Annotated in this window: 35 protein-coding genes, 3 tRNA genes and 1 pseudogene; 25 read left to right on the top strand and 14 right to left on the bottom strand. The window is 63.9% G+C overall.

Annotation, left to right across the window (positions count from 1 at the left end; translation table 11 throughout):
* Window positions 1-64 precede the first annotated feature (64 nt).
* On the bottom strand, window positions 65-2,203 hold the full coding sequence (gene rlmKL, locus ACVOLV_RS13240; RefSeq protein ID WP_481554803.1) for a bifunctional 23S rRNA (guanine(2069)-N(7))-methyltransferase RlmK/23S rRNA (guanine(2445)-N(2))-methyltransferase RlmL: 2,139 nt from the start codon (window positions 2,201-2,203) through the stop codon (window positions 65-67).
* A gap of 132 nt (window positions 2,204-2,335) precedes the next feature.
* Window positions 2,336-2,863 (bottom strand): hypothetical protein, encoded by a 528-nt coding sequence (locus ACVOLV_RS13235; RefSeq protein ID WP_481554802.1) that lies wholly within the window; start codon window positions 2,861-2,863, stop codon window positions 2,336-2,338.
* 51 nt (window positions 2,864-2,914) lie between these two features.
* Here ACVOLV_RS13235 and ACVOLV_RS13230 point away from each other — a divergent pair, with 51 nt between their 5' ends.
* Complete coding sequence (locus ACVOLV_RS13230; RefSeq protein WP_481554801.1) at window positions 2,915-3,478, top strand: N-acetylmuramoyl-L-alanine amidase; 564 nt, start codon at window positions 2,915-2,917, stop codon at window positions 3,476-3,478.
* Between the two features lie 16 nt (window positions 3,479-3,494).
* Here the strand turns inward: ACVOLV_RS13230 and ACVOLV_RS13225 are convergent.
* From ACVOLV_RS13225 to ACVOLV_RS13215, 3 genes and pseudogenes are all read right to left on the bottom strand, one after another.
* A pseudogene (locus tag ACVOLV_RS13225) lies at window positions 3,495-4,404 on the bottom strand (DUF1684 domain-containing protein).
* A 77-nt stretch (window positions 4,405-4,481) separates the two neighbouring features.
* The gene (locus tag ACVOLV_RS13220) at window positions 4,482-5,384 is read right to left on the bottom strand and encodes a sulfurtransferase (RefSeq protein WP_481554800.1); all 903 of its coding nucleotides are present in this window, start codon (window positions 5,382-5,384) and stop codon (window positions 4,482-4,484) included.
* A complete protein-coding gene (locus ACVOLV_RS13215; protein ID WP_481554806.1) occupies window positions 5,381-6,184 on the bottom strand; it encodes an NUDIX hydrolase in 804 nt (267 codons plus the stop codon). The genes ACVOLV_RS13220 and ACVOLV_RS13215 overlap by 4 nt, the downstream gene beginning before the upstream one ends.
* A 347-nt stretch (window positions 6,185-6,531) precedes the next feature.
* On the opposite strand from ACVOLV_RS13215, the gene ACVOLV_RS13210 reads away from it, so the two are divergent.
* Together ACVOLV_RS13210 and ACVOLV_RS13205 are read left to right on the top strand one after the other, a co-directional pair.
* Window positions 6,532-6,963 (top strand): post-PEP-CTERM-1 domain-containing protein, encoded by a 432-nt coding sequence (locus ACVOLV_RS13210; protein WP_303746891.1) that lies wholly within the window; start codon window positions 6,532-6,534, stop codon window positions 6,961-6,963.
* On the top strand, window positions 6,960-8,648 hold the full coding sequence (locus tag ACVOLV_RS13205; RefSeq protein ID WP_481554799.1) for a PA domain-containing protein: 1,689 nt from the start codon (window positions 6,960-6,962) through the stop codon (window positions 8,646-8,648). The genes ACVOLV_RS13210 and ACVOLV_RS13205 overlap by 4 nt, the downstream gene beginning before the upstream one ends.
* 114 nt (window positions 8,649-8,762) lie before the next feature.
* Here ACVOLV_RS13205 and ACVOLV_RS13200 read toward each other — a convergent pair whose 3' ends face one another.
* The 3 genes from ACVOLV_RS13200 to ACVOLV_RS13190 all read right to left on the bottom strand — a co-directional run bounded on the left by ACVOLV_RS13200 (window position 8,763) and on the right by ACVOLV_RS13190 (window position 12,191).
* Window positions 8,763-10,427 carry a PA domain-containing protein gene (locus ACVOLV_RS13200; protein ID WP_481554798.1) on the bottom strand — a complete coding sequence of 555 codons (1,665 nt, stop codon included), beginning with the start codon at window positions 10,425-10,427 and terminating at the stop codon, window positions 8,763-8,765.
* A gap of 13 nt (window positions 10,428-10,440) precedes the next feature.
* The gene (locus tag ACVOLV_RS13195) at window positions 10,441-10,881 is read right to left on the bottom strand and encodes a hypothetical protein (RefSeq protein WP_481554797.1); all 441 of its coding nucleotides are present in this window, start codon (window positions 10,879-10,881) and stop codon (window positions 10,441-10,443) included.
* 608 nt (window positions 10,882-11,489) lie between these two features.
* The gene (locus ACVOLV_RS13190) at window positions 11,490-12,191 is read right to left on the bottom strand and encodes an FKBP-type peptidyl-prolyl cis-trans isomerase N-terminal domain-containing protein (protein ID WP_481554796.1); all 702 of its coding nucleotides are present in this window, start codon (window positions 12,189-12,191) and stop codon (window positions 11,490-11,492) included.
* A gap of 169 nt (window positions 12,192-12,360) precedes the next feature.
* Between ACVOLV_RS13190 and ACVOLV_RS13185 the strand changes: the two genes are divergently transcribed.
* The 16 genes from ACVOLV_RS13185 (at window position 12,361) to rnt (ending at window position 26,945) form a co-directional block, all read left to right on the top strand.
* Window positions 12,361-13,143, top strand: a complete 783-nt coding sequence (locus ACVOLV_RS13185) for an enoyl-CoA hydratase/isomerase family protein (protein WP_481554795.1) — start codon at window positions 12,361-12,363, stop codon at window positions 13,141-13,143.
* A gap of 7 nt (window positions 13,144-13,150) precedes the next feature.
* Window positions 13,151-13,510, top strand: a complete 360-nt coding sequence (locus ACVOLV_RS13180) for a hypothetical protein (protein ID WP_481554794.1) — start codon at window positions 13,151-13,153, stop codon at window positions 13,508-13,510.
* Window positions 13,511-13,647: 137 nt separating this feature from the next.
* On the top strand, window positions 13,648-14,289 hold the full coding sequence (gene nth / locus ACVOLV_RS13175; protein WP_481554805.1) for an endonuclease III: 642 nt from the start codon (window positions 13,648-13,650) through the stop codon (window positions 14,287-14,289).
* A gap of 169 nt (window positions 14,290-14,458) precedes the next feature.
* Window positions 14,459-15,670: an OprO/OprP family phosphate-selective porin gene (locus ACVOLV_RS13170; RefSeq protein WP_481554793.1), complete on the top strand. Its 1,212-nt coding sequence runs from the start codon at window positions 14,459-14,461 to the stop codon at window positions 15,668-15,670.
* Between the two features lie 262 nt (window positions 15,671-15,932).
* Window positions 15,933-16,712, top strand: a complete 780-nt coding sequence (locus ACVOLV_RS13165; RefSeq protein WP_481554792.1) for a PA3715 family protein — start codon at window positions 15,933-15,935, stop codon at window positions 16,710-16,712.
* A gap of 115 nt (window positions 16,713-16,827) precedes the next feature.
* The gene (gene pstS / locus ACVOLV_RS13160; protein ID WP_481554791.1) at window positions 16,828-17,847 is read left to right on the top strand and encodes a phosphate ABC transporter substrate-binding protein PstS; all 1,020 of its coding nucleotides are present in this window, start codon (window positions 16,828-16,830) and stop codon (window positions 17,845-17,847) included.
* 502 nt (window positions 17,848-18,349) lie between these two features.
* A complete protein-coding gene (gene pstS / locus ACVOLV_RS13155; protein ID WP_481554790.1) occupies window positions 18,350-19,438 on the top strand; it encodes a phosphate ABC transporter substrate-binding protein PstS in 1,089 nt (362 codons plus the stop codon).
* Window positions 19,439-19,584: 146 nt separating this feature from the next.
* The gene (pstC, locus tag ACVOLV_RS13150; RefSeq protein WP_481554789.1) at window positions 19,585-20,556 is read left to right on the top strand and encodes a phosphate ABC transporter permease subunit PstC; all 972 of its coding nucleotides are present in this window, start codon (window positions 19,585-19,587) and stop codon (window positions 20,554-20,556) included.
* A complete protein-coding gene (gene pstA / locus ACVOLV_RS13145) occupies window positions 20,556-21,419 on the top strand; it encodes a phosphate ABC transporter permease PstA (protein WP_481554788.1) in 864 nt (287 codons plus the stop codon). Before pstC ends, pstA begins: the two co-directional genes overlap by 1 nt.
* 31 nt (window positions 21,420-21,450) lie before the next feature.
* A complete protein-coding gene (pstB, locus tag ACVOLV_RS13140; protein WP_481537658.1) occupies window positions 21,451-22,281 on the top strand; it encodes a phosphate ABC transporter ATP-binding protein PstB in 831 nt (276 codons plus the stop codon).
* Between the two features lie 155 nt (window positions 22,282-22,436).
* The gene (gene phoU / locus ACVOLV_RS13135; protein WP_481512743.1) at window positions 22,437-23,144 is read left to right on the top strand and encodes a phosphate signaling complex protein PhoU; all 708 of its coding nucleotides are present in this window, start codon (window positions 22,437-22,439) and stop codon (window positions 23,142-23,144) included.
* 434 nt (window positions 23,145-23,578) lie between these two features.
* Window positions 23,579-23,971, top strand: a complete 393-nt coding sequence (locus ACVOLV_RS13130) for an RcnB family protein (protein WP_481554787.1) — start codon at window positions 23,579-23,581, stop codon at window positions 23,969-23,971.
* Between the two features lie 138 nt (window positions 23,972-24,109).
* Complete coding sequence (locus ACVOLV_RS13125; protein ID WP_481554786.1) at window positions 24,110-24,475, top strand: HvfA family oxazolone/thioamide-modified RiPP metallophore; 366 nt, start codon at window positions 24,110-24,112, stop codon at window positions 24,473-24,475.
* Window positions 24,476-24,500: 25 nt separating this feature from the next.
* The gene (locus ACVOLV_RS13120) at window positions 24,501-25,319 is read left to right on the top strand and encodes an HvfB family MNIO-type RiPP peptide maturase (protein ID WP_481554785.1); all 819 of its coding nucleotides are present in this window, start codon (window positions 24,501-24,503) and stop codon (window positions 25,317-25,319) included.
* Window positions 25,312-26,079 (top strand): HvfC family RiPP maturation protein, encoded by a 768-nt coding sequence (locus ACVOLV_RS13115; RefSeq protein ID WP_481554784.1) that lies wholly within the window; start codon window positions 25,312-25,314, stop codon window positions 26,077-26,079. Before ACVOLV_RS13120 ends, ACVOLV_RS13115 begins: the two co-directional genes overlap by 8 nt.
* A gap of 221 nt (window positions 26,080-26,300) precedes the next feature.
* The gene (rnt, locus tag ACVOLV_RS13110; RefSeq protein WP_303746906.1) at window positions 26,301-26,945 is read left to right on the top strand and encodes a ribonuclease T; all 645 of its coding nucleotides are present in this window, start codon (window positions 26,301-26,303) and stop codon (window positions 26,943-26,945) included.
* A 12-nt stretch (window positions 26,946-26,957) separates the two neighbouring features.
* Here rnt and ACVOLV_RS13105 read toward each other — a convergent pair whose 3' ends face one another.
* The 3 genes from ACVOLV_RS13105 to ACVOLV_RS13095 form a co-directional block, all read right to left on the bottom strand.
* Complete coding sequence (locus ACVOLV_RS13105; protein ID WP_481554783.1) at window positions 26,958-27,713, bottom strand: GGDEF domain-containing protein; 756 nt, start codon at window positions 27,711-27,713, stop codon at window positions 26,958-26,960.
* A gap of 456 nt (window positions 27,714-28,169) precedes the next feature.
* Window positions 28,170-29,570 carry an ATP-binding protein gene (locus ACVOLV_RS13100; protein ID WP_481554782.1) on the bottom strand — a complete coding sequence of 467 codons (1,401 nt, stop codon included), beginning with the start codon at window positions 29,568-29,570 and terminating at the stop codon, window positions 28,170-28,172.
* On the bottom strand, window positions 29,567-30,295 hold the full coding sequence (locus tag ACVOLV_RS13095; protein WP_481554781.1) for a response regulator: 729 nt from the start codon (window positions 30,293-30,295) through the stop codon (window positions 29,567-29,569). The genes ACVOLV_RS13100 and ACVOLV_RS13095 overlap by 4 nt, the downstream gene beginning before the upstream one ends.
* A gap of 198 nt (window positions 30,296-30,493) precedes the next feature.
* On the opposite strand from ACVOLV_RS13095, the gene ACVOLV_RS13090 reads away from it, so the two are divergent.
* From ACVOLV_RS13090 to ACVOLV_RS13080, 3 genes are read left to right on the top strand one after another with little or no spacing between them, the layout of a single operon-like run.
* The gene (locus ACVOLV_RS13090) at window positions 30,494-31,837 is read left to right on the top strand and encodes an efflux RND transporter periplasmic adaptor subunit (protein WP_481554804.1); all 1,344 of its coding nucleotides are present in this window, start codon (window positions 30,494-30,496) and stop codon (window positions 31,835-31,837) included.
* A complete protein-coding gene (locus ACVOLV_RS13085; RefSeq protein WP_481554780.1) occupies window positions 31,834-33,786 on the top strand; it encodes a MacB family efflux pump subunit in 1,953 nt (650 codons plus the stop codon). The genes ACVOLV_RS13090 and ACVOLV_RS13085 overlap by 4 nt, the downstream gene beginning before the upstream one ends.
* Window positions 33,787-33,794: 8 nt before the next feature.
* Window positions 33,795-35,219: an efflux transporter outer membrane subunit gene (locus ACVOLV_RS13080; protein WP_481554779.1), complete on the top strand. Its 1,425-nt coding sequence runs from the start codon at window positions 33,795-33,797 to the stop codon at window positions 35,217-35,219.
* A gap of 168 nt (window positions 35,220-35,387) precedes the next feature.
* On the opposite strand, the gene ACVOLV_RS13075 is transcribed toward ACVOLV_RS13080, so the two are convergent.
* From ACVOLV_RS13075 to rnr, 3 genes are all read right to left on the bottom strand, one after another.
* Window positions 35,388-36,578: a DmpA family aminopeptidase gene (locus tag ACVOLV_RS13075; protein ID WP_481554778.1), complete on the bottom strand. Its 1,191-nt coding sequence runs from the start codon at window positions 36,576-36,578 to the stop codon at window positions 35,388-35,390.
* An 8-nt stretch (window positions 36,579-36,586) separates the two neighbouring features.
* Window positions 36,587-37,330: a 23S rRNA (guanosine(2251)-2'-O)-methyltransferase RlmB gene (gene rlmB, locus ACVOLV_RS13070; RefSeq protein ID WP_296252531.1), complete on the bottom strand. Its 744-nt coding sequence runs from the start codon at window positions 37,328-37,330 to the stop codon at window positions 36,587-36,589.
* A gap of 123 nt (window positions 37,331-37,453) precedes the next feature.
* Window positions 37,454-39,970: a ribonuclease R gene (gene rnr / locus ACVOLV_RS13065; protein ID WP_481554777.1), complete on the bottom strand. Its 2,517-nt coding sequence runs from the start codon at window positions 39,968-39,970 to the stop codon at window positions 37,454-37,456.
* A gap of 115 nt (window positions 39,971-40,085) precedes the next feature.
* On the opposite strand from rnr, the gene ACVOLV_RS13060 reads away from it, so the two are divergent.
* From ACVOLV_RS13060 to ACVOLV_RS13050, 3 genes are all read left to right on the top strand, one after another.
* A tRNA-Leu gene (locus ACVOLV_RS13060) sits at window positions 40,086-40,172 on the top strand.
* 225 nt (window positions 40,173-40,397) lie between these two features.
* A tRNA-Leu gene (locus ACVOLV_RS13055) sits at window positions 40,398-40,484 on the top strand.
* A gap of 284 nt (window positions 40,485-40,768) precedes the next feature.
* Window positions 40,769-40,855, top strand: a tRNA-Leu gene (locus tag ACVOLV_RS13050).
* Window positions 40,856-41,024 lie beyond the last annotated feature (169 nt).

Genomic DNA, 41,024 nt, shown 5'->3' with positions numbered 1-41,024 from the left:
ATGCTCGGCTGGGGCTTCACCGGTAAGGCCTCTGCCGAGCATGGCTCGGCACTACAGGTGAAGCTTAGACCCGGCGCAGTTCCCAGGCGCGGTGGATGCGGGCGTTGCGCTCGAAATCCGGGCCGATGGTCTGTGCGGAAATCTCGCGGCAGTTGGCAAACTCGGCGACCGCGTTCTCGTCCAGCTTGAAGCGACGGAAGTTGTTGGAGAAATACAGCACGCCGTCAGAGGTCAACCGATCCATCGCTGCCCGCAACAGGCGCACGTGCTCGCGCTGGATGTCAAAGTCCTCGGCGCGTGCCGAGTTGGAGAAGGTCGGCGGATCGCAGAAGATCACGTCGTAACGGTTCTTCTCCGCCTCCAGCCAGGTCATCGCGTCGCCCTGCACCAACGTGTGCTGGCTGCCACCCTTGCCGTTGAGCGCGAGGTTGTCGGCGCACCACTGCAGATAGGTACCGGACAGGTCCACACTGGTGGTCGAGCTTGCCCCGGCAACGGCGGCTTCCACGCTGGCCACGCCGGTGTAGCAGAACAGGTTGAGGAAGCGCTTGCCACGGGCTTCCTGCGCCATATGCGTGCGCAGCGGGCGGTGGTCGAGGAACAGGCCGGTGTCCAGGTAATCGAACAGATTGACCCGCAGCAGCGCGTCGTTCTCGCGCACCAGGATGAACTCGCCGCGCTGTTCGAAGCGGCCGTACTTGCTGCCGCCCTTGCCACGCTCACGCGACTTCAGCGCTACCTGCTCGGCCGGCACCTGGAATACTTCGCGGGCAGCAGCGAGCAGCTCGTTGCGGCGACGGCGTACGTCCACATCCGGAATGGTGGCCGGTGCGGCGTATTCCTGCACATGCAGGAAGGTGCGGTTCTTGCCGCCGTCTTCGCGGTAGACGTCGATGGCCGCCGCGTATTCCGGCAGATCGGCGTCGTAGGCGCGGAAGCAGGTAATGCCTTCGCGGTTCAGCCAGTTCTTGAATTTCTTGAGGTTCTTGCGCAGGCGGTTGGCCACCATCTGCGCGCCTTCGCTGAGCTCGCGCGGCTGGCCGGCGTTCTCGCGCTCAGGCACGGCAATCGGATCACAGACGATCAGCGCGCACTCGATGGCACCGTTGAACATCTGGTATTTCTTGCTCGCGCGCAGGCCGGTGGCGAACGCCAGATCGGCGCTGCCGCACAGCAGGCTTGCACGCCAGGTCGGCACCGCGCGCTTGAGTGCGTCGCCGATACGGCGGTACAGCACGGTATCGGCGGCCAAACGCTCGTCGTACGGCGGGTTGCAGACCACGCAGCCGGTTTCCTGCGGCGGCACCTGCACATCGGCGACGTCACGCACGCCGAACCAGATCGCCTCGCTGACGCCGGCCACTTCGGCATTTTCCTTGGCCGCACGGATGGCCTGCGGATCGATATCGCTACCGTGGATGACCTGCTTGAGCGCAGCACGACCAGCCTGCTCGCGCTCGCGCGCTTCGGCCATCAGTTCCTTCCACTGCGCCTGGTCGAAACCGCGCCAGCGGCTCGGCGGGATGCTGCCATGGCGCTGCAGGCCCGGCGCCACGTCGGCGGCCATCAGGGCGCCTTCGATCAGCAAGGTGCCGCTGCCACACATCGGGTCGAGCAGACCACCGCCTTCGGCGTGGATCTTCGGCCAGTTGGCGCGCAGCAGCACGGCAGCAGCCAGGTTTTCCTTCAGCGGCGCGTCGTTCTGCGCCATGCGCCAGCCGCGACGGTGCATCGGACCACCGCCCAGGTCGATGGAGATGGTTGCCCTGCCCTTGCGCAGCGACAGGTTGATGCGCACGTCCGGGAACTCGACGTTCACCGATGGCCGTTCCATGCCCTGGTCACGCAGGCTGTCGACCACGCCGTCCTTGACCCGCTGCGCGGCAAAGCGCGCATGGGTGATGGCGGTACCGGACACGTGCGCGTCCACCGACAAGGTCAACTCCGGAGTGATGTGCTGGTCCCACGGCATCGCCGCAACACCTTGGTACAGCGAGTTCTCATCCGGGCACTCGAATTCCTGCAGCGGCCACAGCACCCGGCTGGCCAGGCGCGACCACAGCACCACGCGCTGCGCATCGCGCAGTTCGCCCTCGGCATTGACGCCGGAGATGGTGGCGGTCGCCCGCGGCAGGCCCATCGCCAGCAGTTCGTCGGCGAGCAGGTATTCAAGGCCCTTGGCGCAGGAAACAAAGAAATTCACGGGAGATATCAACTTTCAGAAAGGGAATCAGGCCAGCCAGACGGGCAGGCGCGGTGGCCAGCCCCGGGGCATCCAGGGGCTCTATTGTAGGCAGTTGCCCGCCGCGCCGTCGGATTCAGCCGACGGCCGCGTTCACAAACCGCGCAGCAAGGCCTCAAAGGCCTGGCAGGAGGCATCCACATGGCGCATCAGGCGGTGACCGTCATTGACCAGCAGCAGCCGCGCTTTGCGCTCGGCGGCCCAGGCGATGACATCGGCAGCCGGGATCAGCTCATCGTTCCAGGCATGGACCACGCTGATCGGCACCGCCGCGGCGTCCAGCGCCGGCATCGGCCCCATCGTGGTCGGCGGCACCATCAGGAACAGCCCGGCTACCGGCACCTGCAGCGAAGTGATCGCCGAGATGTAGGCGCCAAGGCTCGACCCGGCCAGCACCAGCGGGCCATGAGCAGCCTTTTCGGCCGCCCGCTCGATCAGCCGCTGCAGCCGTGCCGGCACGTCGCCAACCCGGCTGATCTCGTGTTTGGCGTCCAGATCGGTGTAATCCGGGCGTTCGTGACTCCAGCCCAGGCGTTCGGCCACATCAGCCAGCGCGGTGACCTTGGTGGCGTCCGGCCCGCTCTCGAAGCCGTGCGACAGAATGCAGTGGCCGCGGCTCATGGCTGGCGGCAAGACGTGGGGGAATTCATGCGTGAATGCTAGCATCCACGCATGCACCTGCCGCCTCCCATCATTGCCAAGCCGCTGCCCTACGAACATCAGTTGGCGCAGCGCAAGCTCACCGACATCGATCTGGTGGTGATCCACTGCACCGAACTGCCGGACCTGGCCACAGCGCGCGAGTACGGCGAGCGTGCGCTCTACGACAACGGCAGCGGCAACAGCGGCCACTATTACATCGACCGCGACGGCAGCATCCAGCAATACATCGCGCTGGATCGCGTCGCCCACCACGTGCGCGGCATCAATCCGCGCTCGATCGGCATCGAGCTGGTCAACCGTGGACGCTGGCCGGACTGGTTCGACTCCAACAACCAGTCCATGAGCGAGCCCTACCCCGAAGCGCAGATCGCGGCGCTGGTGCGGTTGCTGGAATGGCTGCCGCAAGCCGTGCCGTCACTGCGCCATATCGCCGGTCATGAGCAGCTGGACACGGCCCAGGAAACGGCCAGTGACGACCCGCAGATACGCGTGCAGCGCAAGCTCGATCCGGGCCCGATGTTCCCGTGGGAACTGGTGCTGCGCGCCATCAATCTGCAACGCATGCCCGACTGAGCGTCCCTATATCCGCTTATTGCGGCAGGTACTGGAATTTCTCGCCTGCCGTTACCGCAAGGTCGAGTCGATTGATGGCCGGCGCAATCGGGCACACCACATGTGGAGTGAACGCGCACGGCGGGTTCTCGGCGCGATTGAAGTCCAGCTGCACCACGCCGTCCTTGGGCAGCCCGGCATACAGGTAACGTGCGCCGCCATAGGTTTCGCGGCCGCTGGTGCGGTCGGAGAACAGGAAGAACAGCCGCCGCGATTCCGGTGCACCCTCATCCAGCACTGGCTGCAGCCGGTAACTGCGTCCATCAATCTCGAACACTGCCTCGCCTGGCCCCATGGCTGGCAATGGTGCCAGGCGAGGTCAGCAGCACCGCCTGCTTGGGCGCCGGGAATGGATTCCATTTGGCACGGATGTTCCATTCCGGGCCAACCGGGAAGTGCTCGATCGCGGTGAATGCCAAGCGCCGTGGCGATTGCGGATCACGGTAGCGCCAGCCAAGGATGCTGCCAGTGCGCACCAGATAAAACTCGGACTGACCAACCTGCACGCGACTGGCCTCATTGACATGGGCAACCCCGGCAATCAATTCCGCACGCTGCAGGGGCTGACCATTCAGCATCGCGCCCGCGCGTGTGCTGGCATCGATGCTGGCCTGGCCATCCTTGCCCACCTGCAGGAAACCCAGCTCGCCGGGACCTGCAGGCAAGACGATGTCGTTTGTGGCCGCGCTTCCCACCCGGTAGGCGCCGGCCTTGAGCCGGCCCGAACCGGTATAGCTGAGCCAGCCATCCGGCGAGCGCAGGCTGCTCAGACGCTGTGCGCGCCACTGCTCGACGTCACGCAGGTATTGGCGATCGGCAGCCGCGGACACACCGCTGCCTGGCGCATTGCATGCACCAACAGCTACCGTCAACAGCGCTACGCCCAGCCATTTCGATAAATGCACGCTTCCCCCGAAGCCGCCTTCCCATCAGCACCGCGCCCAATGCACGACGCCGTCGTTGCTCAGCCGGTAGCGACAGGCCGCCGCTCATCGCTGGACCAGCCACTCCAGGAATCACTGAACACACGCACCCCTTGCAGCCCGGCGTGTGCAAATGCCAATGCCAGATGACAAGCCGTCACGCCCGAGCCGCACATCACCGCCACCTGTTCGGGTGGCTGCCCCGCAAGAAGCGGCAGCAGCTCAGCGTGCAGCTCCTGCGCAGGGCGGAAACGGCCTTGATGCAGGTTCATGCCGAACGGCCGGTTGAGCGCACCCGGCACATGCCCGGCAACCCGATCCAGCGGTTCAACCTCGCCGCGGTAGCGCTCAGCGGCGCGCGCATCCAGCAGCCACGCGGGGCTCTGCAACAGACGCGACTGCACTTCGTCGGCACTGACCACCTGGGCCATATCAAACTGGCCCGGGTACGCTGGCAACGGTGTCGTATCCACCGGGCCGGCCTCAAGCGCATGGCCGGCGGCCTGCCAGGCAGCCAAGCCGCCATCCAGCACCGCAACCTTCTGGTGCCCGATCAGACGTAGCAACCACCACAAGCGCGCCGCCGCCATGCTGCCGTCGGCTGCGTCGTACACCACCACCTGGGTATCCGCATCGATTCCCCAGCGACCCAGCGTCGCGGCAAATGCCGCGCTGTCCGGCAATGGATGGCGACCATGCCCCTGCTTGCGCATGTCCGACAGGTCCCGCTCCAGGTCCGCATGCACCGCACCGGGAATGTGTCCTGCCGCATGTTGCACCGTACCGGCTTGTTTGTCGGCCAGCGAAGCACGCGCATCCATCACCCGCAACGCGGTACTTGCGGTCGCGCGCGCATCAACCACGCGCATCTGCGGCTGCACCAGCGCAGCGGCCAACGCCTCGACATCGACCACGGTGGTCCACGAAACCCCGTTCTGGCTCATGCCACCTGCTCCAATCGTCGACGAAGGTTGTAGAGGATGGCTGCGGTCGCGCCCCATATGCGCTGCCCCGGCCAGCTGTATTCCATGACATGACGGATACGCCCGCCGTGCTCGATCTCGACCTGGCGCAGGTTGGCCGGGTCCATCAGATAGTCCAGCGGCACTTCGAACACCTCGGCTACCTCACCCGGTTCGGGCCGCGCGATGAAGGCCGGGTCCACCACCGCCACCACCGGGGTGACCCGGAAGCCGGTGATGGTAATGAACGGATCCAGATAGCCCAACGCCAGCACCTGGCTGCGCGCCAGTGCGATCTCCTCGTCGCTCTCACGCAAGGCCGCCGCCAGTGGGTTGCGATCAATGGTCTCGATACGCCCGCCCGGAAAGCCAACCTGGCCACCATGGTTGCGCAGCGCTTCCGTACGCCGGGTAAGGATCACCTGCGTACCCTGCGCACGCGGCACCAGTCCGGCCAGCACCGCAGCCTCAACCGGTGGCCCCGGTGGCAGCAGGTCTTCCAGCTCGGAACGGTTCCAGCCCACGCCGGTCGGGGTCTGGGTCAGGGGCATCAAAGCCTGCTGCAGTCGCTCACGGCCCCGCAGTTGATCAGCAAACGCAACCGCCTGCCGTGCGCGCCGTGGCAGTTCCTGCGCCATCACCCGTCGCCGCTCGTCCTCACTCATGCGCATCCACCCGCCAATTTCGGTGCCACTTCGCCAGCAACCACGGCAATAGCCCTGCTCATCAAGCGCGCAGATGCCAATGCAGGGGGTGGAGATGACACGAGCAGGTGCATCCATCAATTCAGACATCACGCTAGCGTAGCGCGACCCGAACCCCTCGGACCAGCGCCCAGGCGTTGGTAACGCTGGATTTGCCTTGCCACGATGGCAATGTTGCCACTGTGAACGCCCCCAATTCAGCTGCGTCAGCAATCCGACACCCAATTTTATTTTGTGATGCCAATCAAATTGTGGTTGAGCGCAGGTTCAGACAAGGGCACACTCCAGATGCCGACAGGGGGCACACGAATCATCCGATGCGCGGGACGCGCGTTCGATCAGCGTGGCTGTTCGACACCTGCCTCGCCTGCATACGGATGGAGCCTTATCGCTTTTCACTCTGTAAGCGGAGCCCGGAAATGAGAATGGCAAAACCCTGTTTGTTGTTATCGGCGCTGGCACTTTCCGCCAGCCTTTCAGTACAGGCCCATGAGCCGCCAACGGACGGCAACCCAAGTACCCCTACCGAAAGCGGCATGGTTGCCGGGATCGATGCCAAGACCGGCAAGCTGCGCAAACTCACGGATACGGAGATCCGCGAACTCTCCGACAAAGCCAACGCAATGCCGTCGGCAAGCCGCAGCGCCACAGGGACCAACGCCGCCTGGGCCCGCATTCCGCAGACCGGCACCGATGCCGCCAAGACCATCCGCGTACAGAGCAACGGCATGAGCACCGCCGACCTGCCGCTGTCCGCGCTGAGTTCATTGAGCGTCGAACGTGATGCCAACGGCGAAGTACAGATTCTGGAAAATGGCGCACCGCTTTCGCATGGTCGACAGGAGGTGTCCGAATGAAGACGCTGCTGCTTTCCGCCGTCATCGGCAGCGCCCTGCTCGGCGCATCGGCCAACGCCGCCATCATCACCCCGATCAACCAGGATCCCGCAGGCAAGGGCCTCAACGACACCACCGTGCGCGCACCTGAAGGTGGCAACCCCGGCAAGACAGTCGGTGAACAACGCCGCATCGTCTACCAATTCGCCGCCGATCTATGGGGCGCGGTGCTGCAGAGCGACGTGGAGACCTTCGTCGGCGCCAGCTTCCAGGACCTGACCTGTACCGCGACCGGCGGTACCCTCGGCTCGGCCGGTGCCTCCTGGATCGCAACCACGCCACCCACCGCCACCGAGCTCGGCATGATGTACCACGCCCCGCTCGCCAACGCCCTCAACGGCAGCCGCATCACCATCAGCAGTTCCGGCACCGATATCACCAGCCGCTTCAACGCCAACCTGGGCGGCAGCAACCCGGACGGCACGCCATGCATGACCGGCTCGGGCTGGTACTACGGCCTGGATGGCAAAGCACCCGCCAACCTGATCAGCTTCCTCGACGTGGTGATGCATGAAATCGGCCACGGTCTTGGCTTCTCCGGCTTCGTCGGCTACACCACCGGCCGACTGGGCGAGCGCGCGGGCATTCCGCAGTACTACGGGTACTCGGACGTCTATACCGAGAACGCGTTCGACAATCTGTCCGGCAAGCGCTTCACCGAACCCACGATGACCAACGCGCTGCGCGCAACGTCGGTCAAGACCCGCGGCGCTCCAGCGTGGAACGGCGCAACCACCAAGGCACAGACGCCACTGTGGCTTGATCCTGCGGTGGTGCTGTCGGTCAATGGCAGCAGTCTGGTCACCCAGTTCTACGGCACGGCATCGTTCGGCCCGCCGGCCACTCCGGCCAACTTCGCTGGCTCTGTTGTCATCGCCAACGACGGCACCGGTGCCGATACCGCCGATGCCTGCGAAGCGATTCCGGCCGGCAGCCTCAGCGGCAAGGTTGCCTACGTCAACCGCGGCGGCTGCGCGTTCGAGATCAAGGCAGCCAACGCCCAGGCGGCAGGCGCGGTCGCTGCGATCATCGGCAACGTCGCCAGCTCAGGTGATCCGGGCACCGCACCGGGCATGGCCGAAGACCCCAGCGTCAACGCCACCATCCCAACGCTCAGCGTCAACCTCACCGATGCCAATCTGATCAAGGCAGCTGCACAGGCAGGCACGGCGCTGACCGCAAGCTTGGGCCAGGTAGCCGGGCGCTATGCCGGTGCCGATGCCAGCGGGCGTCCGTTGCTGTATGCACCGGCCATCGTTGCCAGCGGCTCGACCTTCTCGCACTTCGAGAGTGTGCTGGTGCCCGACGCGTTGATGGAGCCGGCCAACAGCCCCAACACCGACGCGGGCCGCATGGTCGATCTGACCCTGGCGGTATTCGTCGACCAGGGCTGGGATCTGAACGCAGGCACGGCACGCATCGGTAGCTGCGATACGGGCGTGAAGCTGTTCAAGAACCCGGGCTTGATCGCCGGTGCCAATGTGCAGGCCCAGGATCGCCTGTGCCGCACCACCGCCAACGGCAACCGTGCGCTTTACCTGCGTTGCATGAACGACACCGCTGCTTCGCTGAAGGCCGTCAATCTGATCAGCACCGTCGAACAGGCAGGCATCCGTACTTGCGCGGCAAAGGTGACATCACCGTAAATCTGCTGGCCATGTGCAGGAGATAAAGAACCGGCGCCCGTAGAGCGCCGGTTCTTCTTTACCTGACATCAACAGAGGGCAAGAGTGCCAGCGCACCATATGCACCCAATCACCTCAAAGCTTGGCGACGCACTGCCTGGCTTTGGCAACCTCCAGCGAGGTGATCAACGACTGTGCATGCAGTGAGCTGATGTGATCATTCATGCAGCGCAGTTGCTGGCCGCGATTGCCCGCCGAAGACGTCCTGCACAGGTTGTTCTGTGCGATCAGGTTGGCGCCTGGAATGAACGAATCACGATAGAGCGGAACAGTGGTGTCGCAATTACCGAGCTTGGCGGTGCCGTTGCGGTTGGTCGGCCAACCCATTTCCTCGAACATTTCCAAGGCCACGTCTATCATTACATCCGCACGCAGCGTCTTGGTTTCCGCCGGTTCCATCAGGAAGTTTGGCGACATATCCGCATCAACATGCGAGAAAGAGGAGCCTGCCTGGTAAGTCCCGGGAGTAAACAAACGCATGCGCCGCTCTGAATCCAAGCCGTAGTAACGATTCGGATCGCTGACGAGCCCCGCAGCAACTACGGGAGCGTCACCGCGAAGCAAACTGCCAACTTCCTGCATCACTGTGATAACCGGGATCGTGACTTGCCCACCTAGCGTGCCGCCTCCAGCCGTCAGCTCGGCATTGGCAACGTTATTGGCCAGAATCACCGCAGTCGCACCAAGATTCTGTGCATTCAGTGCCTTGCGTGAGAACTCACATCCTCCACGTTCAATCAGCACAACCTTCCCTGCCAAGGCCGCGTCATTGGCGATGACTGGTTGCCCATCGCTCCCGTCACAGCCGGTATGCATATCCATCACTGCGGCATCGCGTATCAGAACGATATCCCCGGATATCGCCGAGTAGTTGGAACCGCCAAAAGCCGCCACCAGATAGTTGTGCATCGCTGCTACTGGCGCAGTGATACTCAACATCTGCCGGTGCTCTGCCATAAGCGCCGCCATCCGATTGGAGGACGCCCCCTTCCACACCGTTTGACCCGGGGTGGTAAGTGCGCCAGCCATGCGTGGGTCGATCACATTGAAGTCGTTGTAGCTGACTCCATGCTGATTCGACCATGCCAGGCCATCCCAGGGGCCTCTGCTAAGACGTATGGCCGTACCTGACAGGAAGCGCGAGTTGCCCGCCGCTCCAAGACCATGACCTATTTCATGCATGATGACATTCAGGAAGTTCGCGCGACTCCCAGCGTTCTCGGGATCGTTTCCAGCCAGCCCGTAGTACCAGCCACTACCACCGATTTCCTGGCAAGAAGGCTGGTCGATCGCTGAACTGAAGTTGGTCAGAATGTCATTTCTAGCCGGGTCAAGATCACGGCCGACCAAGGCATTGGCCAGCGCAACTGGATACCGATAGTCAGTTGCACCACCTGACGAAACCACATCGGCGCTAACTGCAGCTATGGCCGCGGCTTGGCCGAGCACGATGCGCCCTGGTGTACATTCCAGCGGCGCAAACGAGGCTTCCACCCTGATCTCGGTCGGGCTTTTCAACAACGCCCCCCAAAGATCCATTGCGTACTGATACGAGATCACTCGCTGCTGTCCGAGTGTCCTCCCGGGGTTTCCGCCAATCGGCGCCGCTGCCCTTGGATCGTTCAAACCAACCCCCGGGCCGTCAAGGTTCACCAAGGTGATCTTCGTCTGCGCATGTATCGGCGAGGTTGTCGCGCACAGCACCGCTGCGGCGCAGGCCGCAAGAAAATTCGTTTTCATTGCGTACGCCCTGTCAGCGAGTAATGCGATGGGTGATTTCGTGCGAAGCACTCGTGCCGCCGCCCTGAATCGGCACCGCGTACATAGGTTCAATCTGCTGGCGAGAGGTCAGTACTATCCCGGCCCCGGTACGATCGGCTGCCGCTTGGCTCTGCGCTTGTTCGATCGTCGCTGGCATACGCTCCAGTGCGCGGTTCAAGCCTTCAGAAGCAGCGCGGTCCGATGCGCTACGACGCACACCGGCGGCATCTATCCTGCGCTGCAACTCCTGTGCGGTGCTGCCTGCAGTGCGTGAACGCACCACCTCGGCGGCAGACATCGGTATACCGATCAGCGCGGCATGATCAGGGACGGGCTCAGCCGTCGACTGTGCCAACGCACTACTGCTCGCTGTGCAAATAATCGCACCGGCAATGCCCAACCAGCGAATAACGTCTTTGTGGTCTCGTTGCATTTCGTCACCCCTTCGCGAAACATGGTAACCATGGCCGTGAAGCAGCAGCCGAGAACCCAACTTCCAACGGAATCCACTTCCGCTGCCCCTTCGTGCAACCGATCTCCGGCAGCCAGTTCATTGGTTGGGCATTACGACATCACCTGTTGAACGACCTCGTAGATGCATTCGCAGCGAGCTTTTTCGCTATTAAAGAGCAAACCGATATCTGCGATATGCCGCACGGATCATAGGCAGGCGGCCTGATGGAAAATTGACATTAGTTCAGAGCTCGACGTTTTTCTTTGCCATGAACAGGTGCCCGCTCATAGCGATGCCAACACATGCCAGTGAATGCGAACTCAGCGGGTACAAGAGACAACGAAGAACCGCTGCGGTGGGGCGAGAGCAACGTAGTTGTTGCGAAACCCGTATCAATTACCAATTCCAACGTATCTGTTGTCCGTGCCAATACGTTTGTAAGCTCAAACGCAGGCTTGTAACCGCCAAGCTGCTCGCGAACAGATGACTCCGCCTACCGAGCATGGCTCGGCACTACCGTCAGCTTCAGGCAAAAAGAAAGCGCCGGTGTTGCCACCGGCGCTTTCCACTGCATTACTGATTTGCGCTTACTTGACGCTGACCAGCTTGATCTCGAACTGCACAGCCACGTTCGGCGGGAACGGGGTGCGCGGATCGGCACCGTAGGCCTTTTCCGGCGGCAGGGTCACTTCCCACTTGGCGCCCGACGGCATCTGCAGCAGGGTTTCGCGCATGGCGGCCATCTCGACTTCGCTCAGCTTGATCGACGGAATCGACTGTGCCGGGCGAGCTTCGGTCGGACGCTGGCCGTACGGGAACGGACCGGCAACTTCCAGGGCAACGGTGCTGGCCTGGGTCGGCTTGGCACCGGCACCGGCTTCGATCACGCGGTACTGCACGCCGCTGGCCAGGGTCTGCACGCCGGGCTTGGCCTTGTTGGCCGCAATGAACTGGTCACTACGGGTCTTGTTTTCAGCGGCAGCCTTGTCGTACTCGGCCTTGGCGGCCTGGGCACGGCCCTGCTCACGGCGCTGGAATGCTTCAACGGCCGGCTTCAGCTGATCGGCGGTGATGGCCGGCTGCTTCTTGGCGTAGGCATCCTGCAGACCCTTCACCACCGAAGCGATGTCCAGCTGCTCGCCACGACCGGTGAGCTCAGCCAGGTTATTGCCGTAGTCATAGCCGAAGTAATAGCTCAGCTTGCCCTTTTCGGACGCGATGTCCTGGGCGAAAGCAGTGCCGGTGACGGCCAGGGCGGCCACGGCGACCGCGATAGAACGCAACTTCATCAAACAGTTCTCCAGGAATGGTGTCTCAGGGCAAGCATGCCGCCTGAGGCGACGGGTTAGGATAGCCGTCACAAAGGCTGTCCGCCACTGACGACGCTCAGCTATGACCGTCGCCGACTGAAAGAGTTCCTTTCATTACTTTTTTTTAACGTTTTGAGGCTTTGACCCCATGTCCGATTCACCGGTTTCGATCAGCACCCATGCAGGCGTCCGCACCATCACCGTGCAGCGTCCGGAAAAGCTCAATGCCCTCAACCGGCTGACCCTGGAAACCCTGGATGCCGCCTTCGCCGAGGCAGCACTGGCCGAGGATGTAAGGGTTGTGGTCCTGACGGGCGCGGGTAGCAAAGCTTTCGTTGCCGGCGCGGACATCGCCGAAATGAATACCTTGACGCCGGTTCAGGGCCGCGATTTTTCGCTGGTCGGACAGCGTCTGATGCGCCGGATTGAGCGCCTGAACAAGCCGGTCATCGCAATGGTGAACGGTTTCGCACTGGGCGGCGGCATGGAACTGGCCATGGCCTGCCACCTGCGCATTGCCGCCGATAGCGCCAAGGTCGGCCAGCCGGAGATCAACCTGGGCCTGGTGCCGGGCTTCGGCGGCACCCAGCGTCTGCTGCGCCTGGGCGGCCGCGCGGCCGCGCTGGAGCTGTGCCTGCTCGGTGCCCCGATCAGCGCCGAGCGTGCCCAGCAGCTGGGCCTGGTCACCCGCGTAGTGCCGGCCGCAGAGCTGGAAGCGGAAACCACCAAGCTGGCCGAGCAATTGGCCACTGCTGCACCGCTGGCCCTGCGCGGCATCCTCGATGCGATCAATGTTGGCGGTGAGTGTGGTATCGAGGAAGGACTGGAATACGAAAGCGCCCAGTTCGGCCTGGTGTTCTCCACCGATGACATGCGCGAAGGCACCAGCGCCTTCCTGGAACGCCGCAAGCCGGAATTCAAGAATCGCTGACTTGTCCATGTCCAACGCAAGCGCCACGCCCCGCCAATTGCTGCAATTCGTACTGGACGATGATCTGGATGCGGCGCTGCGTGCCGGGCTGATGAACTACCTGCCGCAGCCCGGCGACGAATTGCTGGACCCTGAGCACCCGCAGCTGCCACAGCAACTGCAGCAGGCCCAGCAGCTGCTGCGCACGGCCTGGGCTGCTCGTGAGCGCCATCATGCCCGCGCCGCGCGACTTGAACGTCGTGATGCCGAGCGGCAGGCGCGTCGTGCGCCGCCGCCGGTAGCGGACAGCAAGCCCGCCCTGCCCTCCGCAGCGGCAGCAATCCTGGCCCGGGCCAAGGCGCGGGCGGCAGGAAATTCCGCAACATGAAGTCAGTAGCTGTGAAGAAAACAACAGTAATTGCGGCAACCGCGAAAAAAATCGGCGCAAAGAAAATCGCGGTGAAAACCGCCGCGGCCAAGAAAGCTGCAACGCCAAAGACCAGTTCGGCGCGCGGCAGCAAGCGCATGAATGCCGCCGAAGTGAGGGAGATGTTCACGCGTCTGCGCGAGCTCAATCCACATCCGACCACCGAGCTTGAATACAACACGCCGTTCGAGCTGCTGGTGGCAGTGACCTTGTCGGCACAGGCCACCGATGTGGGCGTCAACAAGGCCACCCGCAAGCTGTTCCCGGTAGCGAATACCGCGCAGGCCATTCTGGCCCTCGGCGAAGAAGGCCTGAAGCCTTACATCGCTACCATCGGCCTGTTCAACGCCAAGGCCAAGAACGTCATCGCCGCCTGCGCGATCCTGGTCGACAAATACGGCGGCGAAGTACCGGCCGAACGTGCCGCGCTGGAAGCCTTGCCAGGGGTTGGCCGCAAGACCGCCAACGTGGTGCTCAACACTGCGTTCGGCCAACCGACGATGGCGGTGGACACGCATATCTTCCGCGTCTCCAACCGTACCGGACTGGCGCCTGGCAAGGATGTACGCGCTGTCGAGGATGGCCTGATGAAGGTAATCCCGGAGGAGTTCCTGCAGGACGCGCACCATTGGCTGATCCTGCACGGGCGCTATGTCTGCAAGGCGCGTAAACCCGATTGCCCGCAGTGCGTGATCCGCGACCTGTGCCACTTCAAGGACAAGACCGCCGAGGCTGTGTGAGTGCTTACCGCTGCCATCTGTACGACACTTTCCGGTAACAGCACATAGGCCAAATACGCAGGCCCTTGTGCCGCAGGGGCAAAGCTGGTCGCCGAACTGTCACATTTACGCAATCTTTACGCCCTAGCCTTCGCAGCAACCTCCAACCGCCTGCAAGGCTACCCACCCAATGAAACTGCATCGCCAACTCCTCACTGCGGCCGTGGCTGCTGCACTGTTCGCGCCGGCTGCACACGCTGAAGTCGCCATCGACGTTATTGGCGGTTCCGAAATCACCTTCGAAGGCCTGGTCCAGGCTGACGGCAACTGGTTCAGCAATGACAAGGCCGACTTGAACGGCAACACCGGCAAGAACGGCAAGGACAGCGAGTTCGAGCTGCGCCGCGCCGAGCTGGTGCTGAAGGGCAAGGGCCCGGGCAACATCGAGTGGGTGGTCGGCTACGACGCCAAGGCTGACAAGTTCCTGGACACCAACGTCAAGTACAAGCTTGGCGGCAACAGCAACCACTTCCTGCAGGCAGGCCAGTACAAGCAGCCGAACAGCCTGGAAGAACTGTCCAGCACCAAGAACAACGACTTCATCTCCAAGGCCACCGTCACCAACACCTACGCAGTCGCCCGCCGCCTCGGCGTTGGCTACGGCGTTGGCGATGCCAACTGGTCGGTCACCGCGTCGGCCTTCGGCCGCGAGCTGACCCGTGACCTGGCCCATGGCAGCGGCTACGGCGTACGCGGCACCTTCGCCCCGATCAACGAGAAGGGCAACATCCTGCACCTGGGCCTGAGCTACGTTGATTACGACACCGACGCCGACCTGCTGCGCCTGCGCGCCCGTCCGAATGCCGACCTTGCCACCGTGCGCCTGGTCGACAGCGGCGACCTGAAGGACACCGACCGCCTGAGCACCATCGGTGCCGAAGCCATGTACGTGCGTGGCCCGTTCAAGGCACAGGGCGAGTACTACAGCTCCAAGGCCAAGCGTTACGACCACGACAACTACAGCACCGACGGCTATTACATCAGCGGCGTGTGGAACGTCACCGGTGAGACCTGGGGCTATAAGGGCGGCACCCCGAGCCTGGGCCTGCCGGATGAGCCGGGCCGCGGCATGTGGCAGCTGGGCGCACGCTTCGACCACATCGATCTCAACGACGGCGGCCTCAAGGCCCCGGCCGTGGTCGGCGGCACCCCGCTGGTTGACGGCGTGCTGGGTGGCAAGATGGACATCTGGACCGTCGGCGCCAACTGGTACTGGCGCTCCAACTTCAAGGCCTCGTTGAACTACGTGATGGTCGACAGCAACAAGTACTCCTCTTCCAGCAAGAAGTTCGTCAGCGACAAACCTGACATCCTGGAAGCGCGTCTGCAGTTCTTCTGGTAAGCACTGGCTGCATGCAACACCACGAACGCCCCGCAAGGGGCGTTCGTCGTTGCAGCGATTGTGATTTTGTAGGAGCGGCGTAAGCCGCGAGGCAAGCAAGGTCGGGGCCCAAGCAATCGCCGCAATCTGCAGGTCTGTCAGCTTCGCGGCTCACGCCGCTCCTACAACGGCGGGCGCCGCTGCGCTGACTGAAGCTGTGTAAGCTTCGCAGCTTACGCAGCTCCCACAGCCAACTACGGGGGCGCTCCAACCGGACGGATCCATGCGCACCCCACTGCTTCTACTGCTGCTCTGCCTGCCTTTCACCAGCTTTGCCCAGGACTGTGGTGATGACGCCGCTGCGCGCATCACCCTGGCCTACCAACAGCGCGACGCTGCCGCCCTGCCCGGCCGCTCCGGCTGGAGCATCGACAGCGAGCGCGGCGCTTGCCGGGTTTGGCCAGCAGATACTTCGTTGACCTTGATCGCGGTGCCGTTTCTGGGCCCACTGGGACCCAATGGTGATTCCCAGCCGGGCGACCTGGATGTCCTGGTGGTCGACAGCACCAGCCTGCGTCCACGCGCAGCACTCCGCCTGCCTGACGTGATGAGCAGCGATGCCATCCACGTCGACAGCGTCGGCCTGGATACCGCACGCTACAACCTCTCACCCAACGTGCGCGCGTTCGGCGTACGCAGCTCACGCAGCAACTCTTCGCAGCCCAACCCTTTCAGCGAAACCCGCCTGCAACTGCTGGTGTTCAACGGCAGCCGTCTGGAAGCCATTACCGAACAGATCGTGGTATCCAGCAGCGGCGGTGAGTGGGACACCCGCTGTGCCGGTGGATTCCATGAGACAAAGCGCACGCTGGAGGTTGGTCCCATCCCGGCGCAAGGCTGGGCAACGCTGACAATCCGTGAACGCGGCAGTTCAACCGTGAACCACGAAGATGCCAAAGGTGACTGCGTGGAAGCCCGCGAAGAGCTGCCTGTCCGCAGCTTCAAGCTGTTACCAAAGGGTCGCAGTTACCCGCTGCCCGGCGAGATTGAAGCAGCATTCTGATCACATGCGTCACTGTCATATGTGCGTCACATGACAGACGCTGCGCTGTCATCAAATGGTTATGGAATAGGCGCCGGGGCGGAAACCACCGCACATCAACTCCCAGGAGCCATTCGTGATCCACGCCATCAAATCGCGCGCCGCTGTAGCCATCCTCGCAGCGTCGTCCGTGTTCGCCGCCAATGCTGCCGATGTTACCGGCGCTGGCGCTTCCTTCATCTACCCGGTGATGTCCAAGTGGTCGGCCGATTACAGCGCCGCCACCAGCAACCGCATCAACTACCAGTCGATCGGCTCGGGCGGCGGCATTGCCCAGATCAAGGCCAATACGGTGGATTTCGGCTCCTCCGACGCCCCGCTGAAGCCAGAAGAACTGGCCGCGGCCGGTCTGGTGCAGTTTCCGTCGGTGATCGGCGGCGTGGTGCCGGTACTGAACGTGCCGGGCGTGGAAGCCGGTGCGATGAAGCTGGACGGCCCGACCCTGGCCAACATCTTCCTGGGCAAGGTCACCAAGTGGAATGATCCGGCCATCGCCGCGCTCAATTCTGGCCTGACCCTGCCGGACACCAAGATCACCGTCGTGCACCGTTCGGACGGCTCGGGCACCACCTTCAACTTCGTCAACTTCCTGTCCAAGGTCAACGCTGACTGGAAAACCACCGTCGGTGAAGGCACCAGCGTCCAGTGGCCGGTCGGTATCGGCGGCAAGGGCAACGAAGGCGTGGCCGCTTATGTCAAGCAGATCCGCGGCTCGATCGGTTACGTCGAGTTCTCCTACGCCCTGCAGAACCGCCTGACCTTCTCGCGCATGAAGAATGCCGCCGGCAACTTCGTGCAGCCGCGTGATGAGACCTTCTCGGCCGCTGCCGCCAGCGCCGACTGGGCCAATGCACGTGATTTCTACCTGGTGATGACCAACGCCCCGGGCGAGCAGGCATGGCCGATCACCGCCACCAACTTCATCCTGATGCGCAAGCAGCCCAAGAGTGCTGAAGGCGCCAAGGCCGCGGTTGAGTACTTCCGCTGGATCTACGCCAACGGTGATGCGCAGGCCCGTCAGCTCGACTACGTGCCGCTGCCGGACCCGCTGGTCCGCCAGATCGAAACCTACTGGCAGCAGAACCTGCGTTACTGAGTAAAGAGCCGGCGGGACCCTCTCCCTCGCCGTCTCAAGCGCGGATCAAGTGATCCGCGCTTTTTTTTTGCACATCATTTTGTGGGAGCGGCGTAAGCCGCGAAGCCGGAGGTCCAGTCCCTGCGGCATTGCCGGGACCACTCCCTGTAGAGCCGAGCCATGCTTGACTGAGGCTCTACTAGTGAAGGCCCCTGCCGAGCATGGCTCGGCACTACAGTCGGACATTGCGCGGAAAGCCCCTGTAGAGCCGGACCATGCTCGGCTGAGGCTCTACTAGTGAAGGCCCCTGCCGAGCATGGCTCGGCACTACAGAGCATTACCGGGAAAGCCTCATCTCCGGGCGACAGCCCTGCCTTTCAAGGTGCCATCCCCCACCCGATAGCCATTGATTCTGTGAGCTTTTTCAGATTTTTTTCACGATGTAATCAGGCTGTAACAAAAACATCATTTCATAGCCGCATCCGCCGGCGCTGCCGGCATTTCTCCCGCTATGGAGTGACGCATGAAGCTGCACACGACCGGTCTTGCCGCCCTTTCGCTGGCCATCGCCCTGGGCCTGTCGGCCTGTGGTGACAAGGGCAACCAGGCCGCTTCCGGCCCCGACGCTGCTGGTGCCTCCGCGGCAGCCGCCGGTGACAAGGTCGCCGTTGAGATCTCCGGCGCCGGCGCATCGTTCATTTTCCCGCTGGTGTCCAAGTGGTCGGCCGACTACAACGCCGCTACCGGCGCCAAGATCAACTACCAGTCGATCGGCTCGGGTGGCGGCATCGCCCAGATCAAGGCCGGCACCGTTGACTTCGGCTCTTCCGACAAGCCGCTCTCCACCGAAGAACTGGCGCAGGCTGGCCTGGGCCAGTTCCCGTCGGCAATCGGCGGCGTGGTGCCTGTGGTCAACCTGGAAGGCCTGCAGCCGGGCCAGCTGCGCCTGAGCGGCACCCTGCTGGCTGACATCTTCCTGGGCAAGATCAAGACCTGGAACGACAAGGCCATCGCCGATGCCAACCCGGGCGTGACCCTGCCCGACACCAAGATCACCCTGGTGCACCGCTCCGACGGTTCGGGCACCACCTTCAACTTCTCCAACTACCTGTCAAAGGTCAGCGGCGAGTGGAAGGAAAAGGTTGGCGAAGGCACCTCGGTGCAGTGGCCGGACGGCGTCGGTGGCAAGGGCAATGAAGGCGTTGCCTCCTACGTGCAGCAGATCAAGGGCTCGGTCGGTTACGTCGAATTGGCCTACGCACTGCAGAACAACATGCCGTATGCCTCGATGCAGAACGCCGCTGGCAGCTGGGTACAGCCGACCGCCGAGACCTTTGCCGCCGCTGCTGCCAGCGCCGACTGGGCCAACGCCAAGGACTTCAACCTGGTGATCACCAACGCACCGGGCGCCAATGCATGGCCGATCACTGCCACCAACTTCATGCTGATGCACAAGCAGCCGAAGGATGCCAAGCGCAGCGCCGATACCCGCGCGTTCTTCAAGTGGGCCTTCGAGAATGGCCAGGCCCAGGCCAACGAGTTGCACTACGTGCCGCTGCCGGCCGAGCTGGTCACCCAGATCGAAGCGTACTGGGCTGCCGAGTTCAAGTGACGTAGTGAAGCGGGCACACCGCAGGTGCGCCCGCCTCTGTCATACCGTCATCCCCGCGCAGGCGGGGGTCACGACCTCGAAGAATTGAATTCCCCGACCTCGGGGACAGAAACACCACCGCATCCTCCTGGGCCCCTGCCGCTGCCATGAATGCCATTGCACCGTCCCTAGCTTCCTCGCCCACCTCGCGCGACCTGCGCGATGCCCGCAACGACCGGCTGTTCCGCTGGTTCCTGATCGCCACCGTGATCTTCGTGCTGGTCGCCCTGGCCAGTGCCGCTCTGTCCATGCTCTGGGGCGGTCGCCACGCGCTGCAGGAGCAGGGTCTGAGCTTCTTCTACTCCTCCGAGTGGAACCCGGTCGAGAACAAGTTCGGTGCATTGGCACCGATCTACGGCACCATCGTCACCGCGCTGATCGCGATGCTGATCGCAGTGCCGGTGAGCTTCGGCATCGCCTTCTTCCTTACTGAAGTCGCGCCGCGTTGGCTGCGTGGCCCGGTTGGCACCGCCATCGAACTGCTGGCCGGCATCCCCTCCATCATCTATGGCATGTGGGGCCTGTTCGTGCTGGTGCCGGTGATGACCGAATATGTCACCCCGTTCCTCAACGATCACATCGGCCCACTGCCGGTGATCGGCGCACTGTTCCGCGGTCCGCCGCTGGGCATCGGCATGCTTACCGCCGGCTTCGTGCTGGCGATCATGGTCATCCCCTTCATCTCCTCGGTGATGCGCGAGGTCTTCCTTACCGTCCCCACCCGTTTGAAGGAATCCGCCTACGCACTGGGTTCGACCAAGTGGGAAGTGAGCTGGGACATCGTGCTGCCTTACACCCGCTCCGCGGTGATCGGCGGCGTGTTCCTGGGCCTGGGCCGTGCACTTGGCGAAACCATGGCCGTGGCCTTCGTGATCGGCAACAGCGTGCGTCTGACGCCGTCGCTGCTGGAGCCGGGCACCACCATCGCCGCGCTGATCGCCAATGACTTCGGCGAAGCCACCGAGACCTACCGCTCGGCACTGCTGCTGCTCGGCTTCGTCTTGTTCATCGTCACCTTCGTGGTGCTGGCACTGGCCCGCCTGATGCTGATGCGCCTGTCCCGCAAGGAGGGCAACTGATGTCCGCTTCCGCTGATTCGCTGTACCTGCGCCGTCGCGTCGTCAATCTGCTTGCCCTGTTCATGGGCTGCGCGACCGCCTTGTTCGGCCTGTTCTTCCTCGGCTGGATCCTGTGGACGCTGTTGTCCAAGGGCTTGCCCGGCATCAACATCAACCTGTTCACCAAGATGACGCCGCCGCCGATGCAGGAAGGCGGCCTGCTCAACGCCTTCTTCGGCAGCGCGGTGATGTGTGCGATGGCGATCGGCATCGGCACACCGCTGGGCGTGGCCGCCGGCACCTGGCTTGCCGAATACGGCAATGCCCGCAAGGCCGGCACCGTGGTCCGCTTCGTCAATGACATCCTGCTGTCGGCACCGTCGATCGTGCTCGGCCTGTTCGTCTACACGCTCTACGTGATGCAGACCGGCGGCCAGTTCTCGGCATTTGCAGGCGCCTTGTCGCTGGCCTTCATCGTGCTGCCGGTGGTGATCCGCACCACCGACGAAATGCTGCGGCTGGTGCCGGTGCAGATGCGCGAAGCCGCCCTGGCACTCGGTGTGCCGCAGTGGAAAGTGATCATGCAGGTGCTGTACCGCAGTGCCTTGGCCGGCATCGTCACCGGCATCCTGCTGTCGCTGGCGCGCATCTCCGGCGAAACCGCGCCGCTGCTGTTCACCGCCTTCGGCAACCAGTACTGGAACAGCAACGTGATGCAGCCGATGGCCTCGGTACCGGTGGTGATGAACCAGTTTGCCGGCAGCCCGTACGAATCCTGGCAGGTGCTGGCCTGGGCCGGTGCCTTGGTGCTGACCGTGTTCGTCCTGCTGGTCAGCCTCTCCGCGCGCGGCCTGCTGCTGCGCAACCGCATCTCGAACGACTGAACTTAAACGATTGACTGCCATGGACCTTCCCATGAACGACCTCAGCAACGCCGTACCGATGCAGCGCATCTCCGTGCCCGCCGCCAACCAGTCGCTGCACACGCCGGCGCCGGTCAAGCTGGCAGCACGCGGCCTGGACTTCTACTACGACAAGTTCCACGCGCTGAAGAGCATCAACCTGGAGATCCCGGAAAAGCGTGTCACCGCGCTGATCGGCCCGTCCGGTTGCGGCAAATCCACCCTGCTACGCATCTTCAACCGCATCTACGCGCTGTATCCCAAGCTGGAAGCGCGCGGTGAAGTGCTGCTGGACGGTGAGAACATCCTCTCGCCCAAGTACCCGATGAACCGCCTGCGCTCCAAGGTTGGCATGGTGTTCCAGAAGCCGGTGCCGTTCCCGATGACCATCTTCGAGAACGTCGCCTACGGCATCCGCCACCACGAGAAGCTGTCCAAGGCCGAGATGAACGTGCGCGTCGAACAGGCGCTGCGCCAGGGCGCGCTGTGGGACGAAGTGAAGGACAAGCTCAACCAGAGCGCACTTGGTCTATCCGGCGGCCAGCAGCAGCGTCTGTGTATCGCCCGTGCCGTGGCCCTGCGCCCGGATGTGCTGCTGCTCGACGAACCGACCTCGGCGCTGGACCCGATCTCCACCAGCCGCATCGAGCAGCTGGTCGAAGAGCTGAAGAACGATTACACCATCGCCATCGTCACCCACAACATGCAGCAGGCCGCGCGCGTCTCCGACTACACCGCCTTCATGTACCTGGGCGACCTGATCGAGCATGACCGCACCGAAACCATATTCTCCAACCCTTCCAAGCAGCAGACCGAGGATTACATCACCGGTCGCTTTGGCTGAGGCTGGCGCGCGCGGACTGTGCAACGGTTCGCCGCCCGCTGGACGCCTGGCCAAGGACGGCCGGGCCGCACTCCGAAGCCAGATGTACGCCATGGATGGCAACGCAGCTCCCGAACGAATGCAGTCCCACCCGAACAGTCTCCAGCGAGCATTCCATGAATCTTCCCAACGACCACATCGTCAAGAGCTATGACGAAGAACAGCAGCGACTGGTAGCCGAGATCGTGCGCATGGGCGAAATGTCCGTTGCCCAACTCGAAGCCGCGCTGGACGTGATCGAACGCCGCGACGAAAAAGCCGCGCAGCGCATCGTCGCCAACGACGAGGCCATTGACCAGCTCGAACAGCAGATCAGCCACGACGTGATGCGCTTGGCCCTGCGCGGGCCGATGGCCCGCGACCTGCGCGAAATTCTTGCCGGCCTGCGCATCCCCGCCGATATCGAACGCATCGGCGACTATGCCGCCAACGTCGCCAAGCGCTCCATTGCCTTGGCCGCCGTACCGCCGTTGCCGCAGATCCAGGGCGTACGCGCACTCGGCCGACTGGCTGCACAGCAGGTACGCCGCGCGATGGAAGCCTACCGTGACAACGATGCCGAGGCTGCACTGAAGCTGCGTGCCGACGATGCGCGCCTGGATGCGCAGTACACCGCGCTGTTCCGCGAGCTGCTGACCTACATGATGGAAGACCCGCGCAACATCACCCCGTGCACGCACCTGCTGTTCATGGCCAAGAACCTGGAACGCATCGGCGACCACGCCACCAACATCGCCGAGAACGTCTGGTTCCTGGTGCACGGTGATGCACCGCTGCCGCCGCGCGAGAAGCGTGACGAAACCAGCACCGTCGACCACGCCTGATCGGCGGCTGCAAGGTCGCTGCGTCCGCGTGCAGCGGGCGCAGCGACCTTCCGGTTCGCGTTGGCCCCCCCCCCAGTGTAGCGGGGGGGGGGTAAACAAAGCGTCAAAGCGGTAAAACCCGGCGGGGCGTTTTAAATACCCAATAACCCAATTTTTTCTAGAATTGAATCCTACGCCCCCCACCCGCCCCCCCCCCCCCCCCCCCCCCCCCCCCCCCCCCCGCGGCGGGGGGGGCCGGGGGGCGGGGCGCCGGGGGGCGGGGCCCCCCCCCCCACCTTCCGGTTCGCGTTGGCCCGCCGCACTGTGTCGCGGCGGGTCGATACACAACGGTACAAAGCGATACGCCCCGGCTGGCATTTTTAATCACGCATTCACGCAATTTTTCCGAGCATGGACTCGTCCGCAGCACTCCCGCCGCGCATTGAGGAATTGCCATGAAGCGTATCGCTGCCCCCCTCCTGAGCCTGTCCCTGCTGGCCTCCGGTGCCGCCTTTGCCGGCCCCACGCAGGATCGTGACCGTGACGACAGCCGTCACGACAAGTCAGCCCATGCGTCTGCACCCCACGCCCAAAGCCACGGCAACAATGCTCCTGCGCCTGCCGCGCACAACGGAGCACGCCATGCGTCCAACAACAGCGCGCACCATGCGCCACGCAAGGGCGAGCGCCTGCCGCAGAACCAGCGCGGCAACCGTATTGCTGATTACAGCAAGCATGGGCTGCGCAGGCCCGGCCGCGGCAACGAATGGCGCAAGGTCGATGACCGCTATGTGCTGATGGCAGTAGCCACCGGCTTGATCATCGATATCGTCAACGGTCACCGCTGATCCCCATCGCCAGCTGAATCGACACGGGCCCCAAGTGGGCCCGTTGTCATTCCAACGATGGCAAGGTGGCGCCGTTGGCAGCGGGCGCTTGCTAAGCTCCAGCCTCCCCCCGGCCCTACCACTACCGGAGACATTCCAATGGCCATCGACATCCGCAAACCCGCCTCCCTCGCCCTGGGCGCAGCCCTGCTCGGCGGCATGGCGGCACCTGCTTTTGCCATGACCGACCTGGCCCAGGGCTACGCCCTCGGCGCCAGCGTCCAGACCCCGCCAACCGCTGAAGCGCAAGCCACTGCAACTACCGAACAAAATGCCGACGCTGCCGCCAAGCAGAAGGCCGAAGGCAAGTGCGGCGAAGGTAAATGTGGCGAAGGCAAGTGCGGCGCCGACAAGGACAAGCCCAAGACCGACGCCACCAAGGCCGAGGGCGAAGCAGCTGCCACTGCAGACAAAGCCAAGGCTGAAGGCAAGTGTGGTGAGGGCAAGTGTGGCGGTAAGCACTAAGCCCGGCACACCACTCCACCAGCGCATGCCTGCCCAGGCCAGTGCTGGCCTGGGCCTGCGGCGCTCGCTGCTCGACGCCTTGGCGGCTGCACCGGCTGGCGCATTCGATTTTCTCGAATGCGCTCCGGATAACTGGATCGGCGTTGGCGGCAGTTTGGGCGAAGCGCTGTCCGCGCTGTCGCAGCGGCACCCGCTCAGCTGCCATGGCCTGTCGCTGTCGCTGGGTGGCCCCGCCCCGCTGGATGTGGAATTCCTTGCGCGCACGCGGCGCTTCCTCGACCAGCACAAGGTCGCGCTGTACAGCGAGCACCTGAGCTGGTGCACGGATGACGGCCATCTCTACGAACTGCTGCCGCTGCCGTTCACCGCCGAAGCCGTGCACCATGTTGCCGCGCGTATCCGCCAGGCCCAGGACATCCTCGGTCGTCGCATCGCCGTGGAAAACGCCTCCTACTACGCTGTACCTGCAGCCGACATGGACGAGGCCGATTTCATCAACGCCGTGCTCGAAGAGGCCGATTGCGAGCTGCTGCTCGACGTCAACAACGTCTACGTCAACGCCATCAACCATGGCTATGACGCCCGCGCCTTTCTTGCACGGCTGCCCTCGCAGCGCATTGCCAGTTACCACGTTGCCGGCCATCACGACGAAGCCGAAGACCTGAAGATCGACACCCATGGCATGCCGGTCAAGGGTGATGTATGGGCCTTGCTGGCCGACACCTATGCCTTGCACGGCGTGCGCCCCACCCTGCTGGAGCGCGACTTCAACTTCCCGCCGCTGCCCGAGCTGCTGGAAGAATTGATGCGTATCCGTCAATTGCAGCAGGCCGCTCATGGCTGAGTCACTGCGCGAATTACAGATGCGCTTCGCCGCGCACCTGCGCGATCCGTCGCAACAGCCTGCTCCGGCAGGCATCGACGACACACGCATGCAGGTGTACCGCGAGCTGTACTTCAACAATATCCAGAGTCTGCTGGCCGCCAATTTTCCGGTGATCGCGCGTACCTTGGGTGAGTCGCGCTGGCAGCAGCTGGTGCGTGTTTTCTGTCGCGAGCACAGCGCGCATACGCCGCTGTTCCCGGAGATCGGCCAGGAGTTCATTGCCTTTCTGGACAGTCGGCCGGCCGATCCGCAAGCGCCGTGGTTGCTGGAACTGGCGCATTACGAATGGATCGAGTTGGCGCTGAAGATAGGCGACGAGCCGCTACCAGCGCATGACCCTGATGCTGACCTGCTGACTGGCAGCCCGGTCTGCTCGCCCTGGTGTCGGGCGCTGGCCTACCAGTGGCCAGTGCATAGGATTGGTCTGGAATATCAGCCCGGTGAGCCGCCGCTGCAGCCGACTTTATTGCTGGCCAGACGCGAGACTGACGGAACTATTCTGTTCTCCGAGCTCTCGCCGTTGCTGTACCGCTTGCTGGAGAGGCTGGAGCAGTTTCCCGAACTCAGTGGGCTTGAGCAGCTGTGGGCGTTGGCAGTTGAGGCAGGTACAGCGGCGGATGCTGTTTTCATCAGCAATGGCACGGCAATGCTGCAGCAATTGCGGGACAAGGGCTGTTTGCTGGGTGCTTCTGCCCCCTCCCTTGCGCCGAAGCCGTAGGGGAGGGTTGGGGAGGGGTTGGCTTTCGGCATTACCGGGAATGCCCCTGTACAGCCGAGCCATGCTCGGCTGAGGCTCTACCGGTAAAGCCCCTGCCGAGCATGGCACGGCACTACATCGGTAAAGCCCCTGCCGAGCATGGCTCGGCACTGCAGGCGCCCCACAGCGCTTGCCGCCCCTTGCTGACACGGCCACTTGACCCGCTCTGCTACCCTATTGCGATGAACGAATTTGCTGAACCCTCGGTCCCCCGCCCTGCTTTCACACCGATGGCGCAACGCTTCCGTGGCTTCCTGCCGGTGGTGGTGGACGTGGAAACGGGCGGCTTTGACTGTAATCGCCATGCCCTGCTGGAGATCGCCGCCGTGCCGGTGGAGATGGACGAGAACGGCCTGCTCTACCCGGGCCAGACCGCCAGCGCGCATGTGATCCCCGCCGAAGGCACCGAAATCGACCCCAAATCGCTGGAAGTCACCGGCATCGTGCTCGACCACCCGTTCCGCCTGGCCAAGCCTGAGCGTGACGCGCTGGAGCACGTATTCGCGCCGGTGCGTGCCGCAATGAAGAAGTACAACTGCCAGCGCGCGATCCTGGTCGGCCACAACGCCCATTTCGACCTGAATTTCGTCAACGCCACCGTCGCCCGCAGTGGCCACAAGCGCAACCCCTTCCATCCGTTCAGCGTGTTCGACACAGTGACGCTTGCCGGCGTGGCTTATGGCCAGACCGTACTCGCCCGCTCGGTGCAGGCGGCTGGTTTTGAATGGGACGCGAGCGAAGCGCACAGCGCGGTGTACGACACCGAGCAAACCGCACGCCTGTTCTGCAAGATCGTCAACGCCTGGCCGACCGCACCCGGTCGCTGAACTGTAACGTTCTCAGGCCGCGCAGGTTCTTGCGCGGCCGTCCTTCTTCGCCTGTGCCAATGCGTTCTTTGCACGCTGGTAGAACAGTACCGGCGCCTGATCGTCTTCACCCAGCTGCACAACGCCAGCACTGAAACTGACCTTGATGTCACCGGCCTCATGGCCGCCCCACTCGGCGTACTGGCCGAACAGACGTTGCAGGCGCTGGCAGGCGATCTCGGCCTCGGGCAGTGCGGTATCAGCCAACAGCACGGCGAACTCCTTGTTGCCCAGCCGTGCCGGCATATCGGATGCACGCAGGCTGCGCCGCATCAGATCGCCTACTTCGCACAGCACCAGATCACCAACTGCACGCGACCACTCGGCATTGATCTGCTTGAGGTGATCGATGCTCAGCACCACCAGGCTCAACGAGCGCCCGGTGCGACGTGCTGCTGCCATGTCACGCGCCAGCACGTCGTCAAACGCGCGGCGGTTGGGCAGCCCGCTGAGATCATCTTCATTGGCCAGTCGCTCAAATGCTTCGGCCTGCTCGCGCAGTTTGTGCTCGAGCTCGGCCTTTTCCAGCAAGGCTGCTTCCAGTCGGCCGTTCTGCTGGTGCAGCTGATCCGATCGCGCCTGTTCCCGGGCAGCCAGTTGTTGTGCTTGCCCGCGCTGCTGCCTGAGCTGCATCGCCAGCCACAGCACGGCCAGCAGCAACAGTATGCAAAGGGCGGTGAGCAAGCCGGGCAGCGGCAGTATTGCCAACTGCGAGGCTGGCAAAGACACCTTCGCAGCGCCTTGCGCGCAAGCCGGTGTGGTGGCAGCTGCCGCCATCAACAACAGCGCTGACTGGCGTAGACCTGCAAAGACATTCGCCCTGCCCCACCGTGCGCGTAGCCCCTCGCTCGACCGGGTGATCGGATTGTTCCCTGCTGCCATCGTTCGTGCCCCAAGCTGATCCGGGGATACTAGCAAACCGTCGGGAGCTTGCAGGAACCAAGACTGCCGCCCGCCCGGGATTTTCGCTGGAGTGTGATTGGCAGTGTGAAAGCTTGTCGAGCTGATGACAGCAACGCCGCAGCGGCAGCGTTTGTAGGAGCGGCGTCAGCCGCGAAGCTGGATATCTGACAGATTGCGGCTGGAGCTTCCTACGTTTGAGACACAGATGGTGGTTCACCGCTGCCGGCTCCGGAAGATTCTGTAGCTTCGCGGTTTACACCGCTCCCACAAACAGCACCGGCCTTATCCGTTGGCTGGCCACTGCGGTGCTTCCCAGCGAACGATGGCCTCCAGGCCGCCTTGCGGGTGGTTGCGCAGGACCAGGCTTGCACCGTCCTTCTCGGCCAGCGCGCGGGCGATGGTCAGGCCAAGGCCGGCACCACCGGTCTCGCGCGAGCGCGAGGTCTCCAGGCGCAGGAACGGGGTGAACACCGCTTCCAGCTCTTCCTCGGCCAAGCCTGGCCCGTTGTCGCGCACCCGCACCTCCACGGCGGCACCGTCGCGGCGTGCGCTTACATACGCGGCGCGGCCGTACTTCACCGCGTTGTCGACCAGGTTGGAGAACAAACGCCGCATCGCCAACGGCCGCAGCATCAGCACCGCGCCGCTCCCCTGCTCCAGCACCGCATCATGCCCGGATTCGGCGGCATCCTCGACCACGCTTTCCAGCAATGAATCCAGATCCAATGCGGCGCGTTGCTCGGCACTCTCGGCGCTGCGGGCGAGTTCCAGGCCTTCACGGATCAAGGCCTGCATCGCGGCAAGATCACCAATCAGGCGTTCGCGCAACTGTTCGTCCTGCACGTTTTCCAGCCGCAGTCGCAGCCGCGTCGATGGCGTCTGCAGATCGTGGGTGATCGCCGCCAGCATCTGTGTGCGCTCGCCGAGGTGCCGCTGCAGCCGCAGCTGCATGGCATTGAACGCCTCGGCGGCGCGCTGCACTTCGAGCGGCCCGGACACCGGCAAGGGGGCCCGCTGCAGGTCGTGGCCGAGTTCGGTGGCATGCGTTGCCAAGCGTTGCAGTGGCGAACTGGCGATACGTGCAACCAGATAGGCCAACAAACCAATCGCCAGCGCCAGCAGCGACAGGAACCACGGATCAAATGCCGACGCCGAGCGCCGTGCCATCGCAGGGTATTCCAGCGCAAGCCGCAGCGGGGTACCGTCGCTGAGCTTCAACTCCACCAGCCGGCAGCGTGGCGGAGTGAACGCCGGGTCGCGCTCGTGCCGGTGCGAAGGACGCTGCCCGCGATCGGGCGGCGGCAGGAACTCGGGTAATGGCGGCATGCAGGCACGGAAGCTGCTGGCGCGCACCTGTGCACTGGCAAGCGCGCCACCGCGCGCGGCCAGCACGTCCATCAGCGCCCTGTCCATGTCCCCAGTACGGACCTCGCCTTTGACCTCACGTACATTGGGCCCGCCAACGGCCAGCAGGCGGCTGCGCAGCTCCGGATTGCCGTCCAGCAGATTGACGAAGCCCTGCAGCCGATCGGCGATACGGGCAAGGTTCTGCCGCTCGAACTCCTGCTGGCGTCGGCTCTCGGCCAGCAGCGTCGCGCCAATCGCCGCCACCATCATGCCGACCAGCAGGATGACGAACAGCCGCCCGGCCATCGACGACAGGAACAGGCGCAGCCGCTTCATTCCAGCGTCACCGCACTGGCGAACACATAGCCCTCGTTGCGCACGGTCTTGATCAGGCCGTCGGCACCGCCAGCATCAGCCAGCTTCTGCCGCAGGCGGCTGATCTGCAGGTCGATGGCGCGGTCCTGCGATTCGTAGTTGCGACCGCTGCTCAGCGATACCAACTGTTCGCGTGACAACACCTTGTTGGCATGTGCCACCAGCACCCGCAGCAGGCGGAACTCGGCACCAGACAGCATCACCACCCGTTTGGCCGGATCTACCAAATGCCGGTGTTCCAGATCGAATACCCAGCCGGAAAAGAGCGCCCGACGCATCGCCAGCGGCTCCATGTTGGTCGGCAAGGCCTCGGTCCGGCGCAACACGTTGCGGATACGCGCCAGCAGCTCGCGCGGCTCGAAGGGCTTGGCCAGGTAATCATCGGCGCCCATTTCCAGCCCCAGCACGCGATCAATCGGTTCGCTGCGTGCGGTCAGCATGATCACCGGCGTGGTCGAGCGCACGCGCAGCTCACGGCATAGCGCCAGGCCGTCTTCGCGCGGCAGATTCAGGTCCAGCACGATCAGGTCGATGTGCTCGCGCGCCAATACCTGGCGCATCTCGTTGCCATCGGCCGCCGTGCTCACGGCATAGCCTGCCCGGCCCAGTTGCTCGGCCAGCAGGCTGCGGATGTCACTGTCGTCGTCTACCACCAACAAGCGGTGCAAGGTCTGTATGTCCGTCATGGGCCAATGATCCATGCTAGCGGATCGTCGTGCGCGCCCGCATACGTATCGGCGTGTATCAACACCTGCACTTGATACACGCCGATACATGGCTTGCTGAACCTGATACACGCCGACACACACTGTGCCTTGAGGCTGAACAGGGTGCTGACCACACTGGCTTCAACGCCGCACGCTGCGGCCCAGCCTGAGTGCCTGATCACCGTGAAGCTGCTGCCCTCCTCCCGCCGCAATCGCATCCTGCTTGCCGCTGCCATCGTCGCCCTGATCGCCGGCGGCGTGTTCTGGGCCACACGCAAGCCCGCTGCCCCTTCGATGGCCACCTCTCCGGTCAGCCGTGGCGATCTGGAACAGACCGTCGACGCCACCGGCGTGATCGATGCCTACAAGCTGGTCAGCGTCGGCGCCCAGGCTTCCGGCCAGATCAAGGTGCTGAAGGTGCAGCTGGGCGATGTGGTCAAACAAGGCGACCTGATCGCCGAGATCGACTCGGTTACCCAGGAAAACAGCCTGAAGAATGCCGAAGCCGCGCTGGAGAACATCCGCGCCCAGCGCGCGGTGCAGACCGCCTCACTGAAGGAGTCCGAGCTGGCCTTCGCCCGCCAGAAGGAGATGCTGGCCGCCGAAGCCACCTCGCGCGCCGACTACGAGTCGGCCGAGGCCAACCTGGCCAGCACCCGCGCGCAGATCCGTGCACTCGATGCGCAGATCCGCCAGCGCGAAACCGAACTGGGCACCGCCCAGGCCAACCTCGGCTATACCCGCATCACCGCGCCCATCGACGGCACCGTGGTCGCGGTGGTTGCCGAAGAAGGTCGTACGGTCAACGCCAACCAGTCGGCACCGACCATCGTCAAGCTGGCACGACTGGATCTGGTCACGGTGAATGCCGAGATCTCCGAAGCCGACGTGGTCAAGATCAAGCCCGGCATGCCGGTGTACTTCACCATCCTCGGCAACCCGGACCACAAGTACGAAGCCAAGCTGCGTACGGTGAACCCGGCGCCTGCCTCGATCAGCACCGACAGCACCACCTCCAGCAGTTCGTCCTCATCCAGCTCCAGCACCGCCGTGTACTACAACGCACTGTTCGACGTCGAGAACCCGGACGGCACGCTGCGCATCGACATGACCGCGCAGGTCTCGGTGATGCTGGCCCAGGCCAAGGATGCGCTGTTGATCCCCACCGTCGCACTCGGCCCCAAGGTGCCGGAAGGCGGCCGCGACCGCGGCCCGAATGCCGCCAATGGCGAGCAGCGCGCCGCCCGCAGCAAGCAGGAAGGCCAGCGCCAGCAGCGCCGCCAGCCGGATGCCGCCGCACTGGCCAAGAGCAACAGCTACGTGGTTCGCGTGGTCAACAAGGACGGCCAGCCGGAGCCGCGCACGATCAAGGTCGGCCTCAACAACGGCTCCAACGTCGAAGTACTGGAAGGCCTGAAGGAAGGCGAGCTGGTCGTGGTCGGCGAAGTCACCGCTGGCGAGAAGTCGAGCAGCAACCAGCGCAGTCCGATGGGTCCGATGATGGGCGGCCCGCGCCGATGAGCCAGCCACTCCTGCAACTGCGCGACCTGCGTCGCGAGTTTCCGGCCGGCGAGGACACCATCGCCGTGCTCAAGGACGTCAACCTCGACATCCACGCCGGCGAGATGGTCGCCATCGTTGGCCAGTCCGGTTCGGGCAAGTCGACCTTGATGAACATCCTCGGCTGCCTGGACCGCCCCACCGTGGGTTCCTACAAAGTAGCCGGCCGCGAAACTGGACGCATGCAACCGGACGAACTGGCCGAGCTGCGCCGCGAACACTTCGGCTTCATCTTCCAGCGCTATCACCTGCTGGGCGATCTGGATGCACGCGGCAACGTGGAAGTACCGGCGATCTATGCCGGTACGCCTGCCGACGCCCGCCGCAGCCGCGCCGAGGCGCTGCTCGCGCGGCTGGGCCTGAGCGACCGCATGGGCCACAAGCCGGGCCAGCTGTCCGGCGGCCAGCAGCAGCGCGTCTCGATCGCGCGTGCGCTGATGAACGGCGGCGAGGTGATCCTGGCCGACGAACCCACCGGCGCGTTGGACAGCGCCTCGGGCGAAGAAGTGATGAACATCCTCGGCGAGCTGCATGCCGAGGGCCAGACCATCATCATCGTCACCCACGACATGCACGTGGCCGAGCACGCCCAGCGCATCATCGAAATCCACGATGGCGTGATCGTCGCCGACCGTCGCAACGACAAGGTGCCAGCACTGCAGAAACAGCAACGCCCTGCCCCCGTGCGCACCGGCGGCAGTGCTTTCCAGGCCGCGCGCGATCGTTTCGTCGAAGCCTTCCGCATGGCCTTGCTGGCAATGAACGCGCACCGCCTGCGCACCTTCCTGACCATGCTCGGCATCATCATCGGCATCGCCTCGGTGGTGTCGGTGGTGGCGATGGGCAACGGCTCTCAGCAGCAGATCCTGCAGAACATATCCTCGCTGGGCACCAACACCATCGACGTGTATCCGGGCAAAGGCTTCGGCGACATGCGCTCCGGTCGCGTACAGACACTGAAAAGCAGCGATGCCGAAGCACTCGCCACGCAGAGTTACATCGACAGCGTCACCCCCAGCGTGTCCAGTTCGGTGACCGCACGTGTAGGCAACAAGGCCGCTTCGGCGCAGGTTGCCGGCATCGGTGACCAATACTTCCGGGTCAAGGGCATGACCTTGATCAGCGGTCGCTACTTCGATGAAAGCGAAGTAAAGGGCCTGGCACAGGTGGTGGTGATCGACGAGAACACGCGCAGCCAGCTATTTGGCAGTGATGATCCGCTCGGCAAGGTGGTGCTGCTGGGCAATGTGCCGGCGCGGGTGATCGGTGTGGCCAAGCGCCAGTCGATGGGCTTTGGTGGCAGCACCAATCTCAGCGTCTGGGTGCCGTACACCACGGTGATGGCACGCATGCTGGGGCAGACCTACCTGAGCAGCATCACCTTGCGGGTCAAGGACGACACGCCGATAGATGCCGCGCAATCGGCGATCACCAAACTGCTGACCCTGCGCCACGGCACCGAGGACTTCTTCCTCAGCAACACTGCCGAGATCCGCGAGACCATCGAGTCCACCACCAAGACCATGACCTTGCTGATCGGCGCGATCGCCGCGATTGCACTGGTGGTCGGCGGCATCGGCGTGATGAACATCATGCTGGTATCGGTGACCGAGCGTACCCGCGAGATCGGCGTGCGCATGGCAGTGGGTGCGCGGCAAAGCGATATCCGCCAGCAATTCCTGATCGAAGCGGTATTGGTCTGCCTGCTCGGCGGCGTGCTAGGCATCGCGCTGGCGCTGTCGATCGGCTGGGCCTTCCAGACCTTTGGTGCCAGCTTCACCCTGCTGTTCTCCACCGGCTCGATCGTTGCCGCCTTCGCCTGCTCGACCCTGATCGGCGTGGCGTTCGGCTTCCTGCCGGCCCGCAACGCCGCCCAGCTCGACCCGGTCGAGGCCTTGGCCCGCGAATGAAGATGACCATGAAAGCACTGCGTCCCGTACTACTCTCCGCTGCCTTGACTGCTGCCTTGGTCGGCTGCGCCACCACGCCCAGCGCCGACCCTGCCGCCGACCTGCGCGTGCCCACTGTCTACGGCCGTGGCGATGCCGCCGCCAATGCACCGGTGCAGGCCATCGAGCACGAAGTGACCGCACCGGTTGCCGATGTGCATGCCGACGCCTGGTGGCAAGGCTTCGCCGATCCGAACCTGGACCAGCTGATCGAGCGCGTGCTGGCCAGCAACACCGACATGGCCTCGGCCGGTTTGAAGCTGGAACGTGCCCGCGCCCAAGCTGGCTTGGCCAGTGCCGACCTGTGGCCGCAAGCCAGCGGCTCGGTCAGCGCCAATAGCAGCCGCAGCATCGACAGCAGCGACGACTGGTCGCGCAACAACAGCGCCAGCGTCTCGCTGGGCTGGGAGCTGGACCTGTGGGGCAAGCTGCGTGGCCAGCGCGATATCGCCCGCTGGGAAGCGCAGGCCACCGCGCAGGACCTGCAGAGTACGGCGCTGAGCCTGGTCGGCCAGAGCACCGAGCTGTACTGGCAGCTGGGTTATCTCAACCAGGCGATTGCCACCGGCCAGGCCAATCTTGAGCGTTTGCAGCGTACTGCTTCATTGGTGCAGACCCAGTTCGATGCTGGTGGCGTTTCGCGGCTGGAAGTGCGTCAGGCACAGCAGAACATCGAGAGCCAGAAGGCTGCGCAATCGCAGCTGGAACAGCAACGGGTGGAGACCCGTAATGCCTTGACCGTGCTGCTGGATGGCCAGCCCTGGCCACTGGCGAACGAACCGCAGAACCTGGATGTCGCGCAGAGCCCGGCCCTGGTTGAAGGCATGCCTGCCGAGTTGCTGGCACGCCGACCGGACCTGCGCGCTGCCGAGCTGCGCCTGCGGCAGTCGCTGAAGAGCATCAAGGTGACGGCCACCAGCTACTACCCCAGCCTGAGCCTGAGTGGCTCGGTAGGCAGTTCTGCCACTTCACTGGGCGATGTGCTGACCAATCCAGTGGCGACGCTGGGTGCGGGCTTGAGCCTGCCGTTCCTGAAATTCCGGCAGATGCAGCTGGATATCAAATCGGCGGATCTGTCGTATCAGATCGCCGCCAATGATTTCCGCCGCACGCTGTATACCGCGCTGTCGGAAGTGGACAACGCCTTGTCGGCACGCACCCGCCTGGCTGAGCAGGTCGCTGCCGCCCAGGCTTCGTATGACGAGGCGGTGGAGATCGCGCGTTTGTACGAGGTGCGCTATCGCGCTGGTGCTACCGATCTGCGCACGTGGCTGGAAGCGGAGCAGACCCGCCGCAACGCCGAGTTGTCGCTGGCGCAGACCAAGCGCAGCCAGCTGGTGAATGATGTGACGCTGTACAAGGCGCTGGGTGGTGGGGCCCAACAGCAGCAGTAATGCCGCTTAAGCCCCTCTCCCGTTCACGGGAGAGGGGTTGGGGTGAGGGGAAGCTTCTAGCAAGGGAAAGTCAAAAGCTCCCCTCATCCGCCCTTCGGCCACCTTCTCCCGCCCGCGGGAGAAGGGATTGCGTCAGGCATCGCTTGGATCTGCAGCACTCCGGGCCCCCTACTGCCCCGGCGCGTTCACCCCATGCCGCTGCAGAACCTCCCGCACCTTGTCCAACGGAATAGCCTCCACCGTCTGCCCATTACCACTCACCGTGGTCGCCATGAACAGAGCGTTGTAAACCGACTCTTCCACCGCATCGACGCTGGCCTGGAACACCGCGCTCATCTGCTCGTTCGCCAGTTCAGTGGTCTGCAGCTGCGCCGCATCAAACCCACGCCGCACCGATTCGGCGGTTGAAAACGCCAGCACATAGTCGCCGCTGCCGTTGGATGCCGAACTACCCGTCCGCCCCAAACCCATCATCCCGCGTGAGGCCAGACGCCGCAGGTTGCGATCCGACAAGGGCGCATCGGTGGCCACAACAATGATCACCGAGCCATCGCCGCGATCATCGGCAAGCCCGCGCACATTGTCCTGCGCGGCGACTGCGTTCTGGAACGCATAACGGTCCAGCTCACGCCCGACCGGCGCGCCTTCCACCTGCAACACGCCGCCAAAATTGGCCTGCACCAACACGCCCACGGTCCAGCCGCCAAGGCTCTCGGGCAGCTTGCGCGATGACGTACCAATGCCGCCCTTCCAGCCGAATGCCACCGTGCCGGTGCCAGCGCCGACACTGCCTTCCTGCACCGGTCCGCCCTTCGCGCTCTCCAATGCCCGACGCACCGCATCAGCAGTGACCGGTCGCGCGCGGATGTCATTGAGACCGCCATCGTTGGTCTCGCCCACGACCACATTGAGCGAGCGCACCTGCTGCATGTCCGGTTGCGCCAGCATCCAATCGGCCATCGCATCGGCCGCTTTCCACACGCACAGCGTGCAGGTCAGCAGGATCGGGGTTTCCAGTTCGCCCAGTTCGTTGACCTGGGTACTGCCGACAAATTTGCCGAAGCCATTGCCGACATGCAGCGCCGCTGGCACGCGCGAGCGATAAGTATTGCCGGGGTGCGGCAGGATTGCGGTAACGCCGGTGCGCACCGTATTGCCGGTACTCAGCGTCACCTGACCGACGCGCACGCCGGCCACATCGGTGATCGCATTGTTGCTGCCGGGGCTGAAGATGCCCGGCGCGACGCCCAGATCACGTGCGCGTACGCGCGGTGCGTCCTGGGCGGCAGCGCTCAGGACACAAAGCCCCGCCAGCGCCACAGTCAATCGGAGAAAAAGACGATGCGGCGTGCGGGGCATGGTGTTCCTTACAGGCGTTGGCGGACTGCCTCGAACAATGCCACACCCGTGGCCACGGATACATTGAGGCTCTCAACGTCGCCCGGCATCGGGATGCGCACCAGCTGGTCGCAGGTTTCGCGGGTCAGGCGGCGCATGCCGTCGGCTTCGCCGCCCATCACCAGCGCCACGTTGCCGCGCAGGTCGAGCTTGTGAATGGTGGTGTCCGATTCACCGGCCAGCCCGTACACCCACACGCCCAGCTTCTGCATGTCCTTGATGCAGCGGACCAGATTGGTCACCGACACCACCGGGATGCTGTCGGCCGCGCCGGCGCTGACCTTGCGCACGGTGGCATTGACCGGGGCGCTCTTGTCCTTGGGGATGACAACGGCGGTGACACCAGCGGCGGCGGCGCTGCGCAGGCAGGCACCAAGGTTGTGCGGGTCCTGTACCTCGTCCAGCACCAGCACCAGCGCCTTGCCTTCGGCCGCTTCGATCAGGCCTTTCAGCTCGTTCTCGTCCCACAGCTTGGGCGCGGCATAGCGCGCGACCACGCCCTGGTGGCGGACCTGGCCGGCCACGCCGCCCAGCGCCTGGGCGTTGACCTTGCGCACGTCGATGCCCTTGCGCAGGGCTTCTTCCTCGATCTCAACCAGGCGCGGGTTCTTGGCGCCGGCCTCGATCAGGACCTCGCGGACGTTTTCGGGGTCTTTCTCGATCGACGAAGCAACGGCATTGACGCCGACGATCCACTGGTTCTGCTTGCTCATGGGCGTCACATGGGGACTTCTGGGGGTGGCAATGGTAGGCCGATTCGGCCCGGCCCGCAGCTGCCACCGGCCTGCGGGGTGCGGGAAAGGCGGCCTTCGCTGCTGCGAGGGCCGCTTCCGGCATCAATACTTCTGCTTGCTGCGCTTGGCTGGCTTGCCCCGTTCGGGCAGCGGTGCCGGTGCCGGCGGGTCGACCTTGCCGTCCTTGTCCTCGACCAGACGGAAGTCGATCTTGCGCTCTTCCATGCTGGCCTTGAGCACCAGGATGCGGACCCGGTCACCGAGCCGGAACTCGTTGCCACGGCGGTCGCCGCTCAGCGTCTTGCGGATCGGGTCGAACTGGTAATAGTCATGCGGCAGCTGGGTCACGTGCACCAGGCCATTGACCTTGGACTCGTACAGCTCGACGAACAGGCCGAAGCTGGTCACGCCGCTGATCACGCCGTCGAACTGGCTGCCAACGTGCTTTTCCATCCATGCGGCGCGGAAACGCTCGTCGACCTCGCGCTCGGCCTCGTCGGCACGACGCTCACGCTCGGAGCATTGCAGCGACAAGGCCGCCATTTCGCGCGGGGTATAGGTGTACTTCTCCAGCGGGCCGCCAGTCAGCGCGTACTTGATGGCACGGTGCACCAGCAGATCGGGGTAACGACGGATAGGCGAGGTGAAGTGCGCGTAGGCCTCCAGCGCCAGCCCGAAGTGACCGTTGTTGTCCGGCGAATACACCGCCAACGACTGGCTGCGCAGCAGCACTGACTCCAGCAATGCCGCATCCGGGCGCTCACGCACCTTCTTCAGCAGCTTGGTGTAATCGCCCGGCTGCACCTTGCTCCACGGCGGCAGACTCAGCTTGAATTCCTTGAGGAACTCCAGCAGGTCGGCAAACTTGGACTCCGGCGGCCGCTCGTGCACGCGGAACGGCGCCGGCACATGCTTGGACAGCAGGTAGCGCGCGGCCTCGACGTTGGCGGCGATCATGCATTCCTCGATCAGCTTGTGGGCGTCGTTGCGCACCATCATGCCGGCCTGGGTGACCTCGCCACGGTTGTCCAGCACGAAGCGCACTTCCGAGGATTCAAACTCGATGGCGCCACGGCGCTCGCGCGCCTTGGACAGGATGCGGTAGAGCTGGTGCAGGTTCTGGATCTGCGGCAGTAACGGGCCGATGAAGGCCTTGGTGTCCGCGTCGTCCTCGCCCACCGCCGCCCACACCTGGGTATAGGTCAGGCGTGCGTGTGAATTCATCACCGCTTCGTAGAACTTGGACTCACTGACCTGGCCATCGCGCCCGATCTGCATGTCGCAGACGAAGCACATGCGGTCTTCCTTCGGCCGCAGCGAGCAGATGCCGTTGGACAGCGTCTCCGGCAGCATCGGCACCACGAAACCGGGGAAGTACACCGAGGTCGCGCGGCGCTGTGCTTCGTCATCCAGCGGCGTGCCGGGACGCACGTAATTGGAGACGTCGGCAATGGCCACCACCAGACGGAAACCGTCGCGGTTCGGCTCGCAATAGACCGCGTCATCGAAGTCCTTGGCATCCTCACCATCGATGGTGACCAGCGGCATGGAACGCAGGTCCACGCGCTTGCCGATCATCGACGCTTCCACCGTCAACGGCACGGCCGTGGCTTCGTCCAGCACTTCCGGCGGGAACTCGTAGGGCAGCTCATGGCCGTGGATGGCGGTTTCCACCACCAGCGACGGGGTCAGTTTGTCGCCGAGCACGGCAATGATCTTGCCGATTGGGGGACGCCGCGAATCCGGTGCATGGGTCAGTTCGCAGACGACCAGTTGCCCGTCCTTGGCGCCACCAGTGAGGTCGCCCGGGATCTGGATGTTGCGCTGGATGCGCTTGTCATCCGGCACCACGTAGCTGATGCCAGCCTCGATGCTGAAATGCCCGATCAGACGATTGACGCCACGCTCCAGCACGCGGGCGATGGCGCCTTCACGGCGGCCACGGCGGTCGATGCCGGTGACGTTGGCCAGTGCACGATCACCGTGCATGACCTTGCGCATCTCATAAGGCGACAGGAACAGATCGTCGCCGCCTTCGTCCGGGCGCAGGAAACCAAAACCTTCCGGGTTGGCGATGACCACACCGGGGATCAGGCTCAACTGGCTGACCGGTGCGAAGCCGCCGCGGCGGTTCTGCACCAGCTGGCCGTCGCGCACCATCGCGCCAAGGCGCTTGGACAGCGCGTCGGCACGATCCGGCTCGGTCAGGCCCAAGGCCGCAGCGATTTCCTCGGCGTTCTGTGGTCCTTCGCAGCGGTCCAGCAACTGCAGGATGGCCTCGCGGCTGGCAATCGGCTGCGCGTAGCGCTCGGCTTCGCGCGATGCGTAGGGATCATCGAAGGCCGCAACCGGTGGAGCGGACTTGCGACGCCCGCGCACGAAACTCTGCGGCGCGACATCGTCGGTGAATTTGCGTTTGCCTGGCTTGGCGGCGGCGCGTGGGCCGGCCTTGCCTGGCTTTGCTGCGCCCGCTTTCGCCGGTGCGGACAGACTCTCCGGCATCCATGGCGGCAGCTTGGCGGTTTTTGCTTTGGGGGCTTTGCCCGGCGCCTTGCCCGGCTTGCTGCCGGTGGCGGACTTGCGGGCCTTGTCGGCCCCAGTGGTCTTTTTGTTTTTCATCAGCCTCCATGGTACATGCACCTAGGTGTACAGGGTGCGCACACGATCACTGCAGATGTTTGAGAAAAAACGTTGACAAAGATCCGCATCCTCTGCAAACTGCGCGACCTGAAGTGCCCAGGTGGCGGAATTGGTAGACGCACTAGCTTCAGGTGCTAGCGGGGGCAACTCCGTGGAGGTTCGAGTCCTCTTCTGGGCACCACGTTTCAAGATCAAACCCGCGAAAGCGGGTTTTTTCGTTTCCGGGGTCGAGTAAACAAGCCGCGGTAGTCCGCGGCAAGCAAAGCGCCCTGGGATCCTCAACGCCCACCAGCCACCGCAGGCGCCCCGGGTGCGCTTCGCTTACCCGGGCTACGGTGAGCTAGCCTCTTCTTCACAAAACTGTTGACGGCACCAAAAACGTCCCACATAATCTCGCTCCTGAGTCGCCCGGGTGGCGGAATTGGTAGACGCACTAGCTTCAGGTGCTAGCGGGGGCAACTCCGTGGAGGTTCGAGTCCTCTCCCGGGCACCACGACTCAAACGAAACAACCCGCGAAAGCGGGTTTTTTTGTGCCCGCGGTTTGTAGTGCCGAGCCATGCTCGGCAGAAGCCTTGCCGATAATCCCGACGGTAGTGCCGAGCCATGCTCGGCAGAGGCCATACCGATAGTCCCAACCATGCTCGGCAGAGGCCTTACCGGTAAAGCCCCTTGCCGAGCATGGCTCGGCACTACAGTTGATCTACCGCGACGTGAAATTTCTTCACGCAAATCGTTGACAGTTTTCTTCACACTCGGCACAATTCGTCTCCTGAGTCGCCCAGGTGGCGGAATTGGTAGACGCACTAGCTTCAGGTGCTAGCGGGGGCAACTCCGTGGAGGTTCGAGTCCTCTCCTGGGCACCATGACTCAAACGAAACAACCCGCGAAAGCGGGTTTTTTTGTGCCCGCGGTTTTTATCTGTAGTGCCGAGCCATGCTCGGCAGAAGCTTTACCGACAATCCCAACCTGTAGTGCCGAGCCATGCTCGGCAGCGGCATTACCGCTAAAGCCCCTTGCCGAGCATGGCTCGGC

The organism is Stenotrophomonas sp. STEN023, from assembly GCF_056760135.1.
This window is presented reverse-complemented; position numbering and strand designations above follow the sequence as displayed.

Coding starts and splice junctions, on each gene's coding strand:
- ACVOLV_RS13235 (WP_481554802.1), bottom strand. CDS start 2,863: ATGAGCCGCGGCCACTGCATTCTGTCGCACGGCTTCGAGAGCGGGCCG.
- ACVOLV_RS13230 (WP_481554801.1), top strand. CDS start 2,915: ATGCACCTGCCGCCTCCCATCATTGCCAAGCCGCTGCCCTACGAACAT.
- ACVOLV_RS13220 (WP_481554800.1), bottom strand. CDS start 5,384: ATGAGCCAGAACGGGGTTTCGTGGACCACCGTGGTCGATGTCGAGGCG.
- ACVOLV_RS13215 (WP_481554806.1), bottom strand. CDS start 6,184: ATGGATGCACCTGCTCGTGTCATCTCCACCCCCTGCATTGGCATCTGC.
- ACVOLV_RS13210 (WP_303746891.1), top strand. CDS start 6,532: ATGGCAAAACCCTGTTTGTTGTTATCGGCGCTGGCACTTTCCGCCAGC.
- ACVOLV_RS13205 (WP_481554799.1), top strand. CDS start 6,960: ATGAAGACGCTGCTGCTTTCCGCCGTCATCGGCAGCGCCCTGCTCGGC.
- ACVOLV_RS13200 (WP_481554798.1), bottom strand. CDS start 10,427: ATGAAAACGAATTTTCTTGCGGCCTGCGCCGCAGCGGTGCTGTGCGCG.
- ACVOLV_RS13195 (WP_481554797.1), bottom strand. CDS start 10,881: ATGCAACGAGACCACAAAGACGTTATTCGCTGGTTGGGCATTGCCGGT.
- ACVOLV_RS13190 (WP_481554796.1), bottom strand. CDS start 12,191: ATGAAGTTGCGTTCTATCGCGGTCGCCGTGGCCGCCCTGGCCGTCACC.
- ACVOLV_RS13185 (WP_481554795.1), top strand. CDS start 12,361: ATGTCCGATTCACCGGTTTCGATCAGCACCCATGCAGGCGTCCGCACC.
- ACVOLV_RS13180 (WP_481554794.1), top strand. CDS start 13,151: ATGTCCAACGCAAGCGCCACGCCCCGCCAATTGCTGCAATTCGTACTG.
- nth (WP_481554805.1), top strand. CDS start 13,648: ATGAATGCCGCCGAAGTGAGGGAGATGTTCACGCGTCTGCGCGAGCTC.
- ACVOLV_RS13170 (WP_481554793.1), top strand. CDS start 14,459: ATGAAACTGCATCGCCAACTCCTCACTGCGGCCGTGGCTGCTGCACTG.
- ACVOLV_RS13165 (WP_481554792.1), top strand. CDS start 15,933: ATGCGCACCCCACTGCTTCTACTGCTGCTCTGCCTGCCTTTCACCAGC.
- pstS (WP_481554790.1), top strand. CDS start 18,350: ATGAAGCTGCACACGACCGGTCTTGCCGCCCTTTCGCTGGCCATCGCC.
- pstC (WP_481554789.1), top strand. CDS start 19,585: ATGAATGCCATTGCACCGTCCCTAGCTTCCTCGCCCACCTCGCGCGAC.
- pstA (WP_481554788.1), top strand. CDS start 20,556: ATGTCCGCTTCCGCTGATTCGCTGTACCTGCGCCGTCGCGTCGTCAAT.
- pstB (WP_481537658.1), top strand. CDS start 21,451: ATGAACGACCTCAGCAACGCCGTACCGATGCAGCGCATCTCCGTGCCC.
- phoU (WP_481512743.1), top strand. CDS start 22,437: ATGAATCTTCCCAACGACCACATCGTCAAGAGCTATGACGAAGAACAG.
- ACVOLV_RS13130 (WP_481554787.1), top strand. CDS start 23,579: ATGAAGCGTATCGCTGCCCCCCTCCTGAGCCTGTCCCTGCTGGCCTCC.
- ACVOLV_RS13125 (WP_481554786.1), top strand. CDS start 24,110: ATGGCCATCGACATCCGCAAACCCGCCTCCCTCGCCCTGGGCGCAGCC.
- ACVOLV_RS13120 (WP_481554785.1), top strand. CDS start 24,501: ATGCCTGCCCAGGCCAGTGCTGGCCTGGGCCTGCGGCGCTCGCTGCTC.
- ACVOLV_RS13115 (WP_481554784.1), top strand. CDS start 25,312: ATGGCTGAGTCACTGCGCGAATTACAGATGCGCTTCGCCGCGCACCTG.
- rnt (WP_303746906.1), top strand. CDS start 26,301: ATGAACGAATTTGCTGAACCCTCGGTCCCCCGCCCTGCTTTCACACCG.
- ACVOLV_RS13100 (WP_481554782.1), bottom strand. CDS start 29,570: ATGAAGCGGCTGCGCCTGTTCCTGTCGTCGATGGCCGGGCGGCTGTTC.
- ACVOLV_RS13095 (WP_481554781.1), bottom strand. CDS start 30,295: ATGACGGACATACAGACCTTGCACCGCTTGTTGGTGGTAGACGACGAC.
- ACVOLV_RS13085 (WP_481554780.1), top strand. CDS start 31,834: ATGAGCCAGCCACTCCTGCAACTGCGCGACCTGCGTCGCGAGTTTCCG.
- ACVOLV_RS13080 (WP_481554779.1), top strand. CDS start 33,795: ATGAAAGCACTGCGTCCCGTACTACTCTCCGCTGCCTTGACTGCTGCC.
- ACVOLV_RS13075 (WP_481554778.1), bottom strand. CDS start 36,578: ATGCCCCGCACGCCGCATCGTCTTTTTCTCCGATTGACTGTGGCGCTG.
- rlmB (WP_296252531.1), bottom strand. CDS start 37,330: ATGAGCAAGCAGAACCAGTGGATCGTCGGCGTCAATGCCGTTGCTTCG.
- rnr (WP_481554777.1), bottom strand. CDS start 39,970: ATGAAAAACAAAAAGACCACTGGGGCCGACAAGGCCCGCAAGTCCGCC.